This is a genomic window from Collinsella aerofaciens (genome assembly GCF_028207065.1).
Taxonomy (GTDB): Bacteria; Actinomycetota; Coriobacteriia; order Coriobacteriales; family Coriobacteriaceae; genus Collinsella; species Collinsella aerofaciens_AR.
In genome coordinates, this window is the sequence record NZ_JAQLFP010000021.1 from 1 (window position 1) to 48,446 (window position 48,446).

The 48,446-nt window shown below is 59.8% G+C and carries 45 protein-coding genes; 8 read left to right on the forward strand and 37 right to left on the reverse strand.

Annotated elements, in window-relative coordinates:
* Positions 1-62: 62 nt before the first annotated feature.
* From ndk to PMX72_RS06975, 4 genes are all read right to left on the reverse strand, one after another.
* On the reverse strand, positions 63-467 hold the full coding sequence (gene ndk / locus PMX72_RS06960; RefSeq protein ID WP_055251725.1) for a nucleoside-diphosphate kinase: 405 nt from the start codon (positions 465-467) through the stop codon (positions 63-65).
* Between the two features lie 383 nt (positions 468-850).
* A complete protein-coding gene (argH, locus tag PMX72_RS06965) occupies positions 851-2,281 on the reverse strand; it encodes an argininosuccinate lyase (protein ID WP_271729919.1) in 1,431 nt (476 codons plus the stop codon).
* Positions 2,282-2,399: 118 nt separating this feature from the next.
* Positions 2,400-2,570: a hypothetical protein gene (locus PMX72_RS06970; protein WP_158564366.1), complete on the reverse strand. Its 171-nt coding sequence runs from the start codon at positions 2,568-2,570 to the stop codon at positions 2,400-2,402.
* 233 nt (positions 2,571-2,803) lie between these two features.
* Positions 2,804-4,030 (reverse strand): argininosuccinate synthase, encoded by a 1,227-nt coding sequence (locus tag PMX72_RS06975; protein ID WP_118449497.1) that lies wholly within the window; start codon positions 4,028-4,030, stop codon positions 2,804-2,806.
* 553 nt (positions 4,031-4,583) lie between these two features.
* Here PMX72_RS06975 and PMX72_RS06980 point away from each other — a divergent pair.
* Positions 4,584-5,411 carry a Cof-type HAD-IIB family hydrolase gene (locus tag PMX72_RS06980; RefSeq protein ID WP_118226810.1) on the forward strand — a complete coding sequence of 276 codons (828 nt, stop codon included), beginning with the start codon at positions 4,584-4,586 and terminating at the stop codon, positions 5,409-5,411.
* 345 nt (positions 5,412-5,756) lie between these two features.
* On the opposite strand, the gene polA is transcribed toward PMX72_RS06980, so the two are convergent.
* The gene (gene polA, locus PMX72_RS06985) at positions 5,757-8,501 is read right to left on the reverse strand and encodes a DNA polymerase I (protein ID WP_271729536.1); all 2,745 of its coding nucleotides are present in this window, start codon (positions 8,499-8,501) and stop codon (positions 5,757-5,759) included.
* Between the two features lie 166 nt (positions 8,502-8,667).
* Here polA and PMX72_RS06990 point away from each other — a divergent pair, with 166 nt between their 5' ends.
* Positions 8,668-10,065: an aminopeptidase gene (locus tag PMX72_RS06990; protein ID WP_271729537.1), complete on the forward strand. Its 1,398-nt coding sequence runs from the start codon at positions 8,668-8,670 to the stop codon at positions 10,063-10,065.
* 102 nt (positions 10,066-10,167) lie between these two features.
* Entirely contained in the window at positions 10,168-10,977 is an 810-nt protein-coding gene (locus PMX72_RS06995) for a YaaA family protein (protein ID WP_271729538.1), read from the forward strand.
* A gap of 40 nt (positions 10,978-11,017) precedes the next feature.
* On the opposite strand, the gene PMX72_RS07000 is transcribed toward PMX72_RS06995, so the two are convergent.
* Positions 11,018-11,539, reverse strand: coding sequence for a hypothetical protein (locus PMX72_RS07000; RefSeq protein ID WP_271729539.1), 522 nt, complete (start codon positions 11,537-11,539; stop codon positions 11,018-11,020).
* 171 nt (positions 11,540-11,710) lie between these two features.
* Between PMX72_RS07000 and thiC the strand changes: the two genes are divergently transcribed.
* A complete protein-coding gene (thiC, locus tag PMX72_RS07005; RefSeq protein WP_271729540.1) occupies positions 11,711-13,045 on the forward strand; it encodes a phosphomethylpyrimidine synthase ThiC in 1,335 nt (444 codons plus the stop codon).
* A 177-nt stretch (positions 13,046-13,222) separates the two neighbouring features.
* Positions 13,223-14,053: a bifunctional hydroxymethylpyrimidine kinase/phosphomethylpyrimidine kinase gene (gene thiD, locus PMX72_RS07010; RefSeq protein ID WP_271729541.1), complete on the forward strand. Its 831-nt coding sequence runs from the start codon at positions 13,223-13,225 to the stop codon at positions 14,051-14,053.
* Between the two features lie 145 nt (positions 14,054-14,198).
* Here the strand turns inward: thiD and PMX72_RS07015 are convergent, their stop codons facing one another.
* The 5 genes from PMX72_RS07015 to PMX72_RS07035 form a co-directional block, all read right to left on the reverse strand.
* Positions 14,199-14,810, reverse strand: coding sequence for a pentapeptide repeat-containing protein (locus PMX72_RS07015; protein WP_117798208.1), 612 nt, complete (start codon positions 14,808-14,810; stop codon positions 14,199-14,201).
* A 79-nt stretch (positions 14,811-14,889) separates the two neighbouring features.
* On the reverse strand, positions 14,890-15,549 hold the full coding sequence (locus PMX72_RS07020; protein ID WP_117584214.1) for an SGNH/GDSL hydrolase family protein: 660 nt from the start codon (positions 15,547-15,549) through the stop codon (positions 14,890-14,892).
* Positions 15,550-15,627: 78 nt separating this feature from the next.
* Positions 15,628-16,761, reverse strand: a complete 1,134-nt coding sequence (locus tag PMX72_RS07025; protein ID WP_117779349.1) for a TIGR02452 family protein — start codon at positions 16,759-16,761, stop codon at positions 15,628-15,630.
* Positions 16,762-16,901: 140 nt separating this feature from the next.
* Positions 16,902-17,597, reverse strand: coding sequence for a Bax inhibitor-1 family protein (locus PMX72_RS07030; protein WP_117757011.1), 696 nt, complete (start codon positions 17,595-17,597; stop codon positions 16,902-16,904).
* An 80-nt stretch (positions 17,598-17,677) separates the two neighbouring features.
* Positions 17,678-18,016 carry a hypothetical protein gene (locus PMX72_RS07035; protein ID WP_117854961.1) on the reverse strand — a complete coding sequence of 113 codons (339 nt, stop codon included), beginning with the start codon at positions 18,014-18,016 and terminating at the stop codon, positions 17,678-17,680.
* Between the two features lie 250 nt (positions 18,017-18,266).
* Between PMX72_RS07035 and PMX72_RS07040 the strand changes: the two genes are divergently transcribed.
* The 3 genes from PMX72_RS07040 to PMX72_RS07050 all read left to right on the forward strand — a co-directional run bounded on the left by PMX72_RS07040 (position 18,267) and on the right by PMX72_RS07050 (position 20,822).
* Entirely contained in the window at positions 18,267-19,316 is a 1,050-nt protein-coding gene (locus tag PMX72_RS07040) for an inorganic phosphate transporter (RefSeq protein WP_117779351.1), read from the forward strand.
* A gap of 67 nt (positions 19,317-19,383) precedes the next feature.
* Positions 19,384-20,007, forward strand: coding sequence for a DUF47 domain-containing protein (locus tag PMX72_RS07045; protein ID WP_055251695.1), 624 nt, complete (start codon positions 19,384-19,386; stop codon positions 20,005-20,007).
* Between the two features lie 284 nt (positions 20,008-20,291).
* A complete protein-coding gene (locus PMX72_RS07050; protein ID WP_117803365.1) occupies positions 20,292-20,822 on the forward strand; it encodes a nitroreductase family protein in 531 nt (176 codons plus the stop codon).
* Positions 20,823-20,987: 165 nt separating this feature from the next.
* On the opposite strand, the gene PMX72_RS07055 is transcribed toward PMX72_RS07050, so the two are convergent.
* The 26 genes from PMX72_RS07055 to PMX72_RS07180 all read right to left on the reverse strand — a co-directional run bounded on the left by PMX72_RS07055 (position 20,988) and on the right by PMX72_RS07180 (position 48,188).
* Positions 20,988-21,662 carry a DivIVA domain-containing protein gene (locus PMX72_RS07055; RefSeq protein WP_117854958.1) on the reverse strand — a complete coding sequence of 225 codons (675 nt, stop codon included), beginning with the start codon at positions 21,660-21,662 and terminating at the stop codon, positions 20,988-20,990.
* Positions 21,663-21,723: 61 nt separating this feature from the next.
* Complete coding sequence (locus PMX72_RS07060) at positions 21,724-22,011, reverse strand: YggT family protein (protein ID WP_040358293.1); 288 nt, start codon at positions 22,009-22,011, stop codon at positions 21,724-21,726.
* 15 nt (positions 22,012-22,026) lie between these two features.
* Positions 22,027-22,749: a cell division protein SepF gene (locus PMX72_RS07065; protein WP_271729543.1), complete on the reverse strand. Its 723-nt coding sequence runs from the start codon at positions 22,747-22,749 to the stop codon at positions 22,027-22,029.
* A 60-nt stretch (positions 22,750-22,809) separates the two neighbouring features.
* The gene (locus PMX72_RS07070; protein WP_117736390.1) at positions 22,810-23,547 is read right to left on the reverse strand and encodes a YggS family pyridoxal phosphate-dependent enzyme; all 738 of its coding nucleotides are present in this window, start codon (positions 23,545-23,547) and stop codon (positions 22,810-22,812) included.
* A 119-nt stretch (positions 23,548-23,666) separates the two neighbouring features.
* Positions 23,667-24,524, reverse strand: coding sequence for a phosphate signaling complex PhoU family protein (locus tag PMX72_RS07075; protein WP_271729544.1), 858 nt, complete (start codon positions 24,522-24,524; stop codon positions 23,667-23,669).
* 92 nt (positions 24,525-24,616) lie between these two features.
* On the reverse strand, positions 24,617-25,420 hold the full coding sequence (gene pstB, locus PMX72_RS07080) for a phosphate ABC transporter ATP-binding protein PstB (protein ID WP_271729545.1): 804 nt from the start codon (positions 25,418-25,420) through the stop codon (positions 24,617-24,619).
* A gap of 12 nt (positions 25,421-25,432) precedes the next feature.
* The gene (pstA, locus tag PMX72_RS07085) at positions 25,433-26,338 is read right to left on the reverse strand and encodes a phosphate ABC transporter permease PstA (RefSeq protein WP_006234250.1); all 906 of its coding nucleotides are present in this window, start codon (positions 26,336-26,338) and stop codon (positions 25,433-25,435) included.
* A gap of 3 nt (positions 26,339-26,341) precedes the next feature.
* Entirely contained in the window at positions 26,342-27,268 is a 927-nt protein-coding gene (pstC, locus tag PMX72_RS07090; protein ID WP_271729546.1) for a phosphate ABC transporter permease subunit PstC, read from the reverse strand.
* 1 nt (position 27,269) lies between these two features.
* Positions 27,270-28,106 carry a phosphate ABC transporter substrate-binding protein gene (locus PMX72_RS07095; protein ID WP_271729547.1) on the reverse strand — a complete coding sequence of 279 codons (837 nt, stop codon included), beginning with the start codon at positions 28,104-28,106 and terminating at the stop codon, positions 27,270-27,272.
* On the reverse strand, positions 28,103-28,903 hold the full coding sequence (locus tag PMX72_RS07100; protein ID WP_271729548.1) for a purine nucleoside phosphorylase YfiH/LACC1 family protein: 801 nt from the start codon (positions 28,901-28,903) through the stop codon (positions 28,103-28,105). Before PMX72_RS07100 ends, PMX72_RS07095 begins: the two co-directional genes overlap by 4 nt.
* A gap of 210 nt (positions 28,904-29,113) precedes the next feature.
* Positions 29,114-30,268 carry a cell division protein FtsZ gene (gene ftsZ / locus PMX72_RS07105; protein ID WP_271729549.1) on the reverse strand — a complete coding sequence of 385 codons (1,155 nt, stop codon included), beginning with the start codon at positions 30,266-30,268 and terminating at the stop codon, positions 29,114-29,116.
* Positions 30,269-30,467: 199 nt separating this feature from the next.
* Positions 30,468-31,256 carry a cell division protein FtsQ/DivIB gene (locus PMX72_RS07110; RefSeq protein ID WP_271746194.1) on the reverse strand — a complete coding sequence of 263 codons (789 nt, stop codon included), beginning with the start codon at positions 31,254-31,256 and terminating at the stop codon, positions 30,468-30,470.
* A 424-nt stretch (positions 31,257-31,680) separates the two neighbouring features.
* Entirely contained in the window at positions 31,681-32,592 is a 912-nt protein-coding gene (murB, locus tag PMX72_RS07115; RefSeq protein ID WP_117636007.1) for a UDP-N-acetylmuramate dehydrogenase, read from the reverse strand.
* 5 nt (positions 32,593-32,597) lie between these two features.
* Positions 32,598-34,016 (reverse strand): UDP-N-acetylmuramate--L-alanine ligase, encoded by a 1,419-nt coding sequence (murC, locus tag PMX72_RS07120; RefSeq protein WP_055286074.1) that lies wholly within the window; start codon positions 34,014-34,016, stop codon positions 32,598-32,600.
* Between the two features lie 97 nt (positions 34,017-34,113).
* On the reverse strand, positions 34,114-35,229 hold the full coding sequence (gene murG / locus PMX72_RS07125; RefSeq protein ID WP_006234259.1) for an undecaprenyldiphospho-muramoylpentapeptide beta-N-acetylglucosaminyltransferase: 1,116 nt from the start codon (positions 35,227-35,229) through the stop codon (positions 34,114-34,116).
* Positions 35,219-36,712: a putative lipid II flippase FtsW gene (gene ftsW / locus PMX72_RS07130; RefSeq protein ID WP_117786674.1), complete on the reverse strand. Its 1,494-nt coding sequence runs from the start codon at positions 36,710-36,712 to the stop codon at positions 35,219-35,221. The genes murG and ftsW overlap by 11 nt, the downstream gene beginning before the upstream one ends.
* A gap of 36 nt (positions 36,713-36,748) precedes the next feature.
* On the reverse strand, positions 36,749-38,155 hold the full coding sequence (gene murD / locus PMX72_RS07135; protein WP_117786675.1) for a UDP-N-acetylmuramoyl-L-alanine--D-glutamate ligase: 1,407 nt from the start codon (positions 38,153-38,155) through the stop codon (positions 36,749-36,751).
* Between the two features lie 9 nt (positions 38,156-38,164).
* Complete coding sequence (mraY, locus tag PMX72_RS07140; RefSeq protein ID WP_006234262.1) at positions 38,165-39,184, reverse strand: phospho-N-acetylmuramoyl-pentapeptide-transferase; 1,020 nt, start codon at positions 39,182-39,184, stop codon at positions 38,165-38,167.
* A gap of 3 nt (positions 39,185-39,187) precedes the next feature.
* Positions 39,188-40,612: a UDP-N-acetylmuramoyl-tripeptide--D-alanyl-D-alanine ligase gene (locus PMX72_RS07145; protein ID WP_161144737.1), complete on the reverse strand. Its 1,425-nt coding sequence runs from the start codon at positions 40,610-40,612 to the stop codon at positions 39,188-39,190.
* 127 nt (positions 40,613-40,739) lie between these two features.
* The gene (locus tag PMX72_RS07150) at positions 40,740-42,362 is read right to left on the reverse strand and encodes a peptidoglycan D,D-transpeptidase FtsI family protein (RefSeq protein WP_117786677.1); all 1,623 of its coding nucleotides are present in this window, start codon (positions 42,360-42,362) and stop codon (positions 40,740-40,742) included.
* A gap of 260 nt (positions 42,363-42,622) precedes the next feature.
* The gene (locus PMX72_RS07155; protein ID WP_022094483.1) at positions 42,623-43,093 is read right to left on the reverse strand and encodes a hypothetical protein; all 471 of its coding nucleotides are present in this window, start codon (positions 43,091-43,093) and stop codon (positions 42,623-42,625) included.
* Between the two features lie 90 nt (positions 43,094-43,183).
* A complete protein-coding gene (gene rsmH, locus PMX72_RS07160) occupies positions 43,184-44,149 on the reverse strand; it encodes a 16S rRNA (cytosine(1402)-N(4))-methyltransferase RsmH (RefSeq protein ID WP_006234266.1) in 966 nt (321 codons plus the stop codon).
* 20 nt (positions 44,150-44,169) lie between these two features.
* Positions 44,170-44,604 carry a division/cell wall cluster transcriptional repressor MraZ gene (locus PMX72_RS07165; RefSeq protein WP_006234269.1) on the reverse strand — a complete coding sequence of 145 codons (435 nt, stop codon included), beginning with the start codon at positions 44,602-44,604 and terminating at the stop codon, positions 44,170-44,172.
* A gap of 461 nt (positions 44,605-45,065) precedes the next feature.
* Positions 45,066-46,007 (reverse strand): site-specific tyrosine recombinase XerD, encoded by a 942-nt coding sequence (xerD, locus tag PMX72_RS07170; protein WP_117584232.1) that lies wholly within the window; start codon positions 46,005-46,007, stop codon positions 45,066-45,068.
* 2 nt (positions 46,008-46,009) lie between these two features.
* Positions 46,010-47,671: a CTP synthase gene (locus tag PMX72_RS07175; protein ID WP_055286060.1), complete on the reverse strand. Its 1,662-nt coding sequence runs from the start codon at positions 47,669-47,671 to the stop codon at positions 46,010-46,012.
* Positions 47,672-47,849: 178 nt separating this feature from the next.
* Complete coding sequence (locus PMX72_RS07180) at positions 47,850-48,188, reverse strand: helix-turn-helix domain-containing protein (protein WP_040358312.1); 339 nt, start codon at positions 48,186-48,188, stop codon at positions 47,850-47,852.
* Between the last annotated feature and the right edge of the window lie 258 nt (positions 48,189-48,446).

Genomic DNA, 48,446 nt, shown 5'->3' on the forward strand with positions numbered 1-48,446 from the left:
CGCGGATAGAGTTCCGCGGCGCCCAAGCCACACGCTAACAGCTTTAAGGAGTCAAAGCTGGTTTAGCCAAAGAAACGCTTGATCTCGATCTCGGCGTTCTCAAGGCAGTCGGAGCCGTGGATCACGTTGGCGTTGACATCGACAGCGAAGTCGCCGCGAATGGTGCCAGGGGCAGCATCAAGCGGGTTGGTAGCGCCCATAAGGGTGCGCATCTTGGAGACAGCGGAGAGACCGGAAACGACCATCTTGACGACCGGACCGCTCGTCATAAAGTCACAGAGACCGCCAAAGAAGGGCTTGTCGGCCAGATGGGCGTAGTGCTCCTCGACGGTAGCGCGCTCGAGCGTGGTCATCTCCATGCGCTCGATGACAAGGCCGCTGCGCTCAATGCGAGCAACGATCTCGCCGATCTTGCGGTCGCGCACAGCGTCGGGCTTAATCATGATGAAGGTCTTCTCGATAGCCATAAGGTAGCCTTTCAAGTAGGTTCGCGCGTGCCCAAGTCCCATTCCGGCACCCGCCTGGACTGCATCGTAACAGAGTTTTAGCTGCAGTTAAACAAAAAGCTGTTTATTGAAACGATACAATTTATTAAAGCGCTCCATATGTGTCACTTCTGTTTCGAAGCCCGATTAGAGTACCATCCGACCTCCTATCAACCGCATCGAACAGAGCAGACGGTCGGTTGTCACCCGCGAACGTACCCCCTTCACAACCTGCCCAAAGGCCCTACAAAAGTCCTCGACAAGCCCCTCCCCATAGCAACAAAATACGGACGCCCACATTTGCAGACGCCCGTAGAAGCAAAACGATTTATCAATAAATGGCCAAAGCCGCTTCAGCCAAACCCTTACTTTGCCCCGTGGCCCATCTCGACGACCTTGGTCAGCGATCCAAAGACGCCTTCGTCGGCCACGAGCTTTGCCTCGGCACGCTGCAGCTGCACGGCAACGGCGGCAGGGGCGGTACCGCCCTCGGTCGTGCGCGCAGCGACAATCGACGGAATGTCGAGCGCCTCAGTAATGTCGCGCTCAAAGAGCGGGCTTGCCTCCTGGAACACCTCAAACGGCAAGTCCTCAAGATTGCAGCCGCGCTTCTCGCACATCAGGACCAGATGCCCCACCACGGCATGCGCCTCACGGAACGGCAGACCACGCTTGGCCAGGTAATCGGCAACATCGGTGGCGGCAAGATGCCCCACACCACACTCGCGCGCCATGGCATCCTCGTTGACGGTCCAGGTCGAAATCATACCGGCCATAACGGACAGGCACTGCATGAGCGTATGGGCAGTATCGAGAGCGCCCTCCTTGTCCTCCTGCAAGTCCTTGTTATAAGCAAGCGGCAGGCCCTTCATGGTCACGAGCAGCTGAACCAGGTTGCCATAGACTCGGCCGCTTTTGCCGCGGATAAGCTCGGCAAAGTCGGGATTCTTCTTCTGCGGCATGATGGACGAGCCGGTGGAGTAGGAGTCGGAAAGCGTGATAAAGCCAAATTCGGAGCTCGACCACAGCACGATCTCCTCGGAAAGACGCGACAGGTGCATGGCCATGACGGAGCCGGCGTAATGCAGATCGAGCAGGAAATCACGGTCGGAAACCGCATCGAGCGAGTTGGGAATCACACCCGCAAAGCCAAGTTCGGCAGCCGTCGTCTGACGATCGAGCGGATAGCTCGTACCGGCAAGCGCGGCAGCGCCCAGCGGGCAGTTGTCGGCGGCATCAAAGGCGGTCTTCAGGCGCGTAAAGTCGCGCGCGAACATCCAGGAATACGCCAGCAGATGATGCGACAGCAGCACGGGCTGAGCATGCTGCATGTGCGTGTAGCCCGGCAGAATCACCTTTTCGTACTTCTTGGCCGCATCCACCAGCACATGACGCAGCTCAAGATTAGCCTCCATGAGCTCCTTGGCCAGCGCCTTGACGCCCAGACGCGTATCGGTCGCCACCTGGTCGTTGCGCGAACGCCCGGTATGCAAGCGCTTACCGGCCTCGCCGATGCGGCGCGTCAGCTCGCTCTCGATGGACATATGAATGTCCTCGTCGTTGATGTCGAAGGTGAAGTTGCCGGCATCGATATCCTGTTCGATTCCGGTCAGGCCCTCGGCAATCGCCTGCTCGTCCTCGGCACTAATGATACCCTGGGCGGCCAGCATCTTGGCATGCGCCTTAGAGCCGGCGATATCCTGCCTATAGAGATGTTTGTCGACCGGCAGCGACGCACCAAACTCCTGCGTGACCTCGGCCACGCCCGCCTCAAAACGACCGCCCCAAAGAGCCATGGAACCGTCTCCTTTCATCAAATTCCAAAACAAGCGCCCAAAGCAATGCGCCCTGTCGCTAAAGCGATTTATCAACCGCTAGTTTTACACATTCCCCACCGTGCGCGGGGCCATGTAGCTAATTTGCAAAGAAGTGACGCGCCAAGCACTTGGCACCCAACGTCTCCCTCCGGATGTTGCCCTGCGAACCATCGATCCAGGCCTTCAGGCTCATGGGAACGTCCTCGACCTTTGCAGCATCGAACTCGGGTGCAAGGGCAAGTAAAGCATGCGCGATAGCATTGAGCATAATGGATACTCCTCATATATATAGGCACAGAGCCGCCAAATTGATAGAAGGAGCCCCGCCGGACAACCCCGGCGGGGCTCGGACTCAGCCGCAGACGCGGCATCATATATGCGGGCGGAACGTAGGGGCCACCGATGTTAAGAAGTGTCAGCAAGCATAACGAAAGGTAGGGACCCCATGCGCCCGTTATGTATCACGCGGATGGGCCGCGCGGATACCAAAGGAAGGAGGCGCTAGGCCTGGGCGGAAGCAGAGCTGGGGCCCTGGACCTTAGCCCACGTCTTGAGCGACAGCGTATCGATCTCGATAAAGCCGGCGCTGGCCTTCTCGTCAAACGTAGTGTCGCGGTCGTAGGTAGCAAGACCGTAGTCATACAGGCTAAACGGGCTCTTGCGGCCGACGACATGGCAGTTGCCCTTAAAGAACTTCAGACGGACGGTGCCGGTCACGAATTTCTGGGTGTCGGCCATAAAGGCATCGAGCGCGTTTTTGAGCGGGCTGTACCACTGGCCGTTGTACACGGCGGTGGCCCAATCCTGCTCGAGCTTAATCTTGGTCTTGAGCAGGTCGCCCTCGACGCAGATGTCCTCGAGCGCCTTGTGGGCGGTGATGAGCGTCAGGGCGCCAGGAACCTCGTAGCACTCGCGACTCTTGAGGCCCACCAGACGATCCTCGACCAAGTCGAGACGGCCAAAGCCGTTGTCACCCGAAATCTTGTTGAGGGCGATGACGATCTCGGAGAGTTTCATCTTCTTGCCATCGACGGCGACGGGCTTGCCCGCCTCAAACTCAATCTCGGTGTAGGTCGGGGTGTCCGGCGTGTCCTCGGGGTTCTTGGTCATAACCCAGGCGTCGTCGAGCGGCTCGTTCCAGGGATCCTCCAGGTGACCGCACTCGATGGCGCGACCCCACAGGTTGTCGTCGATGGAATAGGGGTTGTCGTTGGCGCCCTCGGGAACCGGCACGTTGTGGGCGTGAGCATAGGCAACCTCATCGGGACGGCACTTCAGATCCCACTCGCGAACCGGGGCGATAACCTTAAGCTCGGGGTCGAGGGCCTTGACGGCAGCCTCAAAACGAACCTGGTCGTTACCCTTGCCGGTGCAGCCGTGGGCGACATACGTGGCGCCAAACTCGTGAGCGACCTCGACGAGCTTCTTGGCAAGCAGCGGGCGAGACAGGGCGGAGAGCAGCGGATACTTGTTCTCGTACATGGAGTTTGCGGCGATGGCCTTAGTCAGGAACTCATCGGAGAACTCGTCGCGCAGATCGAGCACCTGGCAATCCAGAACGCCCAGGTCGAGGGCCTTCTGCTTCTTGGCGTCCAGACCGGTCTCCTCCTGGCCCACGTTGCCGCAGACACAAACGACATCGAGATTCTTCTCGTCCTGGAGCCACTTGACACATACGGATGTATCAAGACCACCGGAATATGCGAGAACGACTTTTTCCTTGCTCATGGCTGTTTCCTTTCGCCCTTGGTAGCTAGTTAGAACATCGGTCAGTTGCAAGTCATTTCGAGGTCAAAAACCGTGCAATATCAGGTTAAATAGCAAAAAGCAGCACAGCATGCCCTAGAAACATGCGTTTATATCGTGCTAAAACCCAACGACCTCAAAATGACTCTGTTGGGGCATTTCACCCCATACGAACAGAGACGATTGTTATCGTCGTCGGGAAATTGCGCGCTGGCGTCGGATGGCATTATCTGCAGTGGTGATGATCTTTACGAACTGCATCTGCCTCTCCTTTCACCTATCGCCGGGCGCAATTCTAATATCGTAAACGGTACCTTTTCTTCGGTAAGCGGTTGTATTTCCGTCTCCGTTTTCGATGGTCGCTATATTACGCTAAAGTGCCCGCAGCACAAGCGACAAATTCAAATTTCTGAAAAGTTTTTTCATTACTTTGTGAAGCGTGGTGCAAATACGCTCCGTTCCTGCGACAATACGCTCAGTTACTGGTTGATGGTTATAACGTCTGAAACAATTTCGAAACGAAAGGCGCGCTTTTATGCAAACTTACGAATCGGACACCAATATCGGAAGCATTAAGATTCTCGCCGTCGACATGGACAAGACGCTGCTCACCGACAAGCGCGTGTTGCCGCAGGGTCTTGATGAGCGCCTGGACAAGCTCGCCGACGCAGGCATTGTATTCTGCCCCGCCAGCGGACGCCCCGCCCCCAAACTCGAGGAAATGTTCGAGAGCATTAAGAACCGCCTTGCTTTTTGTCCCGACAACGGAGCCTGCGTCATCTATCGCGGCAGCTATATCTATAAGAGCAACATCGATGTGGCGCTGTATCAGCAGGTGCTCACCCGTGCCTCGGAGGACCCGCGTGCCGTTCCCGTCTTGTGCTGCTACGACGAGTTCTATGTGCTCGCCCGCGACCATCAGTACCACGACGAGATCAGCGTCTACTACAACACGATCAACTACGTCGATAGCTTTGAGGGCCTTGATATCGAGTCCAACAAGATTTCGATCTTCTTCCCCGCCTACGATGCCGAGCCAGCGTTTCGCGAGGACTACAGCCCCGAGTTCTCGGACAAACTCTACGTCACCAATGCGGGCCGCGAGTGGATCGACTTTATGAATCTGGGCGTCGACAAGGGGTCGGGCGTAGCACATCTCTGCGAGCGCCTGGGCATCGATATCGCCGACGCCGCTGCCGTGGGCGATACGTACAACGACATCCCCATGCTTGAGCGCGTCGGTCACAGCTTTATCGTGGACAATGCCGAGGAGCATATGAACGCGCATGCCAAGTGGCGTATTCCGAGCAACAACGACGGGGGCGTACTGACGCTCATCGACGCTATCTTGGCGGCTCGGTAACGTGGCACGTCGGACCTGGCCGGGCGGCGCGGATTAGTTTTTCGTTCGGTCAGGTCCTGGGCTCGCTCGGAAAGCACATTAAGTGCTTTCCGGCTCGTGCGGAATCTACGAAAAACTAATCCGCGCCGCCCGGCCAGGTCCTAGGTTTACTTTCCTGCCGCCAAGATGGCGTCTTGAGTGTCTAGATACTTAGCTGAAATGATTTGAGCAGAGGGGAGCCCCTTGTTGGAAGGGGCTCCCCTCTGTTTTGGTTACTGTGGGACAAATTAATCAGTAGTGTTTGTCCCAAATCTTAAGTATGTGGGGGCTTGCGTCTTGGGCGAGCTTGCCTTACGGAGTGCTTCCCTATTTCGCGTCGGCCCAGGTTATGCCGGTGCTGGCTTCGGCGATCAACGGTACGCGGAGGTCTACTACGTGTTCCATGACGTCGCGGACCATGGTGGTTAGGCGCTCGACTTCGTTGACGGGGCACTCAAAGTCCAGTTCGTCGTGTACCTGCAAGATCATGTGGGCGGCAAAACCCTCTTCTTCCAGGCGGCGGCTCACGCGGGCCATGGCGATCTTGATGATGTCGGCCGCGGTGCCCTGCATGGGGTGGTTCATGGCCGTGCGCTCGCCAAAGCCGCGGAGTTGCGGGTTTTTGGCCTTGAGCTCCGGAATATGACGCCGGCGGCCGTACATGGTCTCGGCGTAGCCCGTCTGCTTGGCACGTGCCACCACGCTGTCGAGGAACGTACGCACACCCGGGTAGGCCTCGTAGTAGCGGTCGATCATGTCGCGCGCCTCGGCCATCGAGATGTGCAACGACTGCGACAGACCGTAGGCCTGCTGACCGTACACGATGCCAAAGTTCACGGCCTTAGCGCGGCTGCGCAAGTCGGGCGTCACCTCGGAAACCGGCACGCCAAACACGCGCGCGGCCGTCTCGGCATGGAAGTCTTCGCCCTCGTTAAAGGCGCGCACCAGGTGCTCGTCTCCCGAAAGATGCGCCAGCAAACGCAACTCAATCTGCGAGTAGTCCACCGCCAAAAAGACGCTGCCCTCGCCCGCCGAGAACGCCGTCTTGACGGTACGCCCCAGCTCCGAGCGCGTCGGAATGTTTTGCAGATTGGGGTCGCTCGAAGACAGGCGCCCCGTCGCGGTGATGGTCTGGTTGTACGTGGTGTGCACACGCCCGTCACCACGGCGCAGCGGGCCCAGCGTGTCCAGATAGGTCGACTTAATCTTGGACTTCTCACGCCAGTCCAAAATCAGGCGCACGATCTCGTGGTCGCGGGCAAGGTCGCTCAGCACCTTGGCGTTGGTCGAATAGTAGCCGCGCTTGGTCTTTTTGAGGCCCTTGGTCGGAAGTCCCATAACATCAAACAGCACGTGCGAGAGTTGCATGGGGCTGCCGATGTTAAAGGTCTCGTCGCCGGCCAGGTCGCGAATGCTGCGCTCGACCTCGGCAATCTGGGTCGCCAGGCCCTCGGACAGACTGTGCAGGCGGTCGGGGTCCACGAGCATGCCCGCGCGCTCCATCTTGGCAAGCACCGGCACGAGCGGCATCTCGATCCCATCGAACACGTTGGCGGCGTTCTCGCGGGCCATGCGGTCACGCAGCGGTGCAACCAGCGCCAGCGTCAAGGCCGCCGTGCGAGCGGCGGGTGCAGGAGCGTCCTCGCCAGCACCCTCTGCGCCGCGCGCCGCAGGCAGCGCCATCTGCAGATACGTATCGGCCAGATACACCTCGTCAAACTCGGAGCGGTCGGAATCCAACAGGTAGGCGGCAACAACGGTATCGAAGATGCGCGTGGAATCGACTGCCAGCGGATCCATGAGCTCGAGCTCAGAAGAATCGATGGGCGAAAGCTCATGCAGAAGCGCCTTCATATCCGGGCTCGCCACACGGCCTTCCATAAACAGACGCGCGAGCACGCCGGCAATCACGCCGTGGGCGAAGTTGAAGCCCTCAACCTCAGCCGCCGCACCGCTGTCGCCCTCCTCGAGCGCAAACAGGCCCTTGGACGTCGCCAACCACAGCGTGCGCGTCAGCCCAAAGAGCGCGCCCTCTTCCTTGTCATCGTCCACAACGGCGGCGACCCACTCGCCGGCATCAATCACGCGGGAGACCTCAGCCGCAACGGCACCAAGCGCGCCAGCATCGCCGGCGGCTGCGCGCAAAACGGCGGGAATCTCAAACGTGCTGGCAGCAGCGCCACCCTCGTCACCGATCAGTGCCAAGAAACGGTTCTGCATGGCGGTGATACCAAGCGTACCCAGCGCCGCGGAAACCTCATCGGCAGAAAACGCTGGGAAGGATGTTTCGTCAAAGTCGAGCTCGACGGGCGCATCGGTGCGAATGGTTGCGACCTTGCGGCTCAGCAGCGCATCGTCGATGTGCGCACGCAGGTTTTCGCCCATCTTGCCCTTGACCTCATCGGCGTGTGCGATGACCTCGTCCAGGCTACCGTACTGCGCAATGAGCGCGCTCGCCTTTTTGGGGCCGATGCCCGGTACGCCGGGAATGTTATCGGACGTGTCGCCCTTCAGACCATAAAAGTCGGGCACGAGCGCCGGCGTGATGCCGTGATACAGATCGTCCACGCTCTCGGGCGTCATGATCGCCACGTCGGACAGGCCCTTACGAGTCGAGACCACGTTGACGTGCTCAGTCACGAGCTGATACATATCGCGATCACCGGTCACCAGCAGCATGTCGCAGCCGGCCTCCTCACCCAAGCGCGCCATGGTTCCCAGGATATCGTCGCCTTCCCAGCCCTCGGACTGCAGAATCGGCACATTGAGCGCACCGAGCAGCTCCTTGATCATGGGGAACTGCGCGTGCAGGTCGGGGTCCATGGGCGGGCGCTGCGCCTTGTACTGCGGCAGCATCTCCATACGCACGCGCGGCTTGCCCTTGTCAAACGCCACGACAACGCCGTCGGGATTAAAGGCATCGATCATCTTGAGGAACATGTTCAGAAAACCAAAGATCGCGTTGGTGGGGCGACCGTCCGGCGCGTTCATGGTCGGCGGCACGGCGTGGAAGGCGCGATGCATGAGCGAGTTGCCGTCGATGACGGCAAAGGTACGGCGCTTTTCAGACATATTGAATACCTCGCTTTGGGCTGGGCACGGTTTGCTCACACCAGTTTACACGCTCCCCGCCCCGCGGCCACCGCACATCAGGCTTCCCTGCCGCCGCGGGCCCGCGCGTGATACGATGGCTCACGGTACATCAACCAGCACGATCGATCCGAAAGGAGCCTGCGTCATGGAGCGTCCCTGCGCATGGAAAAAGTACACGCCACAGCAGATCGAGGAGCTCGAGGAGCTTTGCCGCGGCTACAAGCAGTTTTTGAGTGAGAACAAGACCGAGCGCCTGTGCGTCAAGGCCGGTATCAAGATGGCCGAGGAGGCGGGCTACGTCAATCTGGAGACCGTGATCGCCGAGGGCCGCGCGCTCAAGGCCGGCGACAAGGTGTACGCCGCCAACCACGGCAAGGACCTCATGCTCGTCAACCTGGGCACCGCCCCGCTCGAGCAGGGCTTTAACATCCTGGGCGCCCACGTGGACTCGCCGCGCCTGGACCTCAAGCAGAACCCCGCCTTCGAGGCCGGCGACATGGCCTACCTCGACACGCACTACTATGGCGGCGTCAAGAGCTACCACTGGGTCGCTTCCCCGCTCGCACTCGTAGGCGTCATCTGCAAAAAGGACGGCACCACCGTCGACATCAACATCGGTGACAAGGCTGACGACCCGGTCTTTACCATCTCCGACCTGCTGATCCACCTCTCGAGCGAGCAGATGGCCAAGCCCGCCAAGGACGCCGTCGACGCCGAGATCCTCGACGTGATTGTGGGCGGCCGCCCCGTCAAGTTTGACGAGGACGACAAGGACGCCCCCAAGGAGCCCGTCAAGCAGATGTTCCTGGACATCCTCAAGGAGCAGTACGACGTCGAGGAGGAGGACTTCCTCTCCGCCGAGATCGAGGTCGTGCCCGCCGGCCCCGCCCGCGACATGGGCCTCGACCGTTCCATGATTTTGGGCTATGGCCACGACGACCGCGTCTGCGCCTACCCCTCCATGCTCGCCCAGATCAATGTGGCCAATGTCGAGCGCACGAGCATCACGCTCATCGTCGACAAAGAGGAGATCGGCTCCGTGGGTGCCACCGGCATGACGAGCCGTTTCTTCGAGAACACCGTCGCCGAAATCATGACGCTCGCCGGCGAGAGCAGCCCGCTGGCCCTGCGCCGCGCACTCGCCCGCAGCCGCATGCTCTCCTCTGACGTGTCCGCCGGCTTTGACCCGGGCTACGCCGGCAAGTTCGAGACCAAGAACGCAGCCTTTATGGGTCGCGGCCTGTGCTTTAACAAATACACGGGCAGCCGCGGCAAGGGCGGCTCCAACGACGCCGACGCCGAGTACGTGGCCCTCATCCGCGACATCATGGACGAGGCGGGCGTTGACTTCCAGACCTGCGAGCTCGGCCGCGTCAACGCGGGCGGCGGCGGCACCATCGCCTACATCATGGCCGAGTATGGCATGAATGTCATCGACTCCGGCGTTGCCGTCCTGTCCATGCACGCCCTGTGGGAGGTCGCTAACAAGGCCGATATCTACGAGGCCTATCGCGGCTACAAAGCCTTCCTCGAGCGCGCCTAACCGACCCTTCATCAGTTGCGGTGAAATACGGACTAAACTGGCCCATAAACGGCAAAACAGACCGTATTCCTCCGCAACTTCCTTTTTGGCAGAGGAGAGTCCATGCTGCAGGTCATCATTTCGCCCGCCAAGCAGATGCGCGCTGCCCAAGATGCTTTTGAAGTCCTGGGCATTCCACCTTTTGCGCACGAGACGGCTCGCCTCCACCGCGCACTGCTAGATATCGAGCGGAATGAAGGCAGCGGCGGCCTGCAGGCGCTATGGAACGTAAGTGACAAACTGCTGGGGCCTTGCCTCAACACCCTGCATGAGTTCGGGCCCATCCTGAAAAACGGCGATCTCGAGAATCCCGCACTCGCGCGCCGCATCTCCCCTGCCATCATGTCCTATCACGGCATTCAGTACCAGAGCATGGCACCCGAGGTGATGGATTCCGCGCAGCTCGCATGGATGCAAGACCATCTATGGATCCTCTCGGGCCTTTACGGATGCGTACGCCCCTTTCATGCCGTTGAACCGTATCGGCTGGAGATGGGCGCGAAGCTTGCCGTCGACGATTCCCGAGACCTCTACGCGTTTTGGGGCGACAAGCTCGCACGAGCCATCGCTCCGGCGGGCTCCAACGCTACGATCGTCAACCTCGCCAGCGCGGAATACGCCAAAGCCGTTCTGCCCCGCCTCACCACCGATGTCACGGTCGTCACATGTCTCTTTGGCGAAGGCATCCGCAACGGCAAGCCCATCCAACGGTCGACCGCCAGCAAAAAGGCACGCGGCTCCATGGTGCGCTGGATGGCCGAAAACAAGCTCGAGGATGTAAGCGGGCTCACCGCGTTCGACGTTGGTTATCGTCACTTTCCCGAGCTTTCAAATAAAAACACTTTGGTCTTCCTGAACGAACAGGCCTTGTAGGACCACCGCTACTTTTGAATGTGCCGCCTAGGCACGGCGGCTATTGCGCCAAGCCGTCGGCTCTGGCAATTTCATTTGTCGAGCCGTCCTGATAGGCAATCTTGACATGTTCTACCTCGGACACCGCAACACCCGTCGGAGGCTCCAGGCGCCATTCCGTCAGGGCGATATCCATGGTCGTGGGAACGTCTCCTTGATTTTTGAGCTTCACCGTCAACGTTTTGAGCGCCGCATCAAACGTCACGCGTTCGATTTCTTCACCTGGAATGGACCCACCACTCAGCTGCAACTGCACAAACTCATCGCGCGGGTACCAATAATCGCCCGGGACGGCGAGCGTATTGGCATTACCGCCAGTACTCCTCACCGTCATAACCGGTAGGCTATCATCAGCCTCAAACTCCCAAGAAGCGCCGCCGCGACCGCCAAACGTCCAAATACAAAAGGCAATCACCAACACGGCAAGCACCGCAAAACCAATCGCGACAAGGCCATGATGGGCACGGCCCTCCTCGGCCGACACATCCCACTGCGTCTCTCGATATAGATGCTTGTCTTCCATGTTCGCCTCCCCGCAGGCACGCTCGTTAGGCCAATCGTACCCATTCGAGCTATACTTGAGCCCATTACATAAACGGGGAGCTTGCGGGACAAGACGGCAGGCTGAGACTGGGCGCGCCCGCCCTGACCCGCGAACCTGATATGGGTAATGCCAACGAAGGGAGCCGTGCCAATGAGCACACAGACCGAGCCCAAGCTCGTCACGCAAATCGACTTCGCCCGCGCCGGGCAGATCACGCCGCAGATGAAAGAGGTCGCCGAGCGCGAGCATCGCGACCCCGAGTACATCCGCGAGCGCGTGGCCGACGGCCGCATCGCCATTCCCGCCAACATCGTGCATATCAAAAAGGGCATGCGCGCCTTTGGTGTCGGCGAGGGCCTGTCCACCAAGGTCAATGTGAACTTGGGCATCTCGGGCGACAAGGCCGATGCCGCGGAGGAATGGAAGAAGGTCAAGATTGCCGAGGACTTTGGCGCCGACGCCATCATGGACCTCTCCAACTCGGGCAAGACGCGCCAGTTCCGCCAGCAGCTCATCGACGAGACGCCGCTCATGGTGGGCACGGTGCCCATGTACGACGCCATCGGCTATATGGAAAAGCCGCTGGTCAAGCTCACCAAGGACGACCTGCTCGAGGTCGTGCGCGCACACGCCGAGGACGGCGTGGACTTTATGACCATCCACTGCGGCATCAACAAGTCAGTCATCAAGACCTTTAAGGAGACCGGCCGCCTCATGAACATCGTCAGCCGCGGCGGCTCGCTGCTGTTTGGCTGGATGGAGGTCACCGGCAACGAAAACCCCTTCTACGAGTTCTACGACGAGGTGCTCGAAATCTGCCACGAGTACGACGTGACGATCTCGCTCGGCGACTCCTGCCGCCCGGGCTGCCTCTACGACTCCAACGACGCCACCGAGACCGCCGAGATGATCGAGCTGGGCAAGCTGTGCAAGCGCGCCTGGGCAGCCGGCGTCCAGGTCATGGTCGAGGGCCCGGGCCACATGGCGCTCGATGAGATTGCCGCCAACATGAAACTGCAGAAGCGCCTGTGCCACAACGCCCCGTTCTATGTGCTCGGGCCGCTGGTGACCGATATCGGCGTGGGTTACGACCACATCACCGCTGCCATCGGCGGCGCCATCTCCGCCAGCTCCGGTGCCGACTTCCTGTGCTACGTGACGCCGGCTGAGCACCTGTGCCTGCCCAACGCCCAGGACGTGCTCGATGGCCTCATGGCCACCAAGATTGCCGCGCACGCCGCCGATATCGCCAAGAAGGTGCCGCACGCCCGCGACATGGACGACAAGATGGGCCAGGCACGCCGCAAGCTCGACTGGGATGCCATGTGGAAGTGTGCTCTCGATCCGGTCACGAGCCGCAAGCGCTACGAGGAATCCCCCGCCGCCACCGAGGGCACCTGCACCATGTGCGGCAAGATGTGCGCCGTTCGCACCGTCAACAAGGTGTTCGAAGGCACGACAATCGACCTCGGCATGGAGGACTAACGCGTCATCGGAGCCGCAATCGAACACAAGGTGCTCGTCAATTGTTGACGTGTGAACATTTGCTTATATTTACGTAAAGATTGCACCGCCCGCCCGGGATCGGCATACAGCCGGCCCGGGCATCTTTATAATGCGGATTGAAGACCCATTTGAATCCGACCGAACAAGGGAGCGAACATGGATCGCAGCAAGGTACCTGCCGTCCTGTCCATCGCAGGATCCGATTCCAGCGGCGGCGCCGGCATTCAGGCCGATATCAAGACTATCACGGCGCACCGTCTGTATGCCGAGACGGCCATCACGGCCATCACCGCACAGAACACCCTGGGCGTCACCGCCGTGCAGGACATCTCCCCCGATATTGTCGCGGCGCAGATCGATGCCGTCTTTGACGATATCCGCCCCAACGCCGTCAAAATCGGCATGGTCTCCTCTGCCGAGATTATCGAGGTTATCGCCGAGCGCTTGAGCGCCTGGGATGCGCAGAATATCGTCGTCGACCCCGTCATGGTTGCCACCTCGGGCGCTCGCCTCATCGCCGAGGATGCTGCCGAGGCGCTCACCCACTGCCTGTTCCCGTTGGCGACCGTTATCACGTCCAATATTCCCGAGGCCATGGCGCTGCTCGACTACGAGGTCGATTCCGAGCGCACGCAGCAAAACGCCGCCATGCTCCTCACCCGCCGCTTTGGTTGCGCATCCCTCGTTAAGGGTGGGCATCTTGTCAACGAGGCCAACGATGTATTGGCCGAACCCGCGCCACTCGATAACGAAGGCAACCATATGGGCGATCCGCTCACCACGTGGTTCCGCCACAAGCGCATCGAGACCGGCAACACGCATGGCACCGGCTGCACGCTTTCATCCGCCATCGCCTGCGCATTGGCGCAGGGCATGGATCTTGCCGACGCCGTCAACGCCGGCAAGGCCTACCTAACGGGCGCTCTCGCCGCCGGCTTTGACATGGGCAAAGGCTCCGGCCCTGTCAACCACATGTGGCAATACTAAATAGCCAGTAACCTGCCAAAAAAAGACAGGCTACCTTGCACCAAAAACCGTCGCAACATTCGATGAAAATCGTGCAAACGCGAAAAATCATTAAATGTTGCGACGGTTTGATTTTAGATAGCGGTCGAGCAAAGGACCAGAGCGCCTATTCGTCGGCGAGTTGAATTCCCAACAAACCCGAGAGCGCAAGTGCCTGCTCGGCATTGACCGTCAGGCCCCGCAGCTCACGGTAGTCGCCCGAGATGACAGGGGCCGCGAACGCGCATCGCGATACATCCACGCCGGAAAGCGGCGTCTTGAACACATCGATTCGCGTCAGGTCGCAGCCGTCCAAGCGCAATTGCCCCAGCTTTGCCCCCTGGAGTGCGGCCTCGGTCAAACGCGTGTCATGCGCAGCCATGGGGCCAATGCGTCCCTCCGAAAGGTTCGCATAGCTCAAATCGCACGATGTAAACGACACGCTCGACAGACGCGCCCTGAGCAAGTTGAGCCCCGGCGCCGAGCAGTCAACGAAGTCGCAGCGGTTGAGCCAGCAGCCTTCCATGTTGCAGCGGATAAAGCGGCAACCGCGAAACACCACGTCGCGAAACGTCGAGCCGCTCCAGTCAACGCTATCGAACTCGCAAGATCGGAACACGACGCCATCGAAGGTCGCGCCGTTCGCCACGTCGCAGGCAAGATCCAAATCCTCAAAAGCGGTATTGGAGACGAGCTCATCGCCCTCGGCAAAGAGGTCGATGAGCTCGTCCATGCCCATATGGCAGCCAATCCGTTCGTTTACCCGGGCAAAACCACCACAAAGGTGCCTGCCCCCTTTGCGGTGGCTTGGGGTCGCGCTACTCACCGAGCATCTCTTGGAGCTTGGCTGCCACGGCATGTCCCAAGCTCTCGTGGCTTTCGGGCATCATATGCAGATAGTCGATATCGCCCGGCTCGGCAAACTCGGCGGCATTCAAAAAGTCGCAGCCAAACTGCTCGGCCACGTGCGCATAGTACTCGCCAAAATGTTCAGATGCCTCGACGGAACGCTCGTCAAAATCGGTCATATATACATCGGCGATCTGCGGCTTGATCTTGATAGGAGCCATCAGCAGGATGCGCGGGCAAGGCGCAGCGTCGGTCCACGGAAACGCGCGGACGGCGCGAATCAGCGCCATGGCGCCACGGGCGATATCGGAAGCTGTCACGTTAAAGACCGTCTTACAGTCGTTGGTGCCCAGCATGATCACAATGGCGTCCAGCGGCTTATGAGCCTCGAGCAGCATCGGAAGCGCGCGAATGCCGTTGAGGTTAGTGTCCAGATGGCACATGTCGTCGCGTACCGTCGTGCGGCCGTTGAGGCCTTCTTCAATTACATGCCAGCCCTCGCCTAAGTCACGTTGGACCACGCCACACCAGCGCACATCCTGCGCATAGCGCACCGCGGTACCGTCGCGCATGCCCGCCGGATCGTAACCATAGGTGTTGCTGTCACCAAAGCACAGAACGTTTTTCATCGTAAGCTCCCCACTCAATAAAAAGCCGACAGGAGCAGCCTCTCCCGTCGGCTCGGTATATCGCATCACGAGCACCGTTTACAGGTACTTGCGCCAGTCGTCGTCATCCTCGTCATCCTCGGCAGCGGTCTGAGCCTGCTCGGCGGCACGGGCGGCTGCGGCGCGGGCGGCAACCTGAGCATAGGACTCCTCGTTTTGCTCGGGGAAGTTTGCCAGCACGTGCTCGAATTTGGCGAAGTCCTCGTCCCAGCGCGTAGAGGGCACGGCAAAGAAGACCTGCTTGACCTTGAAGTCGCCCGATGCGAGCTCCTTGCGGAAGAGCTCGGCCACGGCCTCTGCGTCAAAGCCGTTGTTCTCGCAGCCCCAAGCACCCAGTACGAGCTTCTCGCGGCCAAGCTCATCGCAGATAGCAAGCACAAAGCGAATGCGGTCGCGCAGGGCGTCAAGCAAGGCATCGTCGCTCACGCGGTACTCCTGGCGAGCACGCTTGGCGTTGGGTGCAGCGGCGACGATCACGTCGGCATAGGCGTGCACATGCTTGCGCTCGAAGCGCACCGCGGGCACCACCAGCGCACGGTTGCGGTACAGCTCACAGTTGATGTTGCGGCGACGGTTCTCACCGTACCATTTACGCTGCTTATCGAGGACGTTGTACAGATACGAATCGGCGCACAGCGTGGCCTCCTGGCCCAGATAACCCTGAATATATCCACCGCCCGGATTGGTAAACGAGGCAAAGGCGAGCACGGCCATGTCGCAGAACTGCGCATAGCCGCGACCGTTATCGAGGATTGCCTGCGTGGCGGAGGCATCAAGCACAGTGACCTCGGGCAGGACCGGAGCGGGCTCCTCAGCAGGCGCGGACTCAGCTTCGGCGATTTCCTCGGCAGGCTCCTCGACGGGCTCGGGCGCCGCCTCGGTCTCGGGCGCCGCCTCGACCTCGGCAGTCTCCGCGTTCTCGACGTCCTCGGCGACCTGCTCTTCGGGGGCCACAGCAGTCTGAACCTTGGCCTTCATCGCCGCGACAAAGCCGGCGGGCATGCCGTCAAACTCGCGAACACCAGCAAGCGAACGCTCGATATCCTTGGCGCAGGCCTCGGACACAGTCATCACATGGCGCTCGGCGGCCTTGGCACGGGCCTCGCGCTTGGGATTGGGCTGACCCGCTCGGTTGGACCTGCGGTTACGGTTCCTGTTGTCGACGTCTGCCATACATGGCCACCTTTCCTGTCGCTGCCGCTATCGGCTTTTCCCATCCATGATACCCCGCCGCGCACAAAAAAGACGGCCCCGAAGGACCGCCTTTCGCATCGTTTTACCGTGTCCGGCAGGAAGCATCGCAATGCCGCGTTTTAATCGCGACGGCCGAGGATGTTCAGGATGCGTAGGAACACGTTGATAATGTCCACGAACAGATTGGACGCCATGAGCACCGCATTGGGCAGCGTAGGCGGCACCGTCGTGGCCACATAGGTGTCGTAGCCAATAAAGCCGGCAAACACCACAATCACGATCAGGTCGGTGATGGACTGCGAAACGCCCATGAACATCAGCACGATCTCGACCAGAATCGTGGCAAGCAAGATGCCAAAACCAATGCCATACACACGCTGGAAGAACTTGGGGAAGGTCACGCCCAGCGCACCAAAGACAAAGGTGATGGCGGCCGTGGCGATAAAGGCGGTGTTAATGGTAGGCAGGTCGTAGTTGGCAAGACCAAACGACGCCGTCAGGCCAAAGGTGCTCGCAAAGACCACGTAGCCCACGAGCGACAGGCCCACGGACTGTTTGCTGGCAGCAGCCGACATCATGACCATGCCAACGATGGTCAAAATAAATGAGCCAAAGACCAGCGGCAAAGCGGCGCCGCTCATCATCATGCGCGCAAATGACATGGTGCTCGTAAAGTAAGCACCGGCGCCCATGGCGCAAAAGCCCAAAAAGATCAGAGCAGACATGACAAGGTTGTACGCGCGCGGCGACATCTCCTTGGCACGGCTTGCGCCGGTCTCGATGGGGCCATTCTGATAGCCCTGGATATCGTTCATACTTTCGTCCTTTCAAAAAGCACCGCGACGGCGCCGTAGCTGACAAGTTTCCTGCCATTGTACCCGAACGCCACGCGTTCTTACCTGCGGCGCTCGCCCTCGAGCGTACGATCAAAAGCCCAGACCCACCAACGCATCACGTGCGCCTGCGAGCCGTCCGCCCGCTCACGCGTTTGGTCCTCTAGATACAACTCGGTCGCATGTCCGCCAAAACGTACCTTATAGGTTGCCGTACGAATGCCGTGAACCGTCAGGCCAAAACCGGTGGACGAGACAATCTCGTCAATCGTAAAGCAGCGACCGTCAACCCAGCAGACGGTAACCGGCACAACCTGTCCGCCCGCGAGAATGCGAGCCACGACGTCCACATACTGCTTGTGCACGCGCCGAGTTTTGCCGTCTGTCTGTCGATATTCCATGGCCCCTATTATCGAACGCATGTTTGCATGTTGTAAAGCGAACAGACTGTGGTTTTGGAGTGTCGGACCGCAGGCGCACGTCCGCACGACGCGTTAGCAAAAAGAACACCCGCGGTCAACAGGGCTAATATTCAATGTTAGTACCAAAAAATTCACTTCTCCCATCAGAACTCCGTAAAGAAACCCGCAGGAGGTGATACGATTTATCATGTTTTTGTAACGAGTCTGCAAATATCGAGAAAGCCCATATATGGACGTAACGTTCTCAACCTTCCTCGGCCAGCTTGTGTCGAACCCAGTCCTTGCCGTCACCGTGATCCTCGCGCTCGGCGCCATCTTCGTCAACGGATGGACCGACGCGCCCAACGCCATCGCGACCTGCGTCACCACGCGCTGCATGCCCGCCCGCGCCGCCATCCTCATGAGCGCCGCATTCAACTTCTTGGGCGTGCTCATCATGACGCACTTTAACGCGAGCGTCGCCAACACCATCTCACATATCGTCGACTTTGGCGGAAACAGCACCATGGCACTCGCGTGCCTCTGTGCGGCGCTGTTCTCCATCGTCGTCTACGGTGCTACGGCATCGCGTTTTGGTATCCCCACTTCGCAAAGCCACAGCCTCATCGCCGGCCTGACCGGAGCTGCTATCGCCCTCGGTGGTGCCAACAGCGTCAACATTCACGAGTGGATGAAGGTTATCTACGGCCTGGCGCTCTCCATTGGCCTGGGCTTTGTCATGGGCTGGATCCTGTGCAAGCTCGTCTCGATTCTTTTCGCCGCCGCCAACAGGCGACGCGCCAACGTTTTCTTTAAATATGCTCAGATTGCGAGTGCCGCGGCCATGAGCTTTATGCACGGCGCGCAGGATGGACAGAAGTTCATCGGCGTGCTCTTTTTAGGTGTCGCCTTCGCCAACGGCCAGACTAGCGTCGGCGACGCCGGCATCCCCATCTGGATCATGCTGCTGTGCTCGGCCACCATGGGCATCGGCACCAGTGTGGGCGGCGAGCGCATCATCAAGTCCGTCGGCCAGAGCATGGTCAAGCTCGAAAAGTACCAGGGCTTCTCCGCCGACCTGGCGGGCGCCGCGAACCTGCTGCTTGCCACCCTTACCGGCATCCCCGTGTCCTCCACGCACATCAAGACCTGCGCCATCATGGGCGTCGGTGCCGTCAAACGCCTCTCGGCCATCAACTTCGGCGTCGTCAAGGACATGATGTTCACCTGGTTCTTCACCTTCCCCGCCTGCGGACTCATCAGCTTTGTCATGGCCAAGCTGTTCATGATGTTCCTCTAGCCACACCGAGCGTCCATCCGGACCGCAAAACTTCGCCCACCCGTCTTCGCCTCGAAAGGACCCACTCATGGCAAAGAAACCCGATTCATTCTACTTTGACAACTACGTCGCCTGCGCCGACCTTGCCGTCCAGGCCGCCGAGCTGCTTACCAAGATTTTCGAGAACTTCGATCCCGCGAAGATTCACGATATGCTCGACAAGATGCACGCGATCGAGCATGCGGCCGACAAGAAGCACCATGAGCTTGAGGACGCCCTGCTCACGGCCTTTATCACCCCGCTTGAGCGCGAGGACCTGGATCTGATGAGCTGCTCGCTCGACACCGTGCTCGACCGTATCGAGGGCGTCGTGCAGCGCGTCTACTTCACCAACATCCAGAGCATCCATCCCGACGCCATCGTCATCGCCCACAAGGTGACCGACGCCTGCCGCGCCATGAAGGACCTGATGGTCGAGCTGCCCAACTACCGCAAGTCCAAGACGCTGCGCGAGCTCGTCATCCAGATCAACACCATCGAGTCCGAGGCCGACGAGCTCTATATCAACGCCATGCGTAACCTGCACGTTAACGGCAAGGACCCGCTCGAGGTTATCGCCTGGCGTGACGTGTACGCCTTCCTGGAGTACTGCGCCGACTGCTGCGAGAATGTGGCCGATGTCGTGGATTCGATCGTCATGAAGAACAGTTAATTGGGGGTACATGTCCCACCGGTCGCGGGCCCGGCCACTAATAACCTTTTTCACTCCGGCTGCAAGCAGAGTCGTTCAAGGTTATTAGTGGCCGGGCCCGCTCCCTTATGCACCACCATTGGGAACTTTGGCTGATAGATTTAGCGCGATGGGGGTTTGGCTGAAGGGACCTATGGTACCCGTTCGGACACTTTGGCCCTTGATGAGCGTTTGGCTGATTGCTGCTTTGGGTACTGTTTGGGTTACTTTGGGTTTGTTTGATTTTTAATTGTTGGAGGGCTTGTATGTCTTATTTGGATCTGGCTCGGTCTCGGTATTCTTGTCGCGAGTTTGAGAATCGTTCTGTTGAGCAAGCTGTGGTGGATGCCATTGTTGAGGCTGGGCGTATTGCTCCTTCTGCTTGTAATAATCATCCAGCCCGTGTGATGGTGCTGGATACGCCTGAGCTGTTGGAGAAGGCTGCTGCTTGTCAGCCTCGGTTTGCTCGTGATGGGTCTATCTTTGGAGCTCCGCTTGTCTTCCTTATTTGCAGCGTTACCGATGATGCTTGGGTACGCCCGTATGACCAGATGAATTCCAGTGAAATCGATACGTCCATCGTGTGCGACCAGATGATGATGGAGGCCACCGAGCAGGGCCTGGGAACGTGCTGGGTATGCCATTTTAAGCCTGAGGTGGCACAGGAGCAGTTCAATCTGCCCAAGGGCGTCTATCCCTATCACATGCTCGTCTGTGGCTATCCCGCCGACCACATCGCCGATCCCGAGCATCGCGAGGCCCGCACTATTCCCCTCTCCAACTTCCTCCTCAAGTAGTTTTTAGACATACCTTAAAATCTACCTTTTACCACGCGCCCTTCGCCGAGTTCTGTCCTATCGCATGCAGAGCTCGGCGTTTTGTTTCCCAACCCGTATACAGCCACAAAAAAGGAGCCCGCAGGTGCGAGCTCCTCTTAAGGACACTAGATTGTAGCTCTGATGCTAGTCCAGGTCGTCGGCAGCAAAGTTGTCGATCGGGGCAAAGGGATCGGCCACGGGGACAACCGGGTCAGCGACGGGCAGCGGCTCGGCGGGAACAGTCACCGCAGGAGAAGCGGCAGAACCGACCGGCGTGGAGGCCATGAGGTCGCCCGGGAAGGAGTTCTGGGCATCGTCCATGAAGTGCTGGATGAGCTTGAGATACTCGGCCTTGAACTCCTCACGGGAAGCCTTGAGACGATCGATCTCCTCGAGCTCGGCCTGCTTTTCGGTCAGAGCCTGGCGGATAACCTCGCGGGCCTTGGCGTCAGCCTCGTTGCGGATACGCTCAGCATTCTCGTTGGCATCGTTGACGATGGTCTCAGCGGTCTGCTGGGCAGCGATCAGGGCAGCGGAAATCTGGCGCTCCTGAGCGGAGAAGTCAGGGGCGGGAGCAGCCACGGGGGCGGCAGGAACGGCTTGGGCGGTGGCATCCTGAGCCTGGGCAAGCTGAGCCTGCGCATCGGCAAGCTGCTGCTCGGTAGCAGTCAGACGACCCTTAAGGTCGACGATCTTAGCGAGCATAGCGTCAACCTCGGAGGACAGTGTCTCCAAGAAGACGTCGACCTCGGCAGGATCGTAGCCACGCTTGGCCTCAGAGAAAGTCTGAGCCTGGATGTCTGCAGGGGTAATAGCCATAACAAGTCTCCTTTTTCATCGCCTCGGCGCTACACGCCCGACGTAAGTTACTAAGTCAGTTCTACACGAGTATACCTATAAGAAGCTGCAGAACCAGCCTCTGCACCAACTGTAACGCAATAATCGCAACGACCGGCGAAAAATCGATACCGCCCATCGGCGGGATGAAACGACGGAACAGGTTGAGCCACGGACCGCACACGCTATCAAGCACCGCGGCAATATCCTGAAGCAAACCACCCTGCTTCATGGGAATCCACGTCATAAAGCAGTAGACGACAATGAGCGTGGAATAGAAGTTGAACAGCGTGTTGACCAGCTGGACGATAGTGTAGATGTTGATGGGAATCTCCTCGTCTTGTCTTTACTTAAGGTAGCCGTCGGCACGAAGCTTCTTGAGATCGGAATCTTTGACCTCGCAACCGGCGGGCAGCACCATGAACACGCGGTCGCCCACCTCCTTGACCGTGGCGCCCAGACCGCAGGCAAAGCCGTAAGAGAAGTCCAAGACGCGCTTGGCAACTTCGGTGCGTACGCCCACAAAAATCAGTGCGACAGGCTGCTTGGTGCGAACGCGGCGTACCACGGTCTCCACGTCGTCATAGCTCTCGGGGCGCAGGACATAGGCCGGCAGCTGCGGCGTGGCGTTGATGATATTGCTCGCATAGGCCGAGGCATCGCTCGGCGCAGGCGCGGGCGCAGCGGCGGCACGGGCGCGGGTGTTCTCGGCGTAGCTCGACGGCGTGTCATAGGCACCAGGACGATAACCGCTCGCAACGCTGTCCTGCGAGCGCGAAGGCGGGTTATACGTCGTGGCATGGCGGGAGTCATCGCCGACCAGCTGACCGGAGCGCGTATACACGGCAACCGACTCAGCTTCACCACGGCGCGTCTGACCAAGCAGGCCGTTGCTCGGCTCGTCTTGGGTGTAGAAGCCCTCGCCCGAAGCACCGCTGTAGCCGTTGCCCTGATAACCATCGTCATAGCCGTCATCGTAGCCGTAGTCGTCGTCCTGGCCATAACCCTGGTCGTAACCCTGCTGGCCGCCCAGGTGAATCTTATTTTTAATCTCGTCAAGGAAGCCCATGGTTGTGTCCTCTCGCGGTTTAGTGCAGGCGCCCCGATAATCAGTGCGCACTTCAGAGCCTTATTTTACTGCAAACTCCGGGCTAAATACTACCCTGCCCAGGCGAACGAGCGTAGAGCCCTCCTCAAGGGCAGGCTCAAAGTCCTCGCTCATGCCGCAGGAAAGCTCAGGCAGGTTCAAATCGGGATGCGCCGCCTCCAGCTCATCCCTCAGCTCACGAAGCCCCGCAAAGGTGCGGCGTGCCACATCCTTATTCCCCCGGGGCGCCATAGTCATAAGCCCCTGCACGCAAATTCCCTCAAGCTCCGCAAGCTCACCCGCGGCGGCGCGAATCTCATCGGGCGAAAAGCCTCCCTTCGACTCCTCACCACTCACATTGACCTCAATGAGCACACGCTGGAGGCCGGCGAGCTCGCCTGCCTCAATCTTGCGGACAGCACGGCTCGAGATCGCCTGCGCCAGATGCAGCGAACCCACCGAGTGAATCAGCTCGGCTGAGCCCAGCACCGCATTGATCTTATTGGTCTGCAGGTTGCCGATCATATCGAAGCGCACCTCGGGCAGCTCCGGATGCTCCGCCAGACCCGTGAGCTTGCGAACCAGCTCCTGCGGGCGGTTCTCGGCAAAATGGCGATACCCCGCCTGGATGGCGGCAACGGTCTCATCGACACCAACGGTCTTGGACACGGCAATGAGGCGCGCGGCGTCGTGGGGGCGGCCCGCGCGATCGAGCGCCGCATAAAAACGTTCCAGAATCTGCTCGCGGCGAGCGCGCATCAAGTCCAAATAGTTATCCATTGCCAATCGCCTCCGCTGACAGCCAAACAAGTAGTCCCATGCTAACGCAAGAGCGCGGTCCCGCATGTGCAAGGCCGCGCTCACTTAGGTATTTACAATCTTTCGACGAACGGGGTCACTTACTCCTCGTCGTCCTCGCCATCGTCCTCGTCCTCAAGATGATCGAGCAGGTAGCGAAGACCCTCGCTGACCTCGTTGGCGGGCACCTTGGCAACGTAGCGCGCGTCGACGGCGGGCCTCATGATAACACCCTCGCCCGAAGGCACGCGCATGCTCTCGAGCTCATCCTCGTCCACACGGGCGATATCGCCGGCGTTCATACGCTGACCAGTCAACAGGAAGGTCAGACGGCAAGCGGCATCGATGGAAATGGAAGCGATGCGATCGAGGTAGCGCGAAACCATGATGGCGCGGCGCAGGTCGTCATAGTTGCTGTCATCGTCCATAAAGTCGCCCGTATCCATACGGTTAAAGGTGCGGAAGAACTTCTCGTATGCCGCATGCACCGGCTCGTCCTCGACGGCCAGGTTGCAAATGATGGACATGTCGTTGGTGACGAGCGCAGAAAGCGACGAGCCTAGCACCTGGTACACGGCCTCAGCCTCGGCCTCGACCGTGCCGACAAGCTCCTGGGACAGCGAGATGTCGGCCTTGATCATATGACGCGTGGCACGGCAGATCTGACGGACCTTATCGGTCATGCGCTGCAGGTTAAAGTCGACGTAGATGATCGTCTGAAGCAGGCGGAAGTCGGAAGCAACCGGTGACTGCGTGGCGATCAGGTTGTAGCAGACGGCCTCCAGGTTGGCGCAGCGCGCGTCAATCGAAAGCGTGCGCTTCTTGGTCTTGGTGGCGAGCTTGCGGTCGTCGGTCACATAGGCCTTCACGGCATCGTGGAGGGCCAGATCGACGGCCTCATAGATGCTCAGCATCTCGTGACGGGCCTCGACGAGCTGACGGGAAAACAGTTTGCGCATGGTTCACTCCAATCAGTTGGGTGCGGTCATGCCGCCCGCACAGTGAATACGCACCGGACTAGGTCCGATCGGCTTGGGACTAGTCGCACCGATCAGCCAAAGCGGCCGGTGATATAGTCTTCCGTCCGCGAGTCCACCGGGCTGGTGAAGATCGCGTCGGTTTGACCATACTCGATGAGCGTGGCGGGCTCGCCGGCAACTTCCTGCAAGAAGAATGCGGTGTAGTCGCTGATACGAGCTGCCTGCTGCATTGAATGCGTGACGATGATGATCGTCATCTCGGGCGCCAGCTCGGCCATCAGATCCTCGACCTTAGAGACGGACGTGGGGTCGATGGCGGAGCAGGGCTCGTCCATCAGGAGAACATCGGGTTGCACCGCAAGCACGCGCGCGATGCACAGACGCTGCTGCTGACCGCCCGAGAGCGCCAAACCATCCTTGTTGAGCTGATTGGATACCTCTTTCCAGAGGTTGGCGCGCTTGAGCGATTCTTCCACGATGTCATCGAGGTCGCTTTTGCTAGTCACGCCCTGCAGACGAGGGCCAAAGGCGACATTCTCGTAGATGGATTTGGGAAACGGGTTGGGCTGCTGAAAGATCATGCCCACGCGACGACGGAGGTCGACCGGGTCGACGCCCTCGGCATAGATATCATTGCCGTCGAGCGTCATGGTGCCCTCGACGCGCGTACCCTCGATCAGATCATTCATGCGGTTGATGCAGCGCAAAAACGTCGACTTGCCGCAGCCCGAAGGGCCAATGAAGGCGGTGATGGCGTTTTTGGCGATGTTGAGGTCAAGCCCCGTCAGCGCATGAAAGTCACCGTACCAAAAGTTGAAATCCTTGGCCGTAATGGCCACTTGCTCCAGCGTGGGAGCGGACTGATAAACGGACATGGGACTCCTTAACTAGCGACGCTTGCGCGACAGGAAGCGCGCAAACAGGTTGAAGGCCAGAATGATCACCATCAGCAAGAGCGCGGTGCCGTAGGCTGCGTTCATGTTGATGCCGTCGTTGGCAAGCAGGTACAGGTGAACCGTCATGGGGCGGCCGGAATCGAGCGGCGAAATAGGTAGATTGATGGCTTGGCCCATGGTGTAGAGCACCACCGCGGTCTCGCCAATGGCGCGGCCGATGGCGAGGACGATGCCCGTGGCAATACGGCCAAAGGCAGAAGGAAGCACAATCTTGGAGACAACCTGCCACTTGGTGGCGCCCAGGCCGTACGCGCCCCAACGGATATAGCGCGGGACGGCGCGAATGGCCTCTTCGGTGGTGCGCATGACGATGGGAAGCATCAAGAGCGCGAGCGCCAGAGCGGCCGAGACCATCGAAAGGCCCAGGCCCATGGCCTCGACAAACAAGGCGTAGCCAAACAGGCCCATAACGATGGAGGGCACCGAGGCCAAAGCGTCAGCAGCGTAGCGAATGAGCTCGACGACCTTGCCCTGCTTGGCGTACTCGGCCAGATAGACGGCTGCCAGCACAGCAATCGGCGTGCAGATAAGCATGGCGAGCGCCGTCACATAGACGGTCGAGACGATCGTGGGCCAAATTCCGCCCTCGGCGTTGACGCCCTGGGGCCAACCGAAGATAAAGTCGAGCGAGATGTGTGGCAGGCCGTTGATGACCACGTAGGCGATGATAGCGACCAGCACCAGCGTGGTGATGTATGCCGCGGCACGGAACACGCCAAGCATGATCTTGTTGGACAGGTCCTTGTTGATGCGGCCCTTCTTGCCGTGGGAAAGGGCACGCTTGATGCGCTCGCGCGACGAGGTCGTATCGACCGTCGTGTCAACGGAATCGGACATAGCCTACCCCCTCTTCTTCTTGGAAACCAGGCGGACGATGCCCACCAGCGTGGCGGAAATGATAAACAGGACCACGCCCATGCCGAACAGCGCCGAGCGATGCAGACCCGAGGTATAGCTCATGTCGAGCGCAATCTGGCTCGTGAGCGTCGAGATGGGGCTCGCAATGCTGTCGGGAATAACCGGGGCGTTACCCACGACCATGAGCACGGCCATGGTCTCGCCGATGGCACGGCCCATACCCAGCACGATGGCATCCACGATACCCAGCTTGGCGGCAGGTAACACGACCTTATAGATGGTCTGCCACTTAGTAGCACCCATGGCATACGATGCCTCGCGAATACCCATGGGAATGGAATTGAGGGCATCGATGGTGAGCGTGGTGATGGTAGGGACGATCATGATGGCAAGCACGAACCACGCCGTCAGCGCACCAAAACCAAGACCACCGGTCAGTTGCGCGATAAACGGACGGATGATGATCATGCCAAAGAAGCCATAGATGATAGAAGGGATGCCGGCCAACAGGTCAACGGCAGGGCTGATGAGCTTGCGCACGCGCTTGCTGGCGATCTCGACCAGATACACGGCCGTGCCCACGCCTAGGGGCACACCCATGGCGAGCGCACCGACGGTCACCAGACCCGAGCCGGCAAGCAGCGACACGATGCCGTAGTGGCCCTCAGAGGGCGCCCACGTAAAGCTAAAGAAGTCCGCCAGACCGATGTCGGTAAAGACGGGCAGCGCCGAGTACGTGGTAAAGACAAAAATCAGGATGACGGTAACAACCGCCAAGAACGCGCAGGCAAAGAAAATCCACTGCAGCGCCTTCTCCTTGATATAGGTGCTGCGCGATACGAGCGCCAGCTCGCGCTTCTTGGGCGCCTGAGCATTCTGCTCAGTCTGGGAGTTTTCCTGTGCTTCCATGCTACTCACTCCCCTTCTCGTCGTTGGTGACGGGAATAAAGCCCGCCTCGCGAATCTGCTTGTCCATCTTTTCGGACGTCACGTAGTCGATGTAATCCTGCGCCTGCTGCGAAGGCGCACCCTTCACAAAGAAGTAAAGGTCGCGCGAGATGGGATAGCCGCCGCTCGCGACCGTCTTCTCGGACGCCTCAACATGATTGACCGAGACGGCCTTGACCGAGGTCTTGGCGTTGAGGCTATCGACGAAGCCCAGCGAAATGTAGCCAATGGCACCGCGCGAACGAGATACCACGTCGCGCACCTGGCCCGTGCCCGAAAGAACGGCCGAGCGGCGATCGAACGGGGTGCCGTCCATCACGATGGTGCGAAAGGCCTCACGCGTGCCGGACGCCTCATCTCGGTTGATGACCTGAATCCTCAGGTCCTCGCCACCGACTTCTTTCCAGTTGGTGATCTTGCCGGCGTAAATATCGCGGAGCTGCTCGGTCGAGAGGTTATCGACCGGGTTATCGTCGTTCACGATGACCGCGATACCGTCGTGGGCAATGACGATGGGAGTCAGGCCCAGATCCTGTTCGTCGGCATTGAGTCCACGGGAGGAGCTGGCGATGTCGGCCGTGCCAGCGCTGACGGCTTCGATGCCAGCGGAAGAGCCCAAACCGGAAACGAGCACGTCGATGCCGGTCCCCTCCTTAAAGCCCTCTGCCGCAATCTCGGCGATAGGAAGGCAGGTCGTGGAGCCGGCCACGGTAATGGAAGAGGTAGAAGATCCCGAAGAACAGGCACACAGCGTAAGCGTAAGCACAGCGGCGCTCAGGACCGATACGATCTTTCTCATAGCATCACGCCAATCGCGGCATGGCGCCCACAGGTGCCGTCCTCGTTACGGTAGGAATAAAAGCGGTCGTTCTGACGCACAGTCGAAAGCTGGGTATCCACGATATTATCCGCGTCCACACCGATATCTACCAACGCCTCACGAATGGCGGCAGATAGATCGAGCATGCGAGAAGCGCCCGCATCGATGCACGAAAACTCGGCGGCAAAGCGGTCCATGAGTTCCTGGGATACCTCATATTCGTCAGCCAAGATATGGGGGCCGATATAGGCGGAAACGTCGCTCGCATCGCAGCCGGCAGCATCGCAAAGCGCCTGGCACGCCTTGGCAGAAATACGTGCAATCGTGCCCTTCCAACCGGAGTGCACCACGGCAAACCCGCCGGGGGCCATCAGCACCACGGGAACGCAGTCGGCAAAGCAGAGCAGCACGGGCACGTCATGGGCCGTACAGACGATGGCATCGCAGCCCTCGGCAATCTGCTCGCGGACGTCCTCAAGGTCATCGGCGCCGTTCGAGGTCACCGCAACGATATGGTCACCATGGACCTGATTGGGAACGAGCAGGTTGTGCTCGCACTCAGTGGCGCCCATAGCTTCGAGCGCTCGACGACGATTTTCTTGAACAGCAAAGGGGTCATCGCCTACATGCGAGCCCAGGTTGAGCGAGGAGTACGCATCTTCAGAAACGCCACCGGTGCGCTCGGTAAAGGCAAAGCGGACATCGGATGTCGCGCCCTCCACCAACGTAACTCCATCATGGTCGACACGCGAAACGTTGTCCGCACGTGCTGCCATACTAAAGCCTCCTAATAACACAAGTACCGCGGCGTCGCCGCGCAGTCCGCGTTTATACGGCTGTCATACTTCCTTAAAAGGATACCCGCAGCGGTAGGGACCAAACGTAAAGGGAACGTAAGGAGATTGGAGGCTTTCGTTTACAAACGAGAAACAAAACGGGGTGCATCCAAATGGACACACCCCGTGCAGGTCGTTGAGAAAAACGAACTAGAAGCTACCGCGCTTCAGGAAGTCGGGAAGCTCGAACTGGTCGTTGCCAAAGTTGGGCAGCTCGGTACCACCGACGTTGCGGGTCGGAGCGGCCTGAGCCGGGCTGGCAGCCGGAGCGGTGCGCTGCGGCTCAGCGGAGGCAGTGGCCTTGCTCTGAGACTGCTGAGCAGCAAAGAGCTCATCCTGACGGTTGACGTTGGAGTCGGAGAAGCCCGTAGCGATAACGGTGATACGCACCTGATCGCCCAGGGACTCGTCGACAACGGTACCGAAGATGATGTTGGCCTCGGGGTCGACGGCGTTGGCGACAACGTCGGCGGCGTCGCTGATCTCCTGGATGCCCAGGTCCTTGGAACCGGCGATGGAGAGCAGCACGCGCGTGGCACCATCGATGGAGCTCTCGAGCAGCGGGCTGGAGATGGCCTGCTGGGCAGCGTCGACGGCACGGGTATCCCCAGAAGAGGTACCGATACCCATCATGGCGGTACCGGCCTGCTTCATGATGGTCTTAACATCGGCGAAGTCCAGGTTGATGATACCGGGGACGGTGATGAGGTCGGTGATGCCCTGGGTGCCCTGGGAAAGGACGCCATCGGCAATCGCGAAGGCCTCGAGCATGGTGGTCTTCTTCTCGGCGATGTCGAGCAGCTTATCGTTAGGGATGACGATCATGGTGTCGACGCAATCGGAGAGGGTCTTGATGCCCTCCTCGGCGCTCTTCTTGCGCTTGCGGCCCTCGAAGGTGAAGGGCTTGGTCACGACGGCGACGGTCAGTGCGCCGACCTCGTTCATCGCGATATCAGCAACGATGGGAGCAGCGCCGGTACCGGTGCCACCGCCCTCACCGCAGGTGATAAACACCATGTCGGCGCCAGCGAGCGCCTCGGCAATGTCGTCACGGGACTCATCGGCAGCCTTGCGGCCAACCTCGGGGTTGGCGCCGGCGCCCAGGCCGCGGGTAAGGTCGGTGCCGATGTGCACCTTGATATCGGCATCAGAGATCGCGAGTGCCTGAGCGTCGGTGTTGATGGCAACAAACTCGACGCCGCGGATGCCCTCTTCGATCATTCGATTGACCGCGTTGGTACCGCCGCCGCCGACGCCGACCACCTTAATGACGGCAAGGTAGTTGTTGATCTCTGTCTCGTGCATGTCGGTCCTCCGAACAAAGGTTATAGCCATAGCATGGGTCGACCCCTGCGCACATTAACCTTCAGGTTGAAAGTAAATGCAAAGGTAAACCGTATTATGTTTGCACATTATGAACGTATCAGTCAAATAATTGACCGTGAAAACCAAACAAACCAGATAAACGGCGTGGTATGGCCCCTCAACAAAGCATCAACCAGCGCTACGAGGTCGGAGCATTCCTAAATGTGTAGTTGCCTGGAGAGCGCACATTGATATACGTTACGCCCTCTACCTGCGAAAGCAACTTGGTGACTACGCGTTCCTTCTTGGCGATATCGTCCGAATCGCCCAGCGACACCTCAATGCCGTTATTGAGGTTTGCCGAGATGGCTTCGACCGAAGGCGTGGAGATATCCTTGACTTGTCCCAAGAACTCGCTCGAAAAACCACGCACATAATCCAGGCCGGCCTTAACGGCCTTGGAGTTCACCGCCTGGCCGGAAACCGGAGCGACATCCGCCGAGACATCAGTCAACAACACCGCGCCATAATGCTTGGCGAGCGCCAGCGCGGCATCGATTCCGGTCAAGGTATTTGAGCCCTGCCCTGTCGTGATGACGTTGCCCTGGTCGTCCACTTCGACCGACGTCGACAGCGGGGCGATCCAGGTGTCATCGTCTCCGATAGCCCAGGCAAGGTCATCGGAGCTGATATACGCAATGGCGATAACTTTACGCTCCGTCGGCGTGATGATAAGCGTATGGGGAAACTGGCGCTGGACATCCACGCCCGAAACCCACGGGTTCTGCTTGAGATCCTCGGTAATCTGGTCGGGATCGACGTTAAAAAGCGACGTTCCCTCGGGCAAGTCGATCAGCTGGATAGCATCGTGCTTCGTCACATGCTCGCTGCCTTGAATCTGAATATCAGTGGCAGTAAACAGTCCAGAGTTGATCACCACGGTGGCAACGACGACGAGCACGGCCAAGACGGCCAGAACGCCGCCCACGATTTTGCCTTTGCCTGTAACGACAGAAGCGGCGTCTGATGTTTTATTTGCCATCGCTCCAAGTGAAGATAACGGGTTGAAACCTTTTTTACTCGAAGGCTTCTTGGCGGTAGCCGGCACCGATGTCAGCGAGCGCGGTTTCGATGCGCCCAGCGTGCGACCTGGACGCGCCGCTTTAGTTCCCGTCGAGGGCTTGGGAGCTGCCATGGGACGGGCAGGCTTGGCGCCCATAACAGGCTTTGACGTCACCGAGGGACGCGAGGACTTTTTTGCGGCCGGACGATTACCGAGCTGCGAGCCGACGACCGGACGACTGGTCTGTCGAGCATGCCCGACAGACTTAGAGTGCGCGACGGTATTGCGTTGAGGTTTGGCAGGCGCGCCGGAACGCCCTCCGGCGCGGCGGAAGGTGGGTTTCGATGCTCTAGAAGCCGAGGAATTTAACTTCCGGTCTGAGCTCGATGCCATACGCCTCCCTCACCTTTCCGTGCACATGTCTGATAACCGCGGCAACGTCATCGGCCGAGGCAGTTCCGTTATTAACGATAAAATTAGCGTGAACGGGCGAAACTTCCGCGCCGCCAATCGAAAAACCCTTTAATCCACAATCCTCGATAAGCTTGCCCACACTCGCATCGGGCGGGTTGCGAAAGACAGACCCGCAGGATGCACGACCCATGGGCTGCGTACGCTTGCGCCTTGTAAGGTACCGCTCCATGCGCTCGCGAATGTCGGCCTTGGGCGCCGGTTTAAGCTTGAGCACGCACTCGAGGATGATCTCATTTCGGGGAAGGCTACATTCGCGGTAGCCCCAAGAGATCTCGGACCCCGCATAATGCTTGATACCGGATGCCGGGTCAAACGTTACGACATCCTCAACCAGCGAGCCAATCCACTCGGTCCGCGTGCCGGCATTCATAGATATCGCACCGCCGACCGAACCAGGAATGCCAACGGCAAACTCAAGGCCCGAGAGGCTACGCGACAGGGCATCGTTGACCAGGCGCGCAAACATCACGCCCGCACCGACCGTCAGCGTACAACCGTCATCGGCAACAACCGTGCGCTGAAACTCACGTCCGAGCGAAATGACGGCACCGCGATAACCGCCATCGGCAACCAGCAGATTGGAGCCCTTGCCGATGATGACCCACGGCACCTGCTCGCGATCGAGCACCGCCACGGCGCGGCGGAGGGCATGATAGCTATGGCACGTCACAAAGAGGTCGGCCTTGCCGCCGATACGATAGCTCGTATGACGCGCAAGGCGCTCGTCCTCGATCACATCCGTGTCGATCATGCCCGAGAGCGCCATGACGGCGTTAAACAGACCCATTAGACTTAAGCGTCTTTCTTGGCAGTCAGATACTCAATGAACTCGGGACCGACGGTCGTAACGTCGCCGGCACCCATGGTGAGCAGCAGGTCGCCCTCGCCCACCATCTGCTCGAGCTCCTGATTGAGCTCAAGACGGCTGGAGCAGTACACGACCTCCTTGCCAGGATGCTTGGCGCGCACGGTATCGGCGAGCATCTTAGAGGTGACACCCGGAATGGGCATCTCGCCAGCCGAGAACACATCAATCAGCAGCAGTTTATCGGCATTGGCAAATGCATCGGCAAAGTCGTCGCACAGGGCCTGCAGGCGCGAATAGCGGTGCGGCTGGAACACGACGTCGACGTGCTTGTAGCCCAGCGACGAAGCGGCAGCAAGCGTCGCCTTGATCTCGGTGGGGTGATGGCCGTAATCATCGACCACGGTGATGCCATCGATATCGCCCACGTGGGTAAAGCGACGGCGGACGCCCTCAAAGCTCGAGAGCGCCTTGGCGGCGGCGTCGATGTCAAGGCCCAGGACATGGGCGACGGTGAGCACCGCCGTGGCGTTGAGCATGTTGTGGCGACCGGGATTGCTCTTGATCTCCACAGCGTGCTCAGTGCCGTCCTCAAAGCGAACGATAAAGTCGCTCTGGATGCCCTTGACATCCGGGTGCATGCAGACGATGTCGTTGCTCTCGGCAAAGCCGTAGGAAAGCACGTGACGACCCGTCGACTTGGCGAGCTCGACCAGATGCGGGTCCTCACCGCAGACGATGACGGTGCCGTCCTCGCCCACCAGGCTCATGAATTTGGCGAAAGTTGCCTCGATCTCCTCGATACCCGAGTAGTGATCGAGGTGGTCGGCCTCGACGTTGGTCACGATGACCACGTTGGGGTTCAGGAACAGGAAGGAGCTGTCGGACTCGTCGGCCTCGGCGACAAAGTAGTCGCCCGAGCCGTTCTTGCCGTTCGTGTCATAGCCCTCGACGATGCCACCGATCAAGAAGCTCGGATCCAGACCCATGCGGTCGAGCATGGTGGCGCACATCGAAGACGTGGTGGTCTTGCCATGCGTGCCGGCAACAGCGACGGTGGTGTAGCCGTGGCCCAAAGCAGAGAGCATCTTGGCACGGGGCCACACGGGAATACCAAGCTCGCGAGCGCGCACGAGTTCAGGGTTGGACTCCGGAATAGCGGTGGAGACAACAACCACGTCGGGCTTGACCTCGTCGATCGTGGCGGCCTCATGGCCCACATGCACCTTCACACCAGCGCGGGTAAGCTGGCGGATATAACGTGACGTCTTAAGGTCGGAGCCGGTAACGGCATAACCGCGCTCGTGAAGAACGAGGGCGATGCCGCTCATGCCGGCGCCGCCGATACCGATAAAGTGGGCGCTCTTAAACTCGGGCGCGGAGGTTGCAGTCTGGGAATCAGCCATGTGCTCGTGTACTCCTTGCGTAAACACTGCCTGTAACCCGTTAACTGTACCGCACCTACCGAATCAGCGCGAGGGCGACCGACGATATCCCGTCTAACTAACGCAAACCCTCTACCGCATCGGCCAGAAGAGCGGCGGCCCTATCCTGAGCCAGACCACGCGCCGCCTGACGCATGGCGTCGCGCGCCGCCGCGTCATCGACCAGGTGCAGCAGTTCATCGGCAAAGGCAGAACCGTCGATATCGGCATCGGCGCAGAGCACACCGGCCCCGGCGTCGACCAGATAACGGGCATTGGTGGTTTGGTGGTCGGCCGTCGCATGCGGATACGGCACGAGCACCGAGGGCACGGCGAGCGCAGCAATCTCGGCCACGCTCGATGCACCCGAACGCGAGAGCACCAAATCGGCAGCAGCCAGCATATCGCCCATGTTGTCGATGTAAGGCTGGACGCGGTAACGCTTCGCCTCCTCGGGCGTCAGCGCCAAAGCGCGCTCGGTCTCCTCAAAGCCGTCGGCACCCGTCGAATGCAACACATAGAGGTTCTTGCGCGAAAGCAGCTCGTTTTTGAGCGAAGCCACGCGCTCGTTGAGGTGCTGGGCGCCAAGTGAACCGCCAAAGACGAGCAACAGCGTAGCGTCCTCGGGAACGCCAAGTGCCTTGCGGCCGCGAGCGCGATCGCCCTCGATTACCGAGCGACGTACGGGGTTGCCGGTCATGAGCACGTGGCCAGGGTCACCTTCGCGCTCAAAGACCGAACGCGCTGCCGGCACCGAGATGCACACGCGGGCGGCGTGGGAGTTCATCATCTTGTTGGCCAGGCCCGGAACAGAGTTCTGCTCATGCAGCAGATACGGAACGCCCGCGCCCTTGCACCACCCCAGCAGCGGAACCTCGACATAGGCACCAAAACCAATGGCGGCATCGGGCTTGCCGACCTTTGAGAAATGACTGGCGAGCGCACGTTTGGCCTTGTTGACACGCCACAGCGAGGTCAGCGCCGTCCAAGGACGGGAGCGGTCGAAGCCCGTGACCGTAATGGGCACAAAATCAAACCCAGCCTCGGGGACCAGACGACCCTCGAGCTTGCGCGACTGACCCACGAACACAACGTGGTGGCCACGGTCACGCAGTTCTTCGGCCAAGGCGAGCGCGGGGTTGATGTGTCCTGCCGTGCCGCCGGCTGCAATAGCAACGGTCATTTTATCGGTCATGGTAGTCCCTTCGTACACGCGGTCCCTGGTCGTCGGTACGCAGACGCGCCGACGGGTCCGAGTTCAAATCGATTCGATTATATCCGCCGCCCGCGTTGCGAGGGCTGGGGCGCTGCGGACGACCTTGCGGAGCCATTCGCGGGCGTGGACGAGCTGCCGGCTCGGATGCAGAACCATCCAGAACGGTAAAGCCGCTACGCGAAGGTCGTTCACCGCGCACATGGGCTACGCCGGCGGTACTCTCATCCATAACGGCAAAGCTCTCGCGGCGACGGTCGTACTCATCGCGACGGGCGCTCTCGTACGAAACGCGCAGGATCAGACCGGCGAGCATAAGCGACACAATAATCGACGAACCGCCGTAGCTAATAAACGGCAACGGTTTGCCCGTCATGGGAAACACGTTGAGGATGCCCAACGCGTTAATCAAAAACTGCACCGCGAGAATGACCGCGGAGCCAGACGCCATAAGCGCGCCCCGACGATCGGTCGCCTGCTCGGCAATGCGAAACGCCGAATAGATCAGCATCGCAAACACCAAGAAGAACAGCACGGTTCCGACAAAACCGACTTCCTCGCCAATGATGGCCAGGATGTAGTCATTGTGCGCCTCGGGCAGATACGAGTACTTCATGGTTGAGTTGCCGATGCCACGGCCGAACAGACCGCCCGAGGCAAAGGCCATGATGGCAAGCGTGGCCTGATAGCCGTCACCATACTCGTCGGCCCAAGGGTTCAAGGCAACCTGAATACGCACCATACGGTACGGCTCTGCAACAAGCGCAATCACGATCACGAGAATGCCGAAGATTAGCACGCCGATGATAAATCTGGGGTCGAGACCCGCAAACAACGCCATGCACATGAGGGTCAACAGGATGATCAGGACAGTACCGAAATCGGGCTGGATAAAGATCAGAAAGAGCGAAATGCCCAAGTAGATGCCCATCTTGCGAAGGAATTCGTTGATGTTGCCACCGGGCGAAAAGAAACGATCAAGCATGATGGCCGAATACGCAATGGCAAATGGCTTTAAAAACTCGGAAGGCTGGAACTGAATACCGGCGATGTTGAGCCAGCGCGTGGCGCCACGGCTGCCGCTGCCCACCAAGAACACCAGAAGCAGTAGCCCCATCATGCCGATGAGGAAGATCCTGAGCACGTCTTCCCCAAACCAACTGTCCGGCAAGATGCGCACGATGGCAACCATAGCCAGCACGCCAACTCCGGCAAACGCGGCTTGTCGAAACAGAAAAAACGTCGCCGAGCCATTCTCGTGCAGCGCCTCGACCGAAGACGCCGAGTACACCATCAGCAGGCCAAAGCACACCAAGGTAAACAGGCAGGCCATGAATATCAAACGGGGGCGCATGATACGGGCGGGAACGCCGGCAATATAGCGTTCGCTAAACGTCTGCCCGCCGCGACCGGAACGCGGTGTGCTGCGCCGCGAGGAAGCACGGTCCGAGTCGGGCCTCCTCATACCTTGTCGGGGGCTCTCCTCTCTCACCGGCAACCCCTATTCCATTTGCGATTTCGCCGCAGCGGCAAGCTGGGCCACATAGTCCTTAAACACGCGGCCGCGCTCCTCATAGCCCGAGAACTCATCGAACGAAGAGCAGGCAGGAGAAAGTAAGATCACATCGCCACGGCTCGACAGCGAACGGGCGACGTCCACGGCATCGCGCAGGTCATCCGCCTGGGCGATATCCACATCGCCATCGACATCGGCCTCGTCCATAGCGGCGGTGAAACGCTCGCGCGCATCGCCAAAGCAGACGACCGAGCGTACGTTATCCATAACAACGCGCGCGAAGTCCGTGAGCGGCGTGCCCTTATCGTGGCCGCCGAGCAGCAAGATCACGTCGTCATCGGGAAATGCCGTCAGTGCCTTCTCGACCGCATCGGTGTTGGTCGCCTTGGAATCGTTGACGTAGCGCACGCCGTCAATCTCGCCACACGGCTCCACGCGGTGCTCGAGCGGCTGGAACGAGGCCAGACCGCGGCAGACGCCATCGACATCGGCACCGACTGCCAGGGCAGCCGTGGCAGCGCACAGGGCATTGATAGCATTGTGATGGCCCGAAATCTTGAGCTCGGATGTAGCGATGAGCGGGGTCTCGACGCCCTTCAGGCGCACGATCATCTTGCCATCGCGTACAAAGGCGGCATCCTCACCCTCAGGCTCGTCAAAGGCAACCTTGCAGATGCGACGACCCGGCGTGTAGATGTACTCATCGAACTCGTGAATGCCGGCGTCTTCGACGTCGACAACCGCCAGATCGTCATCGACCATATTGTCAAACAGCTTGATCTTGGCAAGCGCATAGTTCTTATGGCTCTTATGCCAGCCCAAGTGGTCGGGAGTGATGTTGAGCAGCACCGCCACGCGAGGATGAAGCTCGGCGGTCGTAGCAATCTGGTAGCTCGAGAGCTCGGCCACAAACCACTCGTTGTGGGCTCGGCCGTCAATCTCGTTGACCGGCGGCTCGCCGATGTTGCCGACAGCTACGCTGACCTCGCCGGCAGCCTTGAGCAGATAATCAGTCAACGACGTGGTGGTCGTCTTGCCGTTGGTACCCGTGATGGCAATCCAGTTATCGGGCGACAGGCGATAGGCAAACTCGGGCTCACCCATAATCTGGGCGGCATGCTCGCGCCCGGCCTTAAAGAAGCCCGAGAACTCCGAGATGCCCGGGCACGTCACGCATACGTCATAGGCGCCCTCGACCTGTTCGGTCCCATAGACAAACGACGCACCAGCAGCCTCAAGCGCACGCGTGGCGTCATTGGGCTCAGAGGTGCCGCCGCCATACACGGTAACGGCGCTTACGCGCTCGGGATGTGCCAGCGCCCAGCGGGCGACATCGAGACCGGATTTGCCCTGACCCAAAACGAGCAGGCTAAAGACATCAGCAAGAGGCATGAAAGACCACTATCCCAACTGGAAGAACAAAGCAAGGCCAACGGCACCAAAGGCCGCAGCGATAATCCAAAAACGGATGACGACCTTGGTCTCGGCCCAGCCCTTCTTTTCGAAATGATGATGGATGGGCGCCATAAGGAAGACGCGCTTGTGCGTAAAGTGGAAGTAGACAACCTGAATCATTACCGACAGGGTCTCAACGATAAACAGGCCGCCGATGATGAGGGAGACGACCTCGGTGTTGGTCATGATGGACGTGCAGGCAAACGCGGCGCCCAGGGCAAGCGAGCCGGTATCGCCCATAAAGATGCTCGCCGGATAGCAGTTGAACCACAGAAAGCCCAAGCAGGCACCGGCACACGCGGTGCAGAAGATGGACAGGTTCACGTCTCCGTGCAAAAACGCCATGGCAGCCATGGCGAGCATGGCAATCATGGAGGTGCCACCAGCAAGACCGTCAAGGCCATCGGTCAGGTTCACGGCATTAGAAAGACCGGCGATCATCAGCCAGCAAAAGACAATGTAGAGCCACGGGAACGAAAGGCCGCAGATGGTGGTCGAAAGAACACCGAGGTCAATCGTCAGGCCGCCGGGAAAACGAATCTCGGGGGCGACGCCGCACCAGTTGACGGCAAGTACCGTAAAGGTGACACAGATAATGGTTAGGCCGATCATCTTGGCATGAGGCGTCAGACCGAGCGAGCGCCCATGCGTAACGGAGGTCAGGTCGTCGATCAGGCCCAGCACGCCGGTCGCCAGCGTGGCGAGCAGCACGAGCACGAGCTCGGTGGTGAGCTTGCCCATCAGCAGGCAGGTCAGCGAGATCGCGACGAGGATGACAACACCACCCATGGTGGGCGTTCCCTGCTTAACCAAATGACGCTTGGGGCCGTCGGCACGAACCTGCTGGCCGATACCCTCGACCTTGAGCAGCTTGATCCACCACGGCATGAGCAGCAGCGCAATGGCAGCGGCGATGCCAAGCCCCAAAAAAGCCTGATACGTTGGATACGAGGGATTGCCGAACATGGGCTAGCACACACCTTCCACAAAGCGGTCGAGCTCAACAAAGCGGGAACCCTTGACCAGTACAACATCATGTTTTTCAAGCGCGCCGCCCATGCGGTCGAGCACCTGCTGATAATCGGAGAACACCTGGATGCGGTCCTCGTCCATGCCCATCATGCGCGCGGCATCGGCCATAAGCTGGGCCAGCTCACCACCCACGCACGCCAGCATGTCGAGCTTCTTGGCGGCGGCATAGGCGCCCACGAGTTCATGCATGCGAGGGGCCTCATCGCCCATCTCGCCCATCTCGCCCAAGATCGCCATGCGAGACCCCGTGCACGAAAGCGAGCACAGTAGATCGAGGCCAGCAGCCATGGATTCGGCGCTGGCGTTATAGGAATCGTCGATGACGCGGGCACCGCTCTTGGCGCGCTTGATCTCCTGGCGATGACCGGTAATCGTGAGGCCCCTAAAGGCAGCATCGATCTGCTCGGGCGTCACGCCCAGGCGATAGGCAACCGCGGCGGCCTTAACGGCATTTGGGACGGACTGCACGCCGGGGATGGCAAGCATGGTATCGATTGTCTCGCCCTGACCAAAATCGAGCGTAAAGACCGGACGGCCCTCGTCATCAACTCGAACGTCGCGGGCACGGACCTCATCATCGTCCGAGACGCCGGCCAGCATCACGTCGATACCAGCAGGCTGGGCGAACGTATCGCGAATGAACGGCGTAAAGTCGTCCTCGCCGCCCAAAACCAGCAGCGGCAAGAAGTCGCCGGCGGCGCACATACCCTGGACAATCTCGGCCTTAGCGCGGGCGATGTTCTCGCGGCTACCCAAAATGCCGATATGAGAGGTACCAATCTTGCTCACGATGGCAAGGTTGGGATTGGCGGACTGGGACAGGCGCTCGATCTCGTGGAAATGGTTCATGCCCATCTCGAGCACCAGGACCTCGGTATCGGCCGGAGCGGAAAGCACCGTGAGCGGCATGCCGATCAGGTTATTGAAATTGCCCTTGGTGGCCCAGACACGATAGCGCTTGGCGAGCACGGCGGCGAGCACGTCCTTGGTCGTCGTCTTGCCGATAGAACCGGTAATACCAACGACCAGGCAGCCAAGCTCCAGACGGTACGTGTGCGCCAAACGCAGCAGAAACTCCTCGGGATCATCGGTCAGCAAGATGGCACAGCCCTTGTCCTGCGCCAGCGAGACCAGCTCGGCCTCGGGCTCACGCGTCATCACGACGGCGCCGGCGCCCGACTGGACGGCACGGGAAGCAAAATCATTGCCGTCGACGTTTTCACCGGGAAAGGCGACGAAAATCGTCCCTTCCTCGACCTGGCGCGAGTCGATAACGCACCCGCGGCATACCCGATCGGCTTCTCCCGTCACGGTTCGGGCCCCTGTTGCGGCCGCGAGGTTGTTGACGGCGATCTCTATCATTGCAGCTCCCCTGTAAACCTAATAATGCTATCGGCGTATTGTATCCCAGCGCCGCGCATGCGTGGTGCAGGGCATGTGAACACCCCTCATATGGGACAACAAACCACGCCCCAAAGATTGTAACCCCCTACTTCGTGTGCGGGATACCCAGCACGTCGAGCGCGTTGGCCATAATGGACTGGAACGGCACCGCAGCGGCATCTGAGCCGCTCGGCGTTCCGTCGAGCGTGATATAGCACAGCACCTTGGGCGATTGTGCCGGCGCAAAGCCCATAAAGGACGACATGTAGTTCTCCTTGAGGTAGCCGCCGTTCTCGTCGGCTCGTTCGGCCGTACCGGTCTTACCCGCCACGTCACAGCCGTCAACCGCGCCGCCAACGCCCGTTCCCTCGGACACGACCGTCTGCATGCACGATGTCACCTGGGATGCGGCGTCCTCAGAAATCGCGCGCTCGCCTTCGCCCCAGTCCTTCTCGTCGCCTTTGCTGGACTTATAGAAGTGCGGGGTCATCATCACGCCGCCGTTGGCGATGCCGCCCACGGCACGTGCGATCTCAATCGGCGAGACGGACAGCGCCTGTCCAAAGCTCATCGATCCCAGCGTGGCGCCGTCATACTGGTCACGCTCCTTGACGATGCCCAGGCTCTCGCCCGGAAAATCGACACCGGAGCTGTGACCTATGCCCCACTTGTCCACATAGGCGGCAAAGTCGTCCGCACCGATCTTGCGCCCCACCAGGACAAAGCCCACGTTGGACGAACGGCGCATCATCTCGCGCACATCCATGGTCATGGCATAGTCGCGCTTGTCGGCATCGGTGACGGTATCGTCACCCACCTTGATGCTCGCCGGCACCTCAAACGACGTACTCGATCGCACGACGCCCAAGTCGAAGCCGGCGCCCGCCACGAGCGTCTTAAAGACCGAGCCGGGCTCGTAGGCGTCGGTGACCAGGCGCAAGTTCATATCCTCGGTCTTGGCGTTTTCCAGATCGGTCTGGTCGTAAGTCGGATACGAGCAGGCTGCCAAGATCTCGCCTGTCGTAGGATCGGTGACCAGCGCCGAGCCGTTCTTGGCCTTAGTCTTCTCAACTGCCTCTGCCAGGGCATCCTCGGCCGCACGCTGGATATTGACGTCGAGCGTCGTCACGATATCAACGCCGTCGACCGCAGCCACCTTTTTATAGGCACCGCCCGCGATATAGCTGCCGTCCCTCGCGCGCTCGCGCACAAGAGAACCGTTCGTACCGGTCAGAAGCTTGTTGTATTGCTTCTCGAGACCCGTCAAGCCGTCGTTGTCTACATTCACTACACCCAGCACCTGCGATGCCAGATTGCCGTATGGATATACGCGCTTCATGGCCTGCTCAAAAAGCACGCCGGGCAGGTTCTTCTTCTCCAGCGCCGCAGCATCGTCTTCGTCCACCTGGCGCTTGATATACACCCAGGTGCCATCGGACTCGACGAGCTTGCGGCAGGTCTTTTTATCGATCCCAGTTGCCTTGACCAGCGCCGACACCGTCTTGTCAACATCCTCGACAAGCTGCGGGTTCACGGCGATGTTGCGACATTCGACCGACGACGCTAGCACGTTACCGTTGCGGTCGTAGATGGTGCCGCGTTTGGCATAGAGGGTCTGCGCAAGCAGGCGGCGCGCATCGGCACGCTCGCGCAGTTTATCGGCTTCGACAATTTGATAGTCGGCAAGGCGAAAGACGCCCAAGCCCAAGCCAAACCCAATGAATCCCATGACGGCTTTGCGGCGAGGCAGAGGCGCGCCTGTGAGCCATTCGGTCGACGAACTCTTGCGCGACCTGTTGTTATGCACTTGAGGGCCGCCCGAGCCGCGAAGTCGCGACGCCGGGTCGTTGCCACGGGACTGCCCGGCGTTGTAAGATTGCCGACCCGTTCCTTGATAACCAGAACGTCCCCGCGACGAGGGACGTCCAGAACCGCGGCCCCCATCGGAACCGCGGCGATAGTCATTTGTCATACTCAGCTACCGTCTTGCTACTGAGCGGTCGCGGTCGCGTTGGCGCCCGCGGCTGCATCCTGCGAAAAGTCAAGTGTAACGCTCTCGCTGGGCTCCACCATGCCATAAGCGCCCGCAAGGTCGCGAATGCGCGTGTCGGCGCCATAGACCGAATGCATGACCTCCAGGTCGGAGCTCTCATCGGTCGCCTTTTCGAGCGTGTTGGTAAGCTCGGCGTTGCTGTTGAGCACCTGGGCCGTAACGCCGGCGAGCGCCACGCGGGCGACGCCGATCGTCATGAAGATAGCCGCAATGATGCAAAACGTTTTAAGAACGCTCATGAAAACCGGGCTTACCGCCTGGTTTGCCTGACGGCCCGCGCCCGTGTAGACATCAAAGCGCGGCGTGCGCTGCTCACGGGGAGCAACGGGGGCCTGCGGCGTCTCACGATAGGCGGGCATGGCGTTCATATCATAGGCGAGTGCTGCGCTTGAAGTGTTGTAGCCCATGATATGCCGCCTCCCATCCCGAGTACGTTGGTAGTGTGTTTAAGCTTCGTTTATGGTGCGAGCGGGAGGTCCAATATCGCGCGGTCGCGCCTACAGACGCTGCGCCACGCGGATTTTGGCTGATCTCGCCCGAGGGTTGCGCTCAACCTCATCAGGCTGGGCAACCAAGGGTTTGCGGGTGATGACCTTGAGTATCGGCACGTTGCCGCACACGCACACCGGAATCTCCGGCGGACACGTGCACCCCTGGCTCATCTCCTTAAAGTGGTTCTTTACGATACGGTCCTCGAGCGAGTGATACGAGATGACGCAGATACGTCCGCCCGGGTTGAGCCACCTGGTGGCGGCATCAAGCCCTCGTTCGAGCACATCGAGCTCGTGATTGACCTCGATGCGAATGGCCTGGAAACTTTTCTTGGCCGGGTGTCCGCCATGCCGACGAGCGGCAGCCGGGATACCCGCCTTGATGATCTCGACAAATTGGCCGGTGGTTTCGATCGGTTCTTGCTCGCGGCGGCGCACGATCTCGCGCGCGATCTGCGAGGCGAACTTCTCTTCGCCGTAGACGCGTAGAATCCGGGCGAGGTCGTGTTCGTTATAGGTGTTGATGACCTCAGCTGCGTTTAAGGTGTTATTACCCGGATCCATCCGCATGTCCAATGGGGCGTCCTCGTTATACGAAAAGCCCCTGCCAGGGATATCGAGTTGCGGTGACGAAACGCCCAAATCGAACAGGAAGCCATCGACCCCGGGCACCTCGGCCGAGCAAAGCAGCTCGTCCAAGTCGCCGAAGTTGCCCTTCAGCAGCTGGTGCGGAACGCCGGGAACCTCGCGGTCCAGACGGGCGCCAGCGGCCTCGAGGGCCATGTCGTCCTGATCGACGCCGAGCAAAAGGCCCGTCTCCCCCACCTGCGCGGCCATCTTTACCGAATGGCCGGCACCGCCAAGGGTGCAATCGCAGACAACGGAGCCGCTCTTTAGCCGCAGCGACTCAAGCACTTCGCCGAGCATGACAGGTTCATGCCGATATTCTTGTGTCAAGATCCCACGCTCCATCCGTTACCCGTGCCTTGCCCTTACGAGAAGAAGAGGTCCAGCAGGGCCTCATCGTCATCGTCCTCATCGGCCGCGGCGCGATCCCAAACCTCAAGGTGGTCGTAGTTGCCCACAACCGTGACCTCGCGGTCGAGGTTCGCCTGCTTGCGGAGAGACTCGGAAAGACCGATACGACCGGCGCTGTCCACGTCCATCGACGTGGTGCGCTTGTTGATCGCCCTCATGAGCTTCTGGTCGTTAATGTCACGCGGGTTAAAACCCTCGTGGCCCTCACGACCCGCGAAGAGTCCTTCGACCCACTTATCGAAGGCCTCGGCAGAGAACACGTACAGAGCATCGACATCCAGGGCTTTGAACACGCGAACGTGCTCTCCAAGCTCCTCGCGAAGGGGTGCAGGCAGGGACAGACGACCTTTTGCATCGAGATTGCGCTCGTATGCACCAGTCATTCCCATGTGCGCCCTCCCCTCGGTTACTCAGATGGCACGTACGCGGGGAACCACCCCGCCTGTCGACGTCATCAATAATATGGGGAACCGCCCCATTTTTCAACACCTTTCCCCCCCCCTTCCCCCACCCCTCCCCACCATTCCACCCCCAATATGTTGTAAAACACCCCCGAGCATATGTTCGAAAACACAATATGTTGTGTTTGCAGCAAAGGCGGGATGCCACCTGTAGAACCACGCCCGCGAACCTCAACCTTCAAGTTGACCTTGAGGCGATTTTTACGTCCCTTTACACGCCGTTCACATCGCCCCCAAACTCCCCCACCCAAGGCACATGCGGCCCGCCACCGCGACGACAAGTGGCAAAAATGGGACGGGCCCCAGATTGCCCATGCGCGCGCAAAAGCACGTCGCGGCAATCTGGGGCCCGTCCCCAAATACCTATAGATATGCAGGCCAGCGATGTGTTAACGATGTGCCAGCGGGTGCGCCGCCAGATAGACCTCGGTCAGTTGCGTACGATCGACATGCGTGTAGACCTGCGTGGTCGATATATCGGCATGTCCCAAGATCTCCTGTAGCACACGGAGGTCTGCACCGCCCGCAAGCATATGGGTGGCAAAGGAGTGACGCAGCGTATGGGGATGGAGTCCCACCAGCCCCACCTGGCGCCCGTAGCGCTCACAGATGGCATGGATGCCCTGGCGCGACAGACGGCGGCCGTTCTTATTTAAAAAGACCGCTGAGGTCTCGGTTCCGTGGGCATGGGCCGCCAAGCGAGAACGCCCCTTAGTTATATAGCGCGTCAGAGCTCGCGCCGCACTTCCCACCAACGGGGACAGGCGTTCCTTTGAGCCCTTACCGCGAACGAGCACAAAGCCATCGTCGATATGGATATCGCCAACATCGAGCCCCACCAACTCACTCACACGCAAGCCGCATCCGTAGAGCACTTCCAAGATGGCATGGTCGCGCAAGCCCATCTCGCCCTCGGGGAAGTCTTGATCGAGCAGCGCCGAGACATCCTCCACCGATAGATACTCCGGCAAACGCTCAGCCTTTTTAGGCAGGCGCAACGCCGCCGTTGGATTTTGGGCCACAATCCCATCGCGCACCAAAAAGGCATGCAGGCCCTTCACGGCCGCAAGCGCACGCTCCACCGAGGCATCGGAATAGCCCCCATCGCGACGGTCGGCGACAAAGCCCTCCACGACCTGACGAGTCACCTCATCAAAAGACATGATGCCCGCCCGCTCCAGATACGCGCAGTACGTCGTCAGGTCACGACGATAAGCCGCAATCGTGTTGCGCGCCAAACCCCGCTCGACCGCGAGGTAATCGAGATACTCCCCCGCCGCCACGGCGAGCGACGAGGGAGTAGCTTCGGTATGTTCTTTGTTCGCCGGCACCCTTAGTCCGTAGCGAGGTTCATGGGCGTCACCTGCAGGCGATCGACGCCCTCGTGCTGACCGATCGAGGCACGCACGAACTCTCGGAACAGCGGCTGCGGGTTGGTCGGACGGCTCTTGAACTCGGGGTGAGCCTGGGTTGCCACATACCAAGGATGCACGTCGCGCGGCAGCTCGACCATCTCGACCAGGCGCTCGTCGGGCGACAGACCCGAGATAACCAAACCGGCGTCCTCAAGCTGGTCGCGGAAGGCGTTGTTGAACTCAAAGCGGTGACGGTGACGCTCGTAGACGAGCTCCTCGCCATATGCCTCGCGAGCAAGGGTATCGGCGGCGAGCTTGCACGGATAGGCGCCCAGGCGCATGGTGCCGCCCTTCTCGGTCACGTCCTCCTGCGAGCTCATCAGATCGATGACGCTAAATGGGCCGTCCGGATCGAACTCGGAGGAGCTGGCGCCGGCAAGGCCGACGACGTTGCGGGCGAACTCGCACACGGCCACCTGCATACCCAGGCAAATGCCCAGATACGGAATCTTGTGCTCACGGGCAAACTCGGCCGCGAGGATCTTGCCCTCCAGGGCGCGCTTGCCAAAGCCGCCGGGGACCAGGATGCCCGAGGCGTCGCCCAGAACCTCGGAGACATTCTGCTCGTCGAGGCTCTCGCCGTCGACCAGTTGGACGTCCACATGGCGATCGTAGAAGACGCCCGCATGGTGCAGGGCCTCGATAACCGACAGGTACGCATCGGGCAGCTGCGTGTACTTGCCCACGACGGCGATCTTCACCTTGTCGGCGTGATGGTTGGCGTGATTCTGTTTGCGCAGGAACTCATTCCACTCGCTCATGTCGCGCTCACGCGGGTCCAGACCCAGGCGCTCGCAAATGCGCAGGTCAAAGTCCTGCTCGGCAAGCAGCTGCGGAACATCGTAAATGCTCGCGCAGTCCTCGTTGGTAAAGACGCAATCGGTGTCGACGTCGCAGAAGCTTGCGATCTTCCCGCGGATAGCGTCATCGATATGGTGGTCGGAGCGCAACACGATAATATCGGGCTGGATGCCAAAGCTGCGGAGCTCCTTGACGGAATGCTGCGTGGGCTTGGTCTTGACCTCGTGGGCGGCGGCGATATAGGGAACGAGCGACACGTGGATGTAGCAGACGTTCTCGGGGCCGGCCTCCTTGCGGTACTGACGAATGGCCTCGACAAACGGTTGGGACTCGATGTCGCCGATCGTGCCGCCCAGCTCGGTGATGACTACATCGGAGCCGGTCTGCTCCTCGATGCGGCGGAACTTATCCTTAATGGCATTGGTGACGTGAGGAATCACCTGCACGGTACCGCCCAAAAAGTCGCCGCGACGCTCGCGGGCGATGAGGCTTTTGTAGATGGCACCGGTCGTAAAGTTGGAATCGCGGGTCAGGTTCTCATCAATAAAGCGCTCGTAATGACCCAGGTCCAGGTCGGACTCGTAACCATCCTCGGTTACAAAGACCTCACCATGCTGGAACGGGCTCATGGTACCGGGGTCGACGTTCAGATACGGGTCGGCCTTCTGCATCGTTACTTTGTAGCCACGCGACTTGAGCAGACGGCCCAGCGAGGCCGCGGTGATACCCTTGCCCAGGGACGAAACCACGCCACCGGTTACGAACACATGCTTGGTCATATTGAGTTACCTGCGCTTCCCGTAGAAGTTGTTTATCCACATCTTACGGGTCTTCATTGTAATACTCGCGCCGCGGACCGTCCGCAATTTTTCTCGCGTGCGATTGCATTTCTCAATCTTGAAACAAAACGCCGCCCGGTTTCCCAGGCGGCGTCGCTATGGCAAGGGTTACATGCTGCTATCGATCAGCAACCTCGTCCTCAAGCATTTCTTGAACGAGCATGCCGGTACGGACGCCCTCAAGATACCACTCGCCACGTTCGGTGAGGCAAATGCCATTTGCAAGCTGACCGCCGTCGTCGCTATAACGCGAGACGACATCAATCATGCCTTCGGAATCCAAGCGATCGATTGCGGCGCGGGCACGATACGGCGAAACCCCCACGCGCTCGGCAAGCGTTTTGCGCGAGAAACCATACGGCCCGCCATTGTCTTCGGTTTGCTGGTCGATCTCCATCAACACCAGCACCTCGACACGCTTCATATCGTTGACACTCGCACGACCCTTGCCCGCCATAGCAGCCTCCTCAAACCGAGCACGAGCATCTAACGCGCCGTGCGCGACCGACACACCTCACGATGGCAGGTAATATCCATCATGCGGCATCCCGCTAAGGATGAAACAGTTACGGTTATTGTATACCGCTCAAATTGTTTCTAGGCAGGTAAACGGCTATTTTTCGCCGAAATAGGCACTTGGGGGTGCGGACAGAAAGTTGGACCGCGGGGCGGTCCGGACTGGAGGTTCGCATGTACAGCAGGGAGAAGGTCGAGC

Excerpts from the sequence above, each read along its gene's own strand:
- ndk (WP_055251725.1), bottom strand. The coding sequence starts at position 467 with ATGGCTATCGAGAAGACCTTCATCATGATTAAGCCCGACGCTGTGCGC.
- argH (WP_271729919.1), bottom strand. The coding sequence starts at position 2,281 with ATGGCTCTTTGGGGCGGTCGTTTTGAGGCGGGCGTGGCCGAGGTCACG.
- PMX72_RS06970 (WP_158564366.1), bottom strand. The coding sequence starts at position 2,570 with ATGCTCAATGCTATCGCGCATGCTTTACTTGCCCTTGCACCCGAGTTC.
- PMX72_RS06975 (WP_118449497.1), bottom strand. The coding sequence starts at position 4,030 with ATGAGCAAGGAAAAAGTCGTTCTCGCATATTCCGGTGGTCTTGATACA.
- PMX72_RS06980 (WP_118226810.1), top strand. The coding sequence starts at position 4,584 with ATGCAAACTTACGAATCGGACACCAATATCGGAAGCATTAAGATTCTC.
- polA (WP_271729536.1), bottom strand. The coding sequence starts at position 8,501 with ATGTCTGAAAAGCGCCGTACCTTTGCCGTCATCGACGGCAACTCGCTC.
- PMX72_RS06990 (WP_271729537.1), top strand. The coding sequence starts at position 8,668 with ATGGAGCGTCCCTGCGCATGGAAAAAGTACACGCCACAGCAGATCGAG.
- PMX72_RS06995 (WP_271729538.1), top strand. The coding sequence starts at position 10,168 with ATGCTGCAGGTCATCATTTCGCCCGCCAAGCAGATGCGCGCTGCCCAA.
- PMX72_RS07000 (WP_271729539.1), bottom strand. The coding sequence starts at position 11,539 with ATGGAAGACAAGCATCTATATCGAGAGACGCAGTGGGATGTGTCGGCC.
- thiC (WP_271729540.1), top strand. The coding sequence starts at position 11,711 with ATGAGCACACAGACCGAGCCCAAGCTCGTCACGCAAATCGACTTCGCC.
- thiD (WP_271729541.1), top strand. The coding sequence starts at position 13,223 with ATGGATCGCAGCAAGGTACCTGCCGTCCTGTCCATCGCAGGATCCGAT.
- PMX72_RS07015 (WP_117798208.1), bottom strand. The coding sequence starts at position 14,810 with ATGGGCATGGACGAGCTCATCGACCTCTTTGCCGAGGGCGATGAGCTC.
- PMX72_RS07020 (WP_117584214.1), bottom strand. The coding sequence starts at position 15,549 with ATGAAAAACGTTCTGTGCTTTGGTGACAGCAACACCTATGGTTACGAT.
- PMX72_RS07025 (WP_117779349.1), bottom strand. The coding sequence starts at position 16,761 with ATGGCAGACGTCGACAACAGGAACCGTAACCGCAGGTCCAACCGAGCG.
- PMX72_RS07030 (WP_117757011.1), bottom strand. The coding sequence starts at position 17,597 with ATGAACGATATCCAGGGCTATCAGAATGGCCCCATCGAGACCGGCGCA.
- PMX72_RS07035 (WP_117854961.1), bottom strand. The coding sequence starts at position 18,016 with ATGGAATATCGACAGACAGACGGCAAAACTCGGCGCGTGCACAAGCAG.
- PMX72_RS07040 (WP_117779351.1), top strand. The coding sequence starts at position 18,267 with ATGGACGTAACGTTCTCAACCTTCCTCGGCCAGCTTGTGTCGAACCCA.
- PMX72_RS07045 (WP_055251695.1), top strand. The coding sequence starts at position 19,384 with ATGGCAAAGAAACCCGATTCATTCTACTTTGACAACTACGTCGCCTGC.
- PMX72_RS07050 (WP_117803365.1), top strand. The coding sequence starts at position 20,292 with ATGTCTTATTTGGATCTGGCTCGGTCTCGGTATTCTTGTCGCGAGTTT.
- PMX72_RS07055 (WP_117854958.1), bottom strand. The coding sequence starts at position 21,662 with ATGGCTATTACCCCTGCAGACATCCAGGCTCAGACTTTCTCTGAGGCC.
- PMX72_RS07065 (WP_271729543.1), bottom strand. The coding sequence starts at position 22,749 with ATGGGCTTCCTTGACGAGATTAAAAATAAGATTCACCTGGGCGGCCAG.
- PMX72_RS07070 (WP_117736390.1), bottom strand. The coding sequence starts at position 23,547 with ATGGATAACTATTTGGACTTGATGCGCGCTCGCCGCGAGCAGATTCTG.
- PMX72_RS07075 (WP_271729544.1), bottom strand. The coding sequence starts at position 24,524 with ATGCGCAAACTGTTTTCCCGTCAGCTCGTCGAGGCCCGTCACGAGATG.
- pstB (WP_271729545.1), bottom strand. The coding sequence starts at position 25,420 with ATGTCCGTTTATCAGTCCGCTCCCACGCTGGAGCAAGTGGCCATTACG.
- pstA (WP_006234250.1), bottom strand. The coding sequence starts at position 26,338 with ATGTCCGATTCCGTTGACACGACGGTCGATACGACCTCGTCGCGCGAG.
- pstC (WP_271729546.1), bottom strand. The coding sequence starts at position 27,268 with ATGGAAGCACAGGAAAACTCCCAGACTGAGCAGAATGCTCAGGCGCCC.
- PMX72_RS07095 (WP_271729547.1), bottom strand. The coding sequence starts at position 28,106 with ATGAGAAAGATCGTATCGGTCCTGAGCGCCGCTGTGCTTACGCTTACG.
- PMX72_RS07100 (WP_271729548.1), bottom strand. The coding sequence starts at position 28,903 with ATGGCAGCACGTGCGGACAACGTTTCGCGTGTCGACCATGATGGAGTT.
- ftsZ (WP_271729549.1), bottom strand. The coding sequence starts at position 30,268 with ATGCACGAGACAGAGATCAACAACTACCTTGCCGTCATTAAGGTGGTC.
- murB (WP_117636007.1), bottom strand. The coding sequence starts at position 32,592 with ATGGGTCTGTTTAACGCCGTCATGGCGCTCTCGGGCATGATCGACACG.
- murC (WP_055286074.1), bottom strand. The coding sequence starts at position 34,016 with ATGGCTGATTCCCAGACTGCAACCTCCGCGCCCGAGTTTAAGAGCGCC.
- murG (WP_006234259.1), bottom strand. The coding sequence starts at position 35,229 with ATGACCGATAAAATGACCGTTGCTATTGCAGCCGGCGGCACGGCAGGA.
- ftsW (WP_117786674.1), bottom strand. The coding sequence starts at position 36,712 with ATGAGGAGGCCCGACTCGGACCGTGCTTCCTCGCGGCGCAGCACACCG.
- murD (WP_117786675.1), bottom strand. The coding sequence starts at position 38,155 with ATGCCTCTTGCTGATGTCTTTAGCCTGCTCGTTTTGGGTCAGGGCAAA.
- mraY (WP_006234262.1), bottom strand. The coding sequence starts at position 39,184 with ATGTTCGGCAATCCCTCGTATCCAACGTATCAGGCTTTTTTGGGGCTT.
- PMX72_RS07145 (WP_161144737.1), bottom strand. The coding sequence starts at position 40,612 with ATGATAGAGATCGCCGTCAACAACCTCGCGGCCGCAACAGGGGCCCGA.
- PMX72_RS07150 (WP_117786677.1), bottom strand. The coding sequence starts at position 42,362 with ATGGGATTCATTGGGTTTGGCTTGGGCTTGGGCGTCTTTCGCCTTGCC.
- PMX72_RS07155 (WP_022094483.1), bottom strand. The coding sequence starts at position 43,093 with ATGGGCTACAACACTTCAAGCGCAGCACTCGCCTATGATATGAACGCC.
- rsmH (WP_006234266.1), bottom strand. The coding sequence starts at position 44,149 with ATGGAGCGTGGGATCTTGACACAAGAATATCGGCATGAACCTGTCATG.
- PMX72_RS07165 (WP_006234269.1), bottom strand. The coding sequence starts at position 44,604 with ATGGGAATGACTGGTGCATACGAGCGCAATCTCGATGCAAAAGGTCGT.
- PMX72_RS07175 (WP_055286060.1), bottom strand. The coding sequence starts at position 47,671 with ATGACCAAGCATGTGTTCGTAACCGGTGGCGTGGTTTCGTCCCTGGGC.
- PMX72_RS07180 (WP_040358312.1), bottom strand. The coding sequence starts at position 48,188 with ATGGCGGGCAAGGGTCGTGCGAGTGTCAACGATATGAAGCGTGTCGAG.